The sequence below is a fragment of the Bacillus sp. YP1 genome (genome assembly GCF_000877815.1).
Taxonomy (GTDB): domain Bacteria; phylum Bacillota; class Bacilli; order Bacillales; family Bacillaceae; genus Bacillus; species Bacillus subtilis.
The window spans coordinates 1608839-1665702 of record NZ_CP010014.1; the positions used below are offsets into that span (position 1 = coordinate 1608839).

A 56864-nucleotide genomic window follows, 5' to 3' on the forward strand; every position below is an offset into this window, starting at 1 on the left:
CATTTGTACCATAGAGTACCCAAACATGTATTTTCCTCCTATTATAAGGTTCTCTGTATACTCTATGAACAGATGATAGGTTTGGTAAGTTTGTTTGTCCTCTATAAGAGACAGACAAGAGTTTGTTTTTCTGAATCTTTCGCATTAGATACGATAGATTCAGAAGTTGAGGAAATCATTGGGGATTGAAAAAGAACGTTTGTTCGTATTATAATGTGATCATATCAAACTGGGAAGGGGAGAGCAACCGTATGAATTTCTACTTGCACCGATCTTTGGAAAGCCAAATGCCAATCAGCATTATATATATGAAGAAAGACGGAACGATTAGTAAAAGAACGATTATTGTGAGACAGAAAAGCAAAACGAAAATCAAAGCATTTTGTTTTTCGAAACAACAGATCAGAACATTTTTATTGGACTCTATCCTCTCCTGTGATTTTGTGAGAACAAATAAGCAAAATCTCTATTCTGCAGGCCGGTAACAGCTGTCCGTCTCAGCAACCGGGCAGCTGTTACTAAAACCCTCCTTAAACCTATATACATTTATTTGCCAAGTGAGGTTGTTCCTACCTTTTTTGTCTTTCCTCTCAACCTTTTTTCACTCTTATTTGAAATGAACCGCTAATAACCGTGACAATCAATTGATTTTTTGAAACCGGGAACTTTTTCACTGATGATATTGTGTATACAATGGTAAGATAAAACCTATTGGCTAAACCTCATATAATGAACCGCGCCATTCTTATGAAAGGAGTTAAACATGAGAAGATTTTTACTAAATGTCATATTAGTCTTAGCCATTGTCTTGTTCTTGAGATATGTTCATTACTCATTGGAACCTGAACCATCAAATCAGCCAGATACATATTCAAATTTCAGCAGCTTGGCAGAGAATGAGAGCCCAGCCGATTACGATATTTCATATAATGAGAAAAAAGGAAGCAAAGTCTTAATTATGTCTCCGCATGGCGGAAGAATTGAAGGCGGAGTAAGTGAGCTTGTTCGTTATTTCAATAATGAATACTCTACATACCTGTTTGAAGGGTTGAAGTCCCACGATAACCAAACGCTGCACATTACAAGCACCAACTTTGATGAGCCATTGGCAAAAAAGAAAATCAAGGAGCATCAATATGTGGTGGCTTTTCACGGATATAAAGGAGAGAACAAGAATACGCTTGTAGGGGGAACAGACCGAAAGCGGGCGAAAATGATTGTGAGAGCCCTTGAGCGGAGAGGGTTTTCCGCTGAGTTAGCGTCGTCTAAAAGCGGTCTTGCTGGATTGAATGCCGAAAACATTAATAACCAAGGGGGAACGGGGCTAAGTATCCAGCTGGAAATCAGCCGTGAGCAGAGAGAAGCATTTTTTGATGATTTTTATTATAAGAATAGAAAATACACAAAGAACAGTGAATTTTATGCTTATGTCAGTGCGATCAAAGGTGTCCTGGAAAAAGAGTATTCGTAACAAGCAGATCAGAAGACAAAATAAGAGAAGATCAGTAGACTGAAATAGGATAAAAAAGGAGGCAAAACAATGGCAGATCATCATTTTTATTTAAAAGCGAATTGGCCGGGTAACCGCAATGATGTCGGTACGATCGAAAGCGGAAACCTGATCACATCGATTTCCATTCCTAAAGAAATGGATGGCCCGGGAGAAGGGACCAACCCAGATGAAATGCTTCTCGGGGCGGCAGCGACCTGTTACATTATTACACTTGCAGCGATGATGGAGAGAAGCGGGCTGGAAAAAGAAGACTTACAGATGGAGTCAGAAGGCATTGTCGACGTCACAAAAGGAGTCTTTACATACAAAAAGATCATTCACCGTCCCTCTGTCGTGCTTAAACATGATGCTTCACAAGACGACGTCGCATTGGCGCACAAGCTTTGTAAAAAAGCGGAGTCGTCATGCATGATTTCGCGTGCAATTCAAGGAAATGTCGAGCTGCAGCTTGAAGCCTCTGTGAAACTGGGTGGAGAATAAAGAAAACAGACGGTCACTCACAGGCCGTCTGTTTTTTATCTTCAGCGTGGGCTTTCGATTGATTTAGCACGACCACGCCTGCAATGACAAGCGTGAGACCGAATACACCTTTTAAACTGATGGTTTCGCCAAAAAGCAAAAACCCGACAATTGCTGTAAGTGCGGTACCAACGCCCGACCATGTTGCATACGCGCTTGATAAGTCAATTGTTTTTAAAGAAAAGCTTAGAAACGTAAAAGCAGAAAGAAATCCGACTATGACTCCGGCAATGGGCCAGGCTTGTGTAAATCCTTCTGAAAGCTTCAGCATCGTGCTCCCAAACACTTCAGATACAATGGCGAGAGCCAAATAAAGCAATCCTCTCATCTTCATCACTCCTTTACTGCCAATTAAGTAACACGACCCCTGATAGTAATAAAAGAATCCCGATAAGCCCTTTGGCATTCAGATCTTCCTTGAACCATTTTACTCCGATCACTGTCGTCAGCACCGTGCCCGCCCCGCTCCAAGTCGCATAGGAGAGGCTCAGGGGAATATGGTTTAAAGTCAGGGACAGCATATAAAAGGCGAGGGAATAGCCAATAACGACCAAAGCACTTGGCTTCCACTTTTTGAAGCCATCAGATACTTTCAGCATGGCTGCTCCTATCGATTCCGAACATATGGCAATCGTGAGGAATATATATCCTATCAACATCATGAATTCTCCTCACTATATTTTTAGATTAGAAAAAACTTCAGCTAGAAAAATATTAGTGTATGCCTATGTATGAGTCAAGAGATTCATTTTCACACACTAAAAAAGACCCCTTTTTAAGGGGTCTTTTGCGTTTAATAATAAAAAGGGAACGGAGCATACGGATAATAGGGGTATCCGCCATACAAATAAGGATTAAATAAAGCGCTTCCTATAAGCCCGCCTGCAAGGCCGCCGATAAACGGTCCTCCAAAAAATCCGAATGGCCGGCCAAACCCATAACCAAATCCGGGTCTTCCAAACCCGTAACCGAACCCGAACGGTCTTCCAAACCCAAATGGTCTCCCGAATCCGAACGGCCTTCCAAATATTCTTGTATCTTCAGGGCTGAAATGCTCTAACTCGTTCATGTTTTCTTTCCTCCTGTAATAAAGTGTAGATGATGCAGTGTATTCACCCTGCCCGGATTTGATTGGGCGAATCGAGGAAAAGGAGGATGTGAACACATTGGGCCTGTATCAGTCTGACTGGTCAAAAGCACCGCCCCACGCACATGCTTATCATGTCAAAACAACGAGAGAACAGGGCCATTATCATCTAATCGAAGGGTTTACTCAGCCGGCAAACGGATCAAATACCGATCAGCATACACATTACTATACAGGGATCACTTCATTTGAAAACGGCCATTTTCATCGGTATTACGGAATCTCAGGACCGGCGATTCCCTTAGCAGATGGCACACATTATCATGAAATCGAAGAAACGACGTATCTGGCCTATAACGAGCCGATTGAGATCCAGTACGGAGGGGTTGTGTACGATCCCGGAGATGACAGAAGAAAAACGCATCGTCATACCCTGAAAGGAAAGACAAGGGAAATTGTCGGCAATGAGCCGCTCGGCTGGTAGAAGGATGTTTACCGATGCAAAAAAAGGGCAAAATGGATAGGTGGTTGTCCATGTTGAATGCTATAATGGGGGGAGATTTATAAAAGAGAGTGATACATATTGAATAATACGAAGCAGCCCGTTGTCATTTTAGTCGGACCGACGGCAGTGGGGAAAACCAATTTAAGTATTCAGCTAGCCAAATCCTTAAACGCGGAAATTATCAGCGGAGATTCGATGCAGATTTATAAAGGGATGGATATTGGAACAGCTAAAATTACCGAACAGGAGATGGAGGGAGTGCCCCATCATCTGATTGACATTTTAGATCCCCAAGACTCTTTCTCTACTGCCGATTATCAAAGCTTAGTAAGAAATAAAATCAGCGAGATTGCAAATAGAGGAAAGCTTCCGATGATTGTCGGCGGTACAGGGCTTTATATACAATCTGTGCTTTACGATTATACATTTACGGAAGAGGCAAATGATCCCGTGTTTCGAGAGAGCATGCAAATGGCTGCTGAGCGGGAAGGCGCTGACTTTCTTCATGCCAAACTTGCTGCAGCAGATCCCGAGGCAGCAGCTGCGATTCATCCGAATAATACAAGAAGAGTCATTCGCGCACTGGAAATTTTACATACGTCCGGAAAAACGATGTCCCAGCATTTGAAGGAACAAAAACGAGAACTTCTGTACAATGCAGTGTTAATTGGCCTGACAATGGATAGAGACACGCTTTACGAAAGAATTAATCAGCGGGTCGATATGATGATGCAGTCAGGCCTTCTTCCGGAAGTGAAACGCTTATACGACAAGAACGTGAGAGACTGTCAATCAATACAGGCGATAGGCTATAAAGAGCTGTATGCATATTTTGACGGTTTTGTGACACTTTCCGATGCTGTCGAACAGCTAAAGCAGAACTCGAGGCGGTATGCGAAACGCCAGCTGACGTGGTTTCGCAACAAAATGCAGGTCACATGGTTCGATATGACACCGCCTGTTGATATGGAGCTGAAAAAAAAGGAAATTTTCACACATATAGCAGGAAAACTCGAACTTTAATCGAAACTGTATGATATAGAGAATCAAGGAGGACGAAACATGAAACCGATTAATATTCAGGATCAGTTTTTGAATCAAATCCGGAAAGAAAATACGTATGTCACTGTTTTTTTGCTGAACGGCTTTCAGTTGCGGGGCCAGGTGAAAGGCTTTGATAACTTTACCGTATTGTTGGAATCGGAAGGTAAGCAGCAGCTTATATATAAACATGCGATCTCAACGTTTGCGCCGCAAAAAAACGTCCAGCTTGAACTCGAATAGATCAAAAAATGCCATGTCAAGACATGAGGAAAGGCTGCCGGGGGTTCCCGGCGGCCATTTTTAACATGCATCCACTTTTGCTCCAAGCTTTTTGTGTAAGCTGACCATGCCAAGGCACGGTCTTTTTTTATGAGAACAACATACGGAAGTAAAATGGTATATTATGTATAAAATGAATTTGGGAGTGATCGACCTTGTTTGAAAGTGAAGCAGAACTGAGACGAATCAGGATTGCACTTGTATGGATAGCTGTCTTTTTACTGTTCGGGGCGTGCGGGAATCAAGATACCATTATTGAAACAGACAGCGGCAATTCAGACTATGAAACGCCTCAGCCCACCTCGTTTCCACTTGAACATAACCATTTTGGCGTTATGGAGGACGGCTATATCAAAATTTATGAGTATAATGAGTCCCGCAATGAGGTAAAGCTGAAGAAAGAATACGCGGATGATGAGCTTGAATAAAATTCACAAGCATTCGAATTTACAAAGCGGATGCCAGCCGCTAAACTAAATACAGACACAGATCAAACAGAGGGTGAAAACATGAAGCATAAAGTGATCGTGAATCATTGGGAAGAAATTTGCGAAGATGATTCTTGCTATGAATACGGAACAAGTATCATTGTGAACGGAAAAGAATTAATCAGAGAAGCGTCAATTATCACTGCTTTGAAGGCGGTTTTAGAAGAGATCGGCGCGGATGTTGAAATAGAAGAAACAGTAGAGAGCGAAAAATGCTGTGATAGCTTAAGAAAAAAAAATCTAGACTACTAAGCAGTTTTTTTTCATGTTATGATATACATCGGCTAAAAACGACACCCCGAGTAGGACGAGAGATGATTCTCGTTCTGCTCTCTTTTTTGGGCCCTAATGAGTCTGCCCATTTGCCTGATTTGATCAAAATATGAATTTTTCATAAAAACGAATCTATATATTGTGTTTTTGCTAGAGGGTAGTATACTATATATAGTGTTAGTGATGAGAGATTCATATTTTTTGATAGGTCGTGATAAAACGTGGTACAAATCATATTTGATTCGAAAACAGGGAATGTTCAGCGGTTTGTGAATAAAACAGGCTTTCAGCAGATACGCAAGGTGGACGAAATGGACCACGTGGACACTCCGTTTGTTTTGGTCACCTACACGACAAACTTCGGCCAGGTACCGGCATCAACACAATCATTTCTCGAAAAATACGCCCATCTCTTATTAGGAGTCGCTGCGAGCGGCAACAAAGTATGGGGCGATAACTTTGCAAAAAGCGCCGATACCATTTCAAGACAATATCAGGTGCCGATCTTGCACAAATTTGAACTCAGCGGCACATCTAAAGACGTTGAATTGTTTACTCAGGAGGTAGAAAGAGTTGTCACAAAATCAAGTGCCAAAATGGATCCAGTTAAATAACGAAATCATGATCCAAAAAGATGGGAAATTCCAGTTTGATAAGGATAAAGAGGCTGTACATAGCTATTTTGTAGATTATATCAATCAAAACACAGTCTTCTTTCACGATTTAAAAGAGAAGCTGGATTATTTGGTTGAAAATCAATACTACGAAGAGGAATTCTTAAGCCTTTATTCTTTTGAAGACATTAAAGAAGTGTTTAAGACAGCTTACGCTAAGAAGTTTCGTTTTCCTTCCTTCATGAGTGCGTTTAAATTCTATAATGACTATGCTTTGAAAACGAATGACAAGAAAAAAATCCTCGAGCGTTATGAGGACCGGATCTCAATTGTTGCGCTGTTCTTCGCTAACGGCGACACTGAGAAAGCAAAAGAATATGTAAACCTGATGATCAATCAAGAATATCAGCCGAGCACACCGACATTTCTGAACGCCGGCAGAAAACGCCGCGGTGAACTTGTGAGCTGCTTCTTGCTGGAAGTCAATGATTCCTTAAACGACATTTCAAGAGCGATTGATATCTCCATGCAGCTTTCTAAACTGGGCGGAGGGGTTTCTCTTAACCTGTCCAAGCTTCGTGCGAAAGGTGAAGCCATTAAAGATGTTGAGAATGCGACAAAAGGCGTTGTAGGCGTCATGAAGCTTCTTGATAACGCGTTCCGTTATGCTGACCAAATGGGACAAAGACAAGGATCCGGCGCGGCGTATTTAAACATTTTCCACCGCGATATCAATGATTTTCTCGATACGAAAAAGATTTCTGCGGATGAAGATGTGCGTGTCAAAACGCTTTCTATCGGTGTTGTCATTCCGGATAAGTTCGTTGAGCTTGCACGCGAGGACAAAGCGGCTTATGTATTCTACCCGCACACGATTTATAAAGAGTACGGCCAGCACATGGATGAGATGGACATGAACGAAATGTACGACAAGTTTGTCGACAACCCTCGGGTGAAAAAGGAAAAAATCAACCCGCGGAAACTGCTTGAAAAATTGGCGATGCTTCGTTCTGAATCAGGCTATCCATACATCATGTTCCAAGATAACGTCAATAAAGTGCATGCGAATAACCATATTTCCAAGGTCAAATTTTCTAACCTTTGCTCTGAAGTGCTGCAGGCATCTCAAGTTTCTTCATACACAGACTATGATGAAGAAGATGAAATCGGTCTGGATATTTCCTGCAACCTGGGTTCGCTTAACATTCTCAATGTCATGGAGCATAAATCAATCGAAAAGACAGTCAAGCTTGCGACAGACTCTTTAACACACGTGTCTGAAACAACTGACATCCGTAATGCGCCTGCTGTAAGACGGGCAAACAAAGCGATGAAATCAATCGGCCTCGGTGCTATGAACCTTCACGGCTACCTTGCGCAAAACGGCATTGCGTATGAAAGTCCGGAAGCGCGTGACTTTGCAAACACGTTCTTTATGATGGTGAACTTCTACTCCATCCAGCGTTCTGCGGAAATCGCAAAAGAGAAGGGTGAAACGTTTGATCAATATGAAGGCTCAACCTATGCGACAGGTGAATACTTTGACAAATACGTTTCTACTGATTTCTCACCGAAATATGAAAAAATAGCTAATCTGTTTGAAGGTATGCATATCCCGACGACAGAGGACTGGGAAAAGCTAAAAGCATTTGTGGCTGAACACGGTATGTATCACAGCTACAGATTATGCATTGCGCCGACAGGCTCTATCTCATACGTTCAATCAAGTACGGCGTCTGTTATGCCGATTATGGAACGCATTGAAGAACGAACATACGGCAACTCAAAAACGTACTACCCAATGCCTGGGCTTGCATCTAATAACTGGTTCTTCTATAAAGAAGCCTACGATATGGACATGTTCAAGGTTGTGGATATGATCGCCACTATCCAGCAGCACATTGATCAGGGAATCAGCTTTACATTGTTCTTAAAAGACACAATGACGACCCGTGATTTAAACCGAATCGATCTGTATGCACATCATAGAGGAATTAAAACCATTTACTATGCAAGAACGAAAGATACTGGGCAAGACAGCTGCCTTTCTTGTGTTGTTTGATTAAAGGAGAGTTTATAGTGACAAAAATTTATGACGCAGCAAACTGGTCAAAGCATGAAGACGATTTTACCCAAATGTTCTATAACCAAAACGTGAAACAGTTCTGGCTTCCGGAAGAGATTGCTTTAAACGGCGATCTCCTCACATGGAAGTACCTCGGAAAAAATGAGCAGGACACTTATATGAAGGTACTGGCCGGACTTACGCTTCTTGATACAGAGCAGGGGAATACGGGGATGCCGATTGTGGCTGAACACGTAGATGGCCACCAGCGGAAAGCGGTGCTGAACTTTATGGCGATGATGGAGAACGCTGTCCATGCGAAGTCGTACTCTAATATTTTCATGACCCTTGCACCGACTGAAACGATTAATGAAGTATTTGAATGGGTTAAACAAAATAAATATTTGCAGAAAAAAGCGCAAATGATTGTCGGGCTTTACAAAGCCATTCAAAAAGATGATGAAATTTCACTGTTCAAAGCGATGGTTGCTTCCGTCTATCTGGAAAGCTTCCTTTTCTACAGCGGTTTCTATTATCCGTTATATTTCTACGGACAAGGAAAACTGATGCAAAGCGGTGAGATCATTAACCTGATCCTTCGTGACGAAGCGATTCACGGCGTGTATGTCGGTCTCCTTGCTCAGGAAATTTATAATAAACAGACAGAAGAGAAAAAAGCAGAGCTTCGTGAATTTGCGATCGACCTTCTGAATCAGTTATATGAAAATGAGCTTGAGTATACAGAGGACTTGTACGATCAAGTCGGACTCTCACACGATGTAAAGAAATTCATCCGCTATAATGCGAATAAAGCGCTGATGAATCTTGGATTTGATCCATACTTCGAAGAGGAAGATATTAATCCGATCGTATTAAACGGATTAAACACAAAAACAAAATCGCATGACTTCTTCTCTATGAAGGGGAATGGCTATAAAAAAGCGACAGTTGAGCCGCTCAAAGATGATGACTTTTATTTTGAAGATGAAAAAGAGCAGATATAATATCTGCTCTTTTCGGCTTGAAGGTTCAAATGAGGAGGACGCAGTACCCATGGGAAAAATGGACGAAATGATTTTAGTTGCCCCGCGCGATGATGTGTTTAAGAAAGAAAGCTTAACCTTCCAGGGCGTGTACAGTGAAGATAGCAGAGTAGCCGAAATCATGGCTCAGATTGAAGCAGCCTATCGTGAAATGAGAAGAGGGGACGCAGAAGAAGATCCGCGTTTCAAGCAGCCGATACCTTATGTCGTCATTAAGCGTGAAGATGAAGTTTTTCTTTACGAGCGGCTGGCTGGCGGCGGTGAATCACGACTGCACAACAAGCTTTCTCTCGGCTTTGGCGGCCATATGAACGCCATCGAAGGGGCAGCTTCATTTGCTGAAGTCTTAAAGCTGAACACAGACCGTGAGCTTGAGGAAGAACTGCAAATAAATGAAGAAGATAAACAGGCGATTGTCACACTGGGATTGATCAATGATGATGAAAACAGTGTTGGCAAAGTGCATATCGGTATTCTTTCTGCGCTTCAATTAAAGCCTGGCGCACAAGTGGAAGTGAAGGAGAAAGAACAAATTGCTGGTAAATGGATGAAAGTTTCTGAATTAAAACAGGATGACATCTACAACCGTCTGGAAACATGGTCACAGTTTGTTGTCGATATCCTTGAATAAAAAAACCCGGTTTCTCGTGATGAGGAGCCGGGTTTTTTTATGAGACGCTCGTCCCGGTCTCGGCTATGATTCTAGGATCACAATAGCGTCAAAGCCGGCATTTTTCGCTCTGGCAGCCAGGGTGTCTGCATTGTCTTTGGATGAAAATGCGCCAATCTGCACTTTGTATAATCCGTCCTTTAAAAGGACAATCGAGTCAAAACCTTTGGCTTCGGCTTTACTTGCGAGCGAGTCGGCATTCGCTTTGACTTTAAATGCGCCGATTTGAACCTTATATAACCCTAAGCTGGAAGTCTTTTTAAGGTTAAAGGCTTGCTCCAGCCCGTTTGCATGTCCTCTCGCTAAGCTTTGAATAAAACTGCTCGTTTTCAGCTTATTTGCATCGGCAACGGTATCAATGAAGCCGTTCTCGGTCAAGAGGGCAGGCATTGCCGACTCCCTTAGGACGTGGAAGTTCGCCGTTTTTTTGCCGCGATCGGCAAAGTCGACAGCTTGTATCACTTCAGAGTGAATTGCCGATTGATAAGTCGTCGTCGGGGCTCCTACACCTGGATAAATATAGCTTTCAAAACCTGTGCCTCCCCCGGAATTAACGTGAATGGACAAAAAGAAATCTGCTCCCCAGTTATTTGCGGCATTTGTCCGGTCGTTTAAGCTGACATATTGGTCGCTTGTCCGGCTCAGCAGCAAAGAAACGCCTTCATATTCATTAGTTAATATCGTACGTAAGGCTAAAGCGATTTGCAGGGTTAACGTTTTTTCCTGAAGGCCATTACCTGTTGCGCCTGGATCAGCCCCGCCATGGCCAGGATCAATAAAAATTTTAACCATTTTTCATCACCTCATTACAGGATATGAAAAAACACGGCTTCTGCTTGTACGATTATCATTCAACTGAAAAATGAGGAAATAACCCTTTCACATCCGGAAATTATTTCTCGGGAAAGCGCACAATTCAACATGAAGCGACAACAGATACGGCCCGACATGAAATATGTGCATACGCCATATGTTTGTATGTACTATGGGTTCGGTTAACCTGCACTGATTCCTGCTGATTTAAGCTTTACGTTCATAAGCATTTGAAACGTAAATTGATGAGAAAGCTCCTTTCATTAAAGACACCACTTTATAAATCGAAAAAAAGAAAAACACTTCAGGTATCTTACGGCGGGTAATACGCTTCGTACAAAAAACAGCCCGTTACATGAAAAAAGGATTGGCGAATGGGGATAATAATGAGAAAAAGAAGCTCACTATAATACTCTGACAAAATGATTAAAAACAAAATCTCATGGTTTGTCCACCCCATGTCCGTGAATACAATAAGAAATAAAGTATTTCTCGGGAAAGCGCAGGATTCCTTATTGTTCCCGAAAAAAGCAATTGTTTCGACACATGATAGGCGTTTGTCACAATCGGCATCCGCTTGAATATCATATAGAGAGAACAGAGAGGTGAAGATGTTGGAGCGCGCTGTGACTTATAAAAACAACGGACAGATCAACATTATTCTGAACGGGCAAAAGCAGGTGCTGACGAATGCTGAGGCAGAGGCGGAATATCAGGCTGCATTGCAAAAAAACGAAGCAAAGCACGGCATTTTGAAGGAAATCGAAAAAGAGATGAGCGCATTAGTTGGGATGGAGGAAATGAAACGCAACATCAAGGAAATATACGCCTGGATTTTTGTGAACCAAAAACGCGCGGAGCAAGGCTTGAAGGTTGGAAAGCAAGCGCTGCACATGATGTTTAAAGGAAATCCGGGAACGGGAAAAACGACGGTTGCACGGCTCATCGGCAAGCTGTTCTTTGAAATGAATGTCCTGTCAAAAGGCCACTTAATAGAAGCGGAGCGGGCTGACCTGGTCGGGGAGTATATCGGACACACCGCCCAAAAGACGAGAGACTTAATCAAAAAGTCATTAGGTGGCATTTTGTTTATAGACGAAGCCTACTCGCTGGCAAGAGGCGGCGAAAAGGACTTTGGGAAAGAAGCGATCGACACACTTGTCAAGCATATGGAAGACAAACAGCATGAGTTTATTTTGATACTCGCCGGATATTCACGGGAAATGGATCATTTTCTCTCGTTAAATCCCGGTCTCCAATCAAGATTTCCCATTTCCATTGATTTTCCGGATTACTCTGTGACACAGCTCATGGAGATTGCGAAACGAATGATCGATGAAAGGGAATACCAGCTCAGTCAAGAAGCTGAATGGAAATTGAAAGATTACTTAATGACAGTGAAAAGCACGACAAGTCCCATTAAATTCAGCAATGGACGTTTTGTCAGAAATGTGATCGAAAAATCGATCAGAGCACAAGCCATGAGGCTTTTAATGGGAGACCAATACTTAAAAAGCGACTTGATGACCATCAAAAGCCAAGATCTTTCCATTAAAGAAGAAGCATCTGGATCTGCATAGACCTCTCAGTTTTTGAGAGGTCTGTTTTTTGCTCGTATTTCCGCTTTTCAAAGCAATCGATTTGTGGTATACACATGCAGGGTTTGGTATGATAATACTACTGCCCAATATGCAAAAGAAAGGAACATCCATTTGAACGAACAAGAAACGATTCAGGAGAAAGCCATTTTAGTCGGATGTCAGCTGCCGCATATCACGGATGAGCATTTTGAAAATTCTATGGAAGAGCTAGCATCTCTGACGAAAACAGCAGACGGAAAAGTACTGACCAGCGTCACACAAAAACGGAACAGGGCTGACGCCGCTACATATATAGGAAAAGGGAAGGTAGAAGAGCTGAAGGCACTGGTGGAAGAGCTTGAAGCTGATCTCCTCATCTTTAATGATGAACTGTCGCCAAGTCAGCTGAAGTCATTGGCAACAGCAATTGAAGTGAAGATGATTGACCGCACGCAATTGATATTAGATATTTTTGCAAAGCGGGCGAGAACGAGAGAAGGCAAACTTCAAATTGAGCTGGCTCAGCTGCAATATGCACTGCCGCGTCTGACGGGACAAGGGATCAACCTTTCCCGGCAAGGCGGTGGAATTGGGGCAAGAGGTCCCGGGGAAACGAAACTGGAAACCGACCGCCGCCATATCAGAAATCGCATTCATGAAATCAACACACAGCTTTCCACTGTCATTCGCCATAGAAGCCGATACCGTGAAAGAAGAAAGAAAAACGGTGTGCTTCAAATTGCGCTTGTCGGCTATACAAACGCAGGGAAATCAACATGGTTCAACCGTCTGACGAGTGCTGACAGCTATGAAGAAGACCTCCTGTTTGCCACGCTCGATCCGATGACCAGAAAAATGGTCCTGCCAAGCGGCTACAGTGTTCTTCTATCAGATACAGTAGGATTTATTCAGGATCTTCCGACGACATTGATTGCTGCATTCCGCTCAACGCTTGAGGAATTAAAAGAAGCGGATTTAATTCTGCATTTAATTGATTCTTCAAATGAGGATTATGTGGGACATGAAAAAACAGTGCTTCGGCTGCTTGAGGAGCTTGAAGCAGATGATATCCCGATGCTGACGGCTTACAATAAACGTGATCAAAAACTGCCTGATTTTATACCGTCCGCCGGAAGGGATCACATTATGGTCAGTGCGAAATTTGAGGACGACGCTGAAATCTTTAAAGAAGCGATTCAGCGCTATTTGCGCCAAGAACTGTTAACGTCTTTTGAAGCACATGTGCCGGCAAGTGAAGGGAAGCTCCTTTCCAGAATCAAATCGGAAACGATGGTAGACCGCTTCTATTTTAATGAAGAAAATGAACAGTATGACATATCCGGCTATGTCCAAGAAGAGCAAAGTATCATCGGTGAATTAAAGAAGTATATGTAGGAAGGAAATATAAAGACATGTTTGACACATTAACACACGGAGAATTATTGAAGAAAACGGCAATGGAAGTGGAAGCGGACATTGCCGGCATTCATAAACAAATAGAAGAAATCAGCGAGCGAAATGAGTGGAGAGTGCTTCAAAGCTATAGAAAACACAAAGTAAGCGACACTCATTTCACGCCGTCTACTGGATACGGCTATGATGATATCGGAAGAGACACGCTTGAAAGCATATATGCGGATGTGTTTGGCGGAGAAGCGGGGCTTGTAAGGCCGCAAATCATTTCAGGCACACATGCCATTTCAATTGCTTTGTTCGGTGTCCTCAGACCGGGGGACGAGCTCCTTTATATCACGGGCAAGCCGTATGATACGCTAGAGGAAATTGTGGGCGTCAGGGGTGGAGAAAACGCTGGATCGTTAAAGGATTTTCAAATCGGCTATAATGCGGTTGAACTGACGAAAGACGGAAAGATAGACTATGATGCAGTCGCCGCTGCGATCAATCCGAAGACAAAAGTAATCGGCATTCAGCGCTCAAAAGGATATGCGAATCGCCCTTCTTTCTTAATTAGTGAAATAAAAGAAATGATCCGTTTTGTAAAAGAAATCAATGAAAACCTGATCGTCTTTGTGGACAACTGTTATGGAGAATTTGTGGAAGAGCTTGAGCCTTGCCATGTCGGAGCCGATCTGATGGCGGGATCTCTCATTAAAAATCCCGGCGGTGGCCTTGCGAAAACAGGCGGCTACCTCGTCGGAAAAGCGAAATGGATTGAAGCTTGCTCATACCGTATGACGTCACCCGGTATCGGCAGAGAAGCGGGGGCATCTCTTTACTCGCTCCAAGAAATGTACCAAGGCTTCTTTTTGGCGCCTCACGTTGTGTCTCAAAGTCTAAAGGGAGCGGTGTTTACAGCGAGATTCCTTGAAAAACTCGGCTTCACTTCAAACCCGAAATGGGATGCGAAAAGAACGGATTTAATACAATCCGTTGAGTTTTCTGACAGAGAAAAGATGATTGCTTTTTGCCAGGCTATTCAATTTGCATCGCCAATCAATGCTCATGTGACGCCTTATCCAGCCTACATGCCTGGATACGAAGATGATGTCATTATGGCAGCAGGAACGTTTATTCAAGGAGCAAGCATCGAATTATCAGCTGATGGCCCTATCCGCCCGCCGTATGTAGCGTATGTTCAGGGAGGATTAACCTATTCGCATGTGAAGAATGCCATATGCAGTGCAGTGGATTCATTGATGGAAAAGCAATTAATTTAAATTTTTTAAAAATTTCTCTGGATTTGATGTTAAGAATCCTTACATCGTATTGACACATAATATAACATCACCTATAATGAAACTAAGTTAAGAAAAGGAGGAAATTGAGATGAGTGATAATATTCGCCGCTCAATGCCTTTATTTCCAATAGGAATTGTCATGCAGTTAACTGAGTTATCAGCAAGACAAATTCGATATTATGAGGAAAATGGACTGATATTTCCAGCCAGAAGTGAAGGAAATAGACGATTATTTTCATTTCATGATGTAGATAAACTGTTAGAAATCAAGCACCTGATAGAACAAGGTGTAAACATGGCAGGAATTAAACAGATTCTGGCGAAAGCCGAAGCCGAGCCAGAACAAAAACAAAACGAGAAGACGAAAAAACCAATGAAACATGATCTGTCCGATGACGAACTGAGACAGCTCCTGAAAAACGAGCTCATGCAAGCCGGCCGTTTTCAAAGAGGGAATACATTCCGTCAAGGCGACATGTCCCGCTTCTTTCATTAATCCGTTAGCAACTGTTTTGCTATATACATTTACCTTTTAAGAGGAGGAATTTTACCAAATGGCAAAGTACACTAGAGAAGATATCGAAAAATTAGTAAAAGAAGAAAACGTGAAGTATATCCGCCTTCAATTTACTGACATTCTTGGAACAATCAAGAATGTTGAGATTCCTGTAAGCCAGCTTGGAAAAGCGCTTGATAATAAAGTCATGTTTGACGGTTCTTCTATTGAGGGATTCGTTCGTATCGAAGAGTCAGACATGTACCTGTATCCAGATCTAAATACATTTGTTATCTTCCCATGGACAGCTGAAAAAGGTAAAGTAGCACGTTTCATCTGTGATATTTACAATCCGGATGGCACACCTTTCGAAGGTGACCCGCGAAACAACTTAAAACGGATTCTGAAAGAAATGGAAGACCTCGGCTTCAGTGATTTTAACCTTGGACCTGAGCCTGAATTCTTCTTATTCAAATTGGACGAAAAAGGCGAGCCGACGCTTGAACTAAACGACAAAGGCGGATATTTCGACTTAGCTCCAACTGATTTAGGAGAAAACTGCCGCCGCGATATCGTACTTGAGCTTGAAGAGATGGGCTTTGAAATCGAAGCGTCTCACCACGAAGTAGCACCTGGTCAGCACGAAATCGACTTTAAATATGCTGGAGCAGTCCGCTCTTGTGATGACATCCAAACATTTAAACTAGTTGTCAAAACAATTGCCCGCAAACACGGCCTGCATGCGACATTTATGCCAAAACCATTGTTCGGTGTGAACGGTTCAGGTATGCACTGCAATCTATCACTCTTCAAAAATGGTGTTAACGCATTCTTTGACGAAAACGCAGATCTTCAGTTAAGTGAAACAGCGAAACACTTCATTGCAGGTATCGTGAAGCACGCAACAAGCTTTACAGCAGTAACAAACCCGACAGTAAACTCTTACAAACGTCTTGTTCCTGGCTATGAAGCACCTTGCTATGTAGCATGGAGCGCGCAAAACAGAAGCCCGCTTATCCGTATCCCGGCTTCCCGCGGCATCAGCACACGTGTTGAAGTACGCAGCGTAGACCCAGCTGCAAACCCATACCTTGCACTTAGCGTATTGCTTGCTGCAGGATTAGACGGAATCAAAAACAAACTGGAAGCGCCGGCTCCAATCGACCGCAACATCTATGTGATGAGCAAAGAAGAGCGCATGGAAAACGGAATCGTTGACCTTCCAGCAACACTTGCGGAAGCACTAGAAGAATTCAAATCAAACGAAGTCATGGTCAAAGCGCTGGGCGAACACCTATTCGAACACTTCATCGAAGCAAAAGAAATCGAATGGGATATGTTCCGCACGCAAGTTCACCCTTGGGAACGCGAACAGTATATGTCTCAGTATTAATCTCTCAATCCCTTGACACTATTGGTGTCAAGGGATTTTTATGTTAATAGGTAATAAATTATAGAGCGGCACTGCTAAAAGCAGGTCGCTTTTATTTATGTCACTAATAAGACAATGTACTAAATTTTTAAGTAGGAAAATAATTTTATGCTTAAGGAAAGCAATACGCATAAATAATTCGACAAATTCTGTGGTAGTTTCTTTGTTCAATACTTCTACCAGCAATAGATGAGTGAAGTAGATGCTTAACATTGACACTATAACCAAATAAATACATAATTGTGTTAAAATCTAAATCAATTTTTTCAAAAAGGAGATTTCTATGAAAAAATTGACTATCTTTTCCGGGGGATTAGGAGCGGTTTTTTCTGTACTGGCTCAACTGTTTGCGGTTATAGATGACTCTTACACTTTGGGGAATTTATGGTTTTTAGGTGCTTTGGCGGGAATTATAACCATGCTTGCTTCAATCCAGACAAATAATAAACCAGTCTTCAACATATTATTAATTGCTAGTTCAGTAATAGGTCTACTTGGAACTGGTCTTGTATACATCATACCAACACTGTTCAATATAATAATAATTTATAAATTTTCAAAAGTAAGCCAATAAGCCAATGGAAAAATTAAGGTTCTTTTTTTATTTAACATCCCTTTGACAAGGTCGGTGATGAATCGCAGAATGCTTATGCTTGCAACTGGACCACACAGCTGGGGCATCCGTGGGCATGATTATCGAACGCCATATTTCTAGGATACCGGAATTGAAACATTTGCTGAGGCATTTCGTGAAGCTGATCACCAAATGACCATTTTCATAGAGGCACGTCTAAAGAAGCTATCATAGGAGGACAACAATGTGTGGAAAGCTTTAAGTCAATTACTCAAGAAACAGAAAAATCAAAGCCCAAGCGATGAAGATTATATACAGATTCCAGAAAAGGATTTTAATCTAGAATTAAAACAAATGATATTTGAGTTGGAGAGCCAGGGGGAAGTAGTATCGAAAAAGCTGCAGAATAAGTATATAGATGTTTTTGAAGCACAGGGTAAACCAAACCTTAGCATCAAAATTTGTAGAGACATAGATGGAGATGTGCTAAATGATTTTACAGCTGAGAGATGTTTTGAAAAAGAGTACCGTTCACAAATAGCAATTAATTACTATCAACCTGCAATAGTCTGTGATGAAGAATTAGACTGTTTCACAATGGATTTGTGGTATTACTACGGTGGATATAAGGGTACAGGTTATGGAACATTATTCGATTTAAATAATAATGACTTAGAAAAAGAAATTGAAGAAACGCTAATATTTTTACTCAATGACAAACAATTCAAGAAATAAAAAAGAAAGCCGCAAAGAGCTTTCAATCAACGTTCATTTGCTTAGTTGTCTTGATCCTTGTCCATTTTATGTTGGTAAAGCAGGGTGGGGAACTAGGCACTCCATTCAGATATTTCTTTCTTAACTCAGTCAATTTTTAAACGTTTCTTCACTTATATCTAGGATTTGAAAAAATAAAAAAATAATGAATAATTGAATTTTTTTGTTATATTAAATATAGCGTTGGAAATATGAAAGGTGGATTAAAAATGAAATATGAAAAAGTTTTAGATTCAACATCTCCATATGGGCCTCAAGGCCTTTTAGAAAAAGAGGGGCTTTTAATATCTACTAGATTCTGGGCAAATACTCAAGCGGATATTCTTACTGGAACGGGTTTACCTGTGAGCGATGAAGAGATGAAAACTTATCTGGCTATACCGGATGACGTTGAAATTCCTCAAGATTTTCAAAAAATATATGATGTTTATAACGAATATAAACAGTTGTGTAACTGGTGGATGAAGAATTTATTCAGCAGTGTTCTTAATATGGTTAACGATATTAATAATATTGGATCTTTGGCAACTAGAACGATAAATAGTGATATAAAATTATTACAAATAATGTCTAACGATAGCAATGAACAAGGAAGACAAGAGGCTGCGAAGCAATTTCAGTCTTCCTGTTCAAAGCTTGCTGCAATACTCAATCAACAACAACAGTCTATGAAAGAGGTTCAAAACCAATTAAATTCCCTCCTTCAAGGTAGTAACGACTGTATAGGTGTTAGACAATTGAATAATTCTTTAGAAAAAGAAGTCGCATATTTAGATTCACAGTATAATGATGAGAGTGAGATACATGATTCAATAAATATGTTTTTAGAATTAAAAAAATTATTGGGTATATTTGTTGAAGGTCATGATATTAATGAGAAAGTAAAATTCAGCTTTGAACTAGGGCCTCTATTTGGTTTTATTGTATCTGAAATATTAGAGTGTTCTGATATACAATCAGTTAAACAACAAATTGATCATTTTCTGAATATGTTAAACAATATGGATGCACAACTTTCTTTAGAAGTAAAAGTTTTGGGGATGCTTCACAGTATCAATATAGACCTGGTTAATGTAATAGCCCAAGCAGAAAAGTCTAAGGAGTTTATAGGACAAATCGAAGGCATCTGGCATTCTATAACAAATCAATTTTATTCACTCGCTCAAGGGTATGAGAATGAGGATATCAATAAGCTTTCTGCGGATCTTGATCATGCTGCCGCCACTTGGAAAACTGTTGCTAATAAAGCAAAAGAGTTTGTAACAAATTCATACCAAGGGTAAAAGAAAAATAAGGGCCTGAAAGGGCTCTTTTGCTTATAGTCATATTTCCCGTAAGTATTACTTTTTGGATTTATTAAATTTTAAAGCGTGTTTGTTTCACTGAATTCATAGTCAAAAGGGGAATGTTTTTATGCTTGGAATCAACGTTGAAAAATCAAATGAAAACTTAATTATCAATTGGCAGCTATCCAAAATTGAAATTCCAATCAAAGAAATCAATGATGTATTTCTTGATCCAAACTATGGGGGAGAGGAAAAAAGTGCAGTTAGGATCGGGTTTCCTTATGGCTCTACGGATAGGGTAGTGATTAAAACAGCAAATCACACTTACATTTTGTTCACCACTAATGCTGCTTTAATTATGAATAAAATTGTTTCTTTATAAACAGTTTATGCCCCTTTTAAATTTATTTATTAATGTTCTGTGTGGGAAAAATTTAATGAGGTGATTTAAGGAGGAGCATTTATGGAAGAAGGAAAGTTAGTTCACATGACTCTAGATGGTATTAAGAAAGCAGTTTCTAAATATGGTACATTCCCTATGTTTCATCATGGAGGATATGTCATGGAAGATGCTACTTTTCATTTCAAAGATCCTGCTAGTCCTCAAGAAATTAGCGATATAGAACAGAAGCTAGGTGTTACTTTCCCTAATGACTATAAAGAGTTTTTGTTACAGCACAATGGGATGGAAATGTTTGATGGGATTGAAATACTTAGCTTAGAGGGAATCATTGAATATAATGAGGTTCAAGATTTCCCAGAGGGATACGTTTTAATTGGATATCATTTTGATGGAAGATATGTCATAGACACAAACAAATCAAAAAATGGATTAGGCTATATGCTATATCTAGACTCAATTGATGATATTGAAGATGCGATTAACTTAGATTCTAATTTCGAGATATGGTTTGATATGCTAGTGTCTTCAAATGGAACGAAATATTGGGAAGTAAATCCGAATCTCCAAGAGTACTATAAACTGGTTTCAGAATAACACTTCGGCAAAAGAAAAAATTATGACTAATTTCAACAACCAAAGAATCTGCAATTTGAGGGAAGTATAATGACAATTTACGAGCAAATTAAAGATGCTTTGAAAAATAAGATCAATGAGTTGGTTTCACCCTCAAGAATTAAAGAAAACCCTTCAAGAAAAATACGGAACTAATCCGGATAGCATTATTTTATCAGATTATTGTTATAACCGGTTTCTAGCAAGAGGCAATATTGTTAATAAGGATAGTCATTTAAAGAAGTTATTGTTGTCTTCATATTGAAATAAAGATTAAGTATATTTGAGGGGAGTTAGTTACTTTAATGCACATAACAACAAAAAGGTTATTGATACGTGAATTTGAATGCAAAGATTGGCAGGCTGTATATGAGTATACATCTGATAGTAATGTAATGAAGTATATACCTGAAGGAGTTTTTAGTGAAGAAGATGCAAAGGCATTTGTAAATAAAAACAAAGGTGATAACGCTGAAAAATTCCCTGTCATACTAAGAGATGAAGACTTTCTTATAGGTCATATTGTTTTTTATAAGTATTTTGGTGAACATACATATGAAATTGGGTGGGTGTTTAATCCGAATTATCAAAATAAAGGGTATGCTTCTGAGGCAGCACAAGCTATTTTGGAATATGGATTTAAAGAAATGAACTTACATAGGATTATAGCTACGTGTCAACCTGAGAATATTCCCTCATACCGAGTTATGGAGAAGATTGGAATGAGAAGAGAAGGATTTTTTAAAAAATGTATTCCAAAAGGCAATGAATGGTGGGATGAATATTATTACGCTATTTTAGAGGAAGAGTGGAATTGAACTTTATTGAGTGCGGCAATACAAACAAAATATCACCCTCTACTTAGAACATATTAGTTAAATGAAGGTGATATATAAAGTGATATGACAGTGATTAAATGGGATTCAATGAGCTCCGGTGAATTGTTTTTGGGTGAGTTCACTAAGGATGATACCTGATACGCAGCCATACCATTCGAGCGTTAATCATTTTATAACTGATCTTTTCACTTTTGCCCACGGGGGAATAAGATCCTATTTAAGTTTGCCAGACGATTGTTTGATCCGTTGTTGATGATTGTCAGGATTTTTTGTGAAGGAATATCTTTATATAGTGGTTGATTATTCCCTTCTGGTAAAAATTGATCTATGTTGAATTGCTTAACATGTCATTGAACTCAGAGAATAAAGTGAACCTGCCACAGATGTTCATTATCTTTTAGGGGGTTCCAAAAAGACCGTATTCCTATCGATCGCTCAGAGTGAAAATGGTATACTAAAGTTACAATCACAGGAAGGAATTACAATTTTTCTAGGTCTACATAAAATCATCTGATTAATCGAAAGTGAGAATGTGATGAATGAATTTAATAGGGTATATGGAGGAAAGGTTTCAAAACCTCGAATTAATTCCTAGCATCTATAATCAATGGGGCACAGGAATCCATTTTTGTCTTGAGGAAAATATCTATCAACTCAAAGCAAATGAAGAATTGAATTTAAAGATGTTTCGGGTTGTATATGAACAAACCTCAATCATTTTTAATGAATTATTTGAACAAAATGATGACATATTCCTTGTGACGAATATGTATAAGCACAAAAAGAAAGAGAAATGTATAAGAAAATTAAAGGTGTATCAACCGTTTCTAAAATGTAAAAATCATTTGAATCAAATTATGGTGAAGACATATCCCTACCCTTTCGAAATCAATAAAGCTGAAGAATACGAGATGCAACAATTTTCCCTGTTATGCAAACCTCGAGACTTACGTGTAACTGAATTACTTAAAGCAGCCAGTAATGAGGATTTTCCACAAAAACCGAAATTCGGAGGTTACTCTATTGATTACCCTGATGTTTTCTTTGTGAACATTACAAAAGACATTATTTTCTTTATCTATGATGACCGCGGATGCGAAGTCATAGCTCATGATTTCAAACGAATACGTCCACTTTATGAAAAATATCACGACTGGGTAGAAGAGTATAAGTGCATGTAATACTCTTTTATAAAACAATTTATATCAGGAAAGGCAGAATTAGATTATGAGGGCCTTACATACAAGATTTAAACGGTTATTGAAACTGAGAAACTTAGAATTTTTTCAGTTGGTATTATGTGATGATGAGAGATCTGCATTTTTATTAGTAGTTGATAAAAGATTAGTGGATTTTGATTCTCAAGGCGGAAACCATATTAGTGTTTATTTAGTTACTCACTTTGAGTTATCTGATCAGTCGTATAAAGATGTATTAAGCTTTAATGATGATCTTTTGGGTATGAAGCATAACTGTTCGTATGCAATGGATACTCTAAGCGTTAAAGAGGAATTTGATTTCGATTTCCCATTTAATATGCTTGCAATAAAAAGCTACGTACAAGAATTAATAAAAATGTTAGGGATTGATATCACTCTGCCTGAAATGAAAGAAAGAGATTTTGACAAACTTTCTCAAGACTAAATAAAACTACAATTTTAAGGAGAACGGAGACTTGCTTTCAATATGAATATTAGAAAAGCTGCAGCTATTTTTTCAATCACGATTCCAATTATCTCAGCTATCTTAATTATTAATTTTTTTACGGGAGTTATGTCAATTCCGTGGCAAGGAATGCCGGTGTTTTTTCCATTATTACTTTCTCCTATAGGAATCATTTTAGCGTTCGTTTCAATAAAGACAAATAAACGGTGTGCTGTATGTGGGATTGTCTTAAATGCCATTATGTTTCCATTTCCTTTTTTCTGGTTTATAGCAGGGACTTTGTTTTTTGGAGTTTAAAATCCATTAGGCATTACGCTTATACATTGGTATTTTCGAGCTTGTCAAAAGAAGGAATAAAAAATTTCAGAATTGCTTGGCTTTACTTTATTTTGAAAGGGGTCGAGTAAGATGGATAGGAAAAAGGATGAAATACAAAGAAAATATAGGGAATAATTGAGGGAGAAGAAAGATCGAGAAAGAGAAGATGGCAGTTCACATGCTTTTGAGATTGTTGTTGTAATAGCCATCATTATTTTAATGTTGTTCTTTAATTCAGTATCAAGGCCTTTTAGATAAAAGAATCCTTTTAAAATGACCTTCAATCCAATTCTGAGTACTGATACTCAATTTATTTTTCTTGTGAGAAAAGGGTTTAAATGAGTTTGTGGTATTTACTACATGAAACAAATTGAGGGCTTAAGAAAAATCAAGAAACAATTGAATCTTAGTAATCATACAACAAATATTAGGGAGGTAAAAATGAAATTGTATAATGAATTTATCAATATAGCTAAAACGTTTAATAAAGAGTTAGGCATAATTCCATTATTATATGGATCTTTAGGTCTTGAAAAGGTAACTGGGTTAGACTTTTCCCCAGAAGATATTGATCTCCTTATTCCTTTAATTTTTTTAGAGGAAAAGTGGGAAAAACTAAAAAAAGTGATGGAACTGCATGGATACAAAATGGTTGATTTACATGAGCATGAATTTAAGAAAACTAATACAAAAATAGGCATTGCTTACATTGAGGATTTAAAAGCATTTGCAGATGTAGACTATAATAATCTAGAGGTTTTTGAAGATGGCGGAGCGAAATATCATTTGCTAACGATTGATGATTACCTCAAGGTTTATAAAAAGTCTTTATTAGATGGTTATAGAAGAAGGAAGAAGAATCATAAAGACCAAAGTAAAATTAACATATTGAATAAATTAATACGGAATTAATTTCTGTATTCTCTTTTGTTTCCAGTCTCAATTAAAATTTTTAAGATTAAAATAAGTTTGAAAGGATAAATCATAGTGTTTAACACAGCCATTAATCCTCAGACAGTCAAAAAGCCATTTCTACTCCGGTTGAAAGCTTTTCAATTTTTGCTTCTTATTTATCTTTCCTGTATTGATATATGTATGTAGGGTTGGACTTATAACATAAACTATTCTGGCCATTCCTGTTCTTTCAATTCATGACCGGGCTTGCCATCAGCATAAATCTAGGCTAACAGTCTCCATACATCCTGTGATCACCTTTATCAAACTCTTAAATGCAACTTACCACTAACCAATTCTTTATTTCGCATAGATCATCTTTGTCATGTGTTTACACAAGAATCTGTTTTGGACTAATCGTCGTTAACTGATACATGACATTCGCAAATATTTGAGACACTGAATATAACGAAACAGTCAAAAATCAATATTTAATTCATTCTGCTTAAACTTTCTGAAAAAGATGTTGAAAAAGTTGAAAGGATTTTATAATATTAAATCAAGTTAGTTTGTTCGATCAACAAACTAATAAAATGAACTTTCATTATCCACAAGATAAGATCTTACTAATATGGATGGAAGGGGGATAAGAGGGTCGATTTAATGGAGCTAAACAATATAAGAAACGAAAGAATGAGGCTTTTATCCTTTTCCAAGTATATAAGGTATGACGAAAAAAGATGAATTTTTTGCTTGCTGATCACCATATTTTTTGCATTGTTTTGAAAGCGCTTTTATAAAAGTTTACTGACCGTAAATTCGAGAAATTGTTATACCGTTTCACACTGTTCCATATTAAAGGATCGAAAAGGGGAGAAATCATGCTCAGTGAAAATGTAAAGAAGATTAGCATGGTTGAAAAAGTTGGATATGCGTCTGGAGATTTTGCTTGTAATTTAATTTATGCAACAGTGTCTACGTATCTTTTGTTCTTCTATACAGATGTTTTTGGTTTATCGGCAGCAGCAGCCGGTACTATGTTTTTAGTGGTTAGAATAATCGACGCTCTCGCTGATCCTTTTATCGGAACAATAGTTGACAGAACGAACAGCAGATTTGGACGCTTTAGACCGTATCTTTTATTCGGAGCTTTTCCATTTGTCATACTGGCAATACTCTGTTTTACAACACCAGACTTTTCGGGTATGGGGAAATTAATATATGCCTATATAACCTATGTTGGCTTGTCGCTTACATACACAACGATAAACGTTCCATATGGCGCGTTAACTTCTGCAATGACTAGAAATAATCAAGAAGTTGTTAGTATAACTTCTGTTCGCATGTTATTTGCGAATCTTGGGGGACTTGTCGTTGCATTTTTTGTTCCCTTACTGGCTGCTTATTTAAGCGATACTTCCGGCAACGAGTCTCTTGGCTGGCAACTAACCATGGGTATTTTGGGAATGATAGGCGGGTGCCTTTTAATCTTTTGTTTTAAAAGCACAAAAGAGCGGGTCACTCTTCAAAAATCCGAAGAGAAAATTAAATTTACGGATATATTTGAGCAGTTTCGTGTTAATCGTCCACTTGTTGTATTAAGTATTTTCTTTATTATTATTTTTGGAGTGAATTCCATCAGTAATTCGGTTGGCATTTACTACGTAACGTATAACTTAGAAAGAGAGGATTTGGTGAAGTGGTACGGTTTGATAGGAAGTTTGCCCGCTTTGGTCATTTTACCGTTTATTCCAAGGCTTCATCAATTTTTGGGGAAAAAGAAATTACTAAACTATGCATTATTACTGAATATTATCGGCCTCTTAGCTTTACTGTTTGTTCCGCCAAGTAATGTTTACCTCATACTTTTCTGTCGATTAATCGCTGCTGCTGGAAGTCTCACTGCCGGGGGATATATGTGGGCGCTTATTCCTGAAACAATTGAATATGGAGAGTACAGGACTGGGAAAAGAATGGGTGGGCTCATTTACGCTATAATCGGATTTTTCTTTAAGTTTGGTATGGCCTTAGGAGGAGTTGTTCCGGGTCTGGTTCTTGATAAGTTTGGATATGTAGCAAATCAGGCACAAACCCCGACGGCATTAATGGGGATTTTAATTACAACAACCATTATTCCCGTGTTCTTGCTTGTTCTAGCTTTAATTGATATTAATTTCTATAACTTAGATGAGAAAAAATATAAAAACATGGTTCGAGAATTAGAGAATAGAGACAAAGTTTATTTGGATCATATTGATGATTTCAAGGCTTAAAAAAGAAAATAAACTGAGGAGGAGTCCCAAATGAAGATTACCAATCCCGTACTTAAAGGATTCAATCCCGATCCAAGTATTTGTAGAGCAGGAGAGGATTATTATATCGCTGTATCTACATTTGAGTGGTTTCCGGGAGTCCAGATACACCACTCAAAAGATTTAGTAAATTGGCACTTAGTTGCACATCCATTACAGAGAGTTTCACAATTAGACATGAAAGGAAACCCAAATTCAGGTGGAGTTTGGGCACCATGTTTAAGCTATAGTGATGGGAAGTTTTGGCTGATCTATACGGATGTTAAGGTAGTAGATGGCGCATGGAAAGATTGTCACAATTATTTAGTTACCTGTGAAACGATTAATGGTGATTGGAGTGAGCCGATTAAATTAAATAGCTCGGGGTTTGATGCTTCTTTGTTCCATGATACGGATGGAAAAAAGTATTTATTAAATATGTTATGGGATCACCGTATTGATCGGCACTCATTTGGAGGAATTGTTATACAGGAATATTCTGATAAAGAGCAAAAATTAATCGGTAAACCAAAAGTTATATTTGAAGGAACGGATAGAAAACTGACAGAAGCTCCGCACCTTTATCATATCGGGAACTATTATTATTTATTAACTGCAGAAGGAGGAACACGGTACGAACATGCTGCTACAATTGCCCGTTCTGCAAATATTGAGGGGCCATATGAAGTTCATCCCGATAATCCAATTTTAACGTCATGGCATGACCCAGGAAATCCATTGCAAAAATGTGGTCATGCATCCATTGTTCAAACACATACAGATGAGTGGTATTTAGCTCATTTAACGGGACGTCCTATTCATCCTGACGATGATTCAATTTTTCAGCAGAGAGGATACTGTCCTTTGGGCAGAGAAACAGCTATTCAAAAACTTTACTGGAAAGATGAATGGCCCTATGTAGTAGGTGGAAAAGAAGGAAGCTTGGAGGTAGATGCACCTTCTATACCCGAAACAATATTTGAAGCAACGTACCCGGAAGTTGATGAATTTGAGGATTCAACATTAAATATAAATTTTCAAACTTTAAGGATTCCATTCACGAATGAATTAGGTTCATTGACTCAAGCGCCAAATCATTTACGATTATTCGGTCATGAATCATTGACCTCGACATTTACTCAGGCATTTGTAGCCAGACGCTGGCAAAGTCTCCATTTTGAAGCCGAAACTGCTGTTGAGTTTTATCCGGAAAATTTTCAACAAGCCGCTGGATTGGTGAATTACTACAATACAGAGAACTGGACGGCTCTTCAAGTCACGCATGATGAAGAACTTGGCCGCATTCTTGAATTAACAATATGTGACAACTTTTCTTTTTCACAGCCATTACACAATAAAATTGTTATTCCTCGTGAAGTAAAGTATGTATATTTAAGAGTAAATATTGAAAAGGACAAATATTATTATTTCTATTCTTTTAACAAAGAAGATTGGCACAAAATTGACATTGCACTGGAATCGAAAAAATTATCAGATGATTACATCCGTGGGGGAGGATTCTTCACAGGGGCCTTTGTAGGGATGCAATGCCAAGATACCAGTGGTAATCATATTCCGGCCGACTTTAGATATTTTCGTTATAAAGAAAAATAATTTGCACATGAAAAAGGAGATTTCTATTTTAGAACTCCTTTTTCATATGAGAAGGTGCCTATGTCACTATTGCTTCAGAAATACTCCTAGAATAAAAAAACTCATCTTTAAAGATGAGCTGTCCATTCCTTAAAAAATTACATTGTAATCATGTCCAGAAAATGATCAATCACAATGGAGGACATTCCTAATGCCGGTGCATTCTGTCCTAAGGAAGATGGCAATAATTCATAGCTATTGCCTAATTGGGAATAAACCCTTGATGATACTTCACTTCTCATTGAATTTAAAACCATAGGATGCGATTCAATTATGCTATTTCTTAAAATTACGGCTTGTGGGTTGAAAGTATTTAGAATATTGGTAAGGCCTATTCCTAAATAGAATCCAAAATTCTGTAATGCGTTTAAGGTTCCGATATCATTTAGATGGGCGAGGTTTATGATATCTTGATAGGACAGTTTTTTCCCTTTGGTCTGAAGAGATTTTAATAAAGCCTTCTCTGAAGCATACAATTCCCAGCATCCTCGGTTTCCGCAACTGCATTTAGGACCATTAAAGTCTATTGTCATATGTCCCATTTCTCCAGAGAAGCCGCTTACTCCTCTATATAAATGGTTGTTGATAATAACACCGATCCCTATCCCTGTGCTGATACTTACGTAAATAATGTTATCGTGATTTTTTGCAGCTCCAAATACTTTTTCTCCATATGCGCCAGCATTTGCCTCATTTTCAATAAAAACAGGCACATTGTACTTCTCTTGTATCGAAGATTTTAAGTCAATATCTCTCCAGTTGGAGTTCGGAGTGAAAACAATTTTTTGATCTTTATCAATGAGTCCAGGCACGCAAATACCTATACCAATAAGCCCGTACGGAGATTGGGGCATTTGCGTAATAAAGTGATGAATCATATCAATCAAAATGTCTTTCGTTATTTCTGGAGAATTGGATTCCAAATGGCGGTATTGATCAAGAACGATTGTTCCTTCAAGGTCTGTTAAAATGCCATTGATATAATCCACACCAACATCTATTCCTACGGAGTATCCTGCCTTTTTATTAAAAACAAGCATGACAGGTCTTCTTCCGCCACTTGATTGTCCTTGACCTATTTCAAATACCAGATTTTCTTTCATTAACGTGCTTACCTGTGATGAAACAGTTGATTTATTTAATCCAGTCATTTCAGATAATTTTGCTCTTGAAATAGGTGAATTTTTAAGTATTTCTTTTAATAATAACTTTTGATTTACTTTTTTAACAAAGGCTTGATCTGCGATATCCACTTCATCCACTCCATTTGTATAACCTTTAAATTAAGTATGAACATAGTACATAGCGAATCTTATCTTTATTATATCTAATGTGTTCATAAAAAACTAAAAAAAATATTGAAAATACTGACGAGGTTATATAAGATGAAAATAAGTTAGTTTGTTTAAACAACAAACTAATAGGTAATGTACTTACTATATGAAATAAAATGCATCTGTATTTGAATGAATTTATTTTTAAGGGGGAAATCACATGGCTCAATCTCATTCCAGTTCAATCAACTATTTTGGAAGCGCAAACAAAGTGGTTTACGAAGGGAAAGATTCGACTAATCCTTTAGCATTTAAATATTATAATCCTCAAGAAGTAATCGGCGGAAAAACGATGAAAGAGCATTTGCGATTTTCTATTGCCTATTGGCATACATTTACCGCTGATGGAACAGACGTTTTTGGAGCAGGTACGATGCAAAGACCATGGGATCACTATAAAGGCATGGATCTAGCGAAGATGAGAGTAGAAGCAGCATTTGAGATGTTTGAAAAACTAGATGCACCATTCTTTGCTTTTCATGACCGGGATATTGCACCAGAAGGCAGTACGCTAAAAGAGACAAACCAAAATTTAGATATGATCGTGGGCATGATTAAAGATTACATGAGAAATAGCGGCGTTAAGCTATTATGGAATACCGCAAACATGTTTACGAATCCCCGTTTCGTCCATGGTGCCGCGACTTCTTGCAATGCAGATGTGTTTGCGTATGCTGCAGCACAAGTGAAAAAAGGGTTAGAAACAGCAAAAGAGCTTGGCGCTGAGAACTATGTATTTTGGGGCGGCCGTGAAGGATATGAAACATTGTTAAATACCGATTTAAAATTTGAGCTTGATAATTTGGCTAGATTTATGCATATGGCAGTGGATTATGCGAAGGAAATCGGGTACACAGGGCAGTTTTTGATTGAGCCAAAACCAAAAGAGCCGACCACCCATCAATACGATACAGATGCAGCAACAACCATTGCCTTTTTGAAGCAATATGGCTTAGACAATCATTTTAAATTAAATCTTGAAGCCAATCATGCCACATTAGCCGGGCATACATTCGAACATGAATTACGCATGGCAAGAGTACATGGTCTGCTTGGCTCTGTTGACGCAAACCAGGGTCATCCTCTTTTAGGCTGGGACACGGATGAATTTCCGACGGATTTATATTCTACGACATTAGCAATGTACGAAATCCTGCAAAATGGCGGCCTAGGAAGCGGCGGATTAAACTTTGACGCGAAGGTCAGAAGATCTTCTTTCGAGCCTGATGATCTAATATATGCCCATATTGCAGGGATGGATGCATTTGCAAGAGGATTGAAAGTTGCCCACAAATTAATCGAAGATCGTGTGTTTGAAGATGTGATTCAACATCGTTACCGCAGCTTTACTGAAGGGATTGGTCTTGAAATTATAGAAGGAAGAGCTAATTTCCACACACTTGAGCAATATGCGCTAAATCATAAATCAATTAAAAACGAATCGGGAAGACAGGAGAAATTAAAAGCGATATTGAACCAATACATTTTAGAAGTATAACAGGATAAGCTCCAGATCCTGCTATCAATACCAAATCACTGAATTACCCGTCATGATTCCTTTCCTATTGCTTGTTGTTATGACGGGTAACTTCTATAATTAGGATTTATTTAGAGTGAATGGTTTTTTAAAAGGGCAAGGAGTGAAAAAATGAAGTATGTCATTGGAATAGATCTTGGAACGAGTGCTGTTAAAACCATTTTAGTTAACCAAAACGGCAAGGTTTGTGCAGAAACGTCCAAAAGGTATCCGCTCATCCAAGAGAAGGCGGGATATAGTGAGCAAAATCCTGAAGACTGGGTGCAGCAAACAATTGAAGCATTGACTGAATTGGTTTCTATATCCAATGTTCAAGCCAAGGATATTGACGGGATAAGCTATTCGGGACAAATGCATGGATTAGTACTGCTTGACCAAGATCGTCAGGTGTTACGTAATGCAATTCTTTGGAATGATACCAGAACAACGCCTCAATGTATAAGGATGACCGAGAAATTTGGCGATCATCTTCTTGACATCACAAAAAACCGTGTTTTAGAAGGGTTTACATTACCTAAAATGTTATGGGTAAAGGAACATGAACCTGAACTTTTTAAAAAAGCTGCTGTGTTTTTGCTTCCGAAAGACTACGTGCGATTCCGTATGACCGGTGTCATTCACACCGAATACTCCGATGCAGCAGGAACTTTACTTTTACATATTACTCGCAAGGAGTGGAGCAATGATATTTGCAATCAAATTGGTATTTCTGCAGATATTTGTCCTCCGCTTGTTGAATCTCATGATTGTGTAGGATCGCTGCTTCCGCACGTTGCCGCGAAGACCGGGCTATTAGAAAAAACAAAAGTGTACGCTGGGGGAGCAGATAATGCTTGCGGCGCTATTGGAGCAGGTATCCTTTCTTCCGGAAAAACATTATGCAGTATTGGGACGTCAGGGGTCATACTTTCCTACGAAGAAGAAAAAGAAAGAGACTTTAAAGGGAAAGTCCACTTTTTTAATCATGGAAAAAAGGATTCTTTTTATACGATGGGCGTCACGCTCGCTGCAGGATACAGCTTGGACTGGTTTAAAAGAACGTTTGCACCAAACGAATCGTTTGAGCAATTATTGCAGGGGGTGGAAGCTATTCCGATAGGAGCCAATGGACTGCTATACACTCCTTATTTGGTTGGTGAAAGAACGCCGCATGCTGATTCTTCTATTCGGGGAAGCTTGATCGGAATGGATGGAGCCCATAATAGAAAGCATTTTTTGAGGGCAATAATGGAAGGTATCACATTCTCTTTACATGAATCAATTGAGCTATTCCGCGAAGCGGGAAAATCAGTTCATACTGTTGTTTCTATTGGTGGGGGAGCTAAAAATGATACGTGGCTGCAAATGCAAGCTGATATTTTCAATACGAGGGTAATTAAGTTAGAAAATGAACAAGGGCCAGCTATGGGGGCTGCAATGCTGGCTGCCTTTGGAAGCGGTTGGTTTGAATCACTTGAAGAATGTGCAGAGCAGTTCATTCGTGAGGCTGCTGCATTTTATCCAAAGGCACAAAATGTTCAAAAATATAAAACACTATTTGATTTGTATAAGAACATTTATACTCACACAAAGGATCTCAATACAGCTTTGAAGAGCTTTCGAAAAAACTAATGATGTTATTGTCCGGAGATCAACCGAAAAACAATTAATGATCAATCATCATCAAAGGCCTTTGATGACATGGCTGCCTTCTTTTGAAAAGATGGTGAGAATAAGGTATCGCAACCTTTAAACAGTATTGGAGTGTCCAGCAGACAAAACGAACGAGCGGAACCGTATTCTGTCAGCGAACACTTCAAGAAGTGGAGAAGCTTAGGAATGCCAATGGGTAAGATGTATGAAACCGCGCTAACGACGGTAGAGGGATCTCTTGATTTATGATGAAATAGGAAGGATGTTTACACACAAATAACCCCCTCACATTGACGTGAAGGGGTGTTTTTTATTGTTACTATACAGCGGAAATTTTACAGGCTAGTTGCATGATTTTAGCTTGATAAGCAGAATGGAAACTAGACACGCCATCATCTCTTTCTCATTCTTTGGAAACTGCATTCTGCTAGGTTTGCTGCTTTTTTTAACGAACAGTGTTTTTCTATTTCACACAGCCATTAAATCCTCTGTTTGTCACATAACCGCTCTTACTCCAAATTGACAGTTTATCTGATTTTGCTTCTTGCTCATCGAACTGTGTCTTTCTTTCCGTTGTAAATAACCTTAATCGTATCTCCATCTATTGCTCTATCTAATGTAACATTGACCAATTTCTTCTGCTTTTTTGAATGAGGCGTGCCGGCCTTTTGTTCTGTCTGATTATATTCATTAGATTGAGTATCTTGAGAGACTTGCTCCGTCCCATTAGAATCTGAATGGTTTTTGGCTGCGTGATGTGATCCGCAAGCTGCCAAAGTAATACTTAAAACGATTGCGATCATACTGATCAAAATCTTCTTCATATTGATTCCCTCTTTATCATTTTCTCTTTTCGCGATTAAACATCATCATTATAACGATATGGACATTTTTTGTGAATGGAAAACTTCAAGGGAACTTATAACACTCAAATTGCCAATAGTTAACTTCACAACGAGATGATCAAAACATCACCATTACATAGCGGAAATAAATAATCCTGAAAATAATATTGACTGAAAATGCTTTTGGAATTATGATAATATGAGAAATGACAATAATGTGACAAAAACATTACTACAACATAACAACTAATAGCTTAGGTTTATTCTATTGGCTAAAAATGTAAACGGTTACAAATCCAGAGGCGAAAATCTAAGATAGAGATGACTTTAGTTTTGACTCAATATCCACACTGAAAGAGCTTATTAAGTATTCTTAATAAAGGCAGGGGAAATGGATATGAATGAACATCGAAATCGAAGGTTGAAATTAATAATGATTTCAGCAACTTTTGGAGGGCTTCTCTTTGGATATGACACCGGAGTTATAAATGGAGCTTTACCTTTTATGGCAAGGCCAGATCAGCTTGATTTAACACCGGTTACAGAAGGGCTTGTTACGAGTATTCTATTATTAGGTGCCGCGTTTGGAGCGTTGTTATGCGGAAGATTGGCTGATCGATATGGCCGCCGTAAAATGATCCTTAATCTTTCCTTTTTATTTTTCCTGGCATCACTGGGAACAGCGTTAGCACCTAATGTTTTCATCATGGCGGTCTTTCGTTTTTTACTGGGGCTGGCTGTTGGAGGAGCCTCGGCGATGGTGCCGGCCTTTTTAGCAGAAATGGCACCGCATGAAAAGAGAGGGCGTATGGTAACCCAAAATGAACTAATGATTGTTGGCGGGCAATTTTTAGCATATGTTTTTAATGCGATTCTCGGTGTAACAATGGCAAATACGGGACATGTTTGGAGATACATGCTTGTCATTTGTGCTGTACCGGCTATCATGTTATTTGCCAGTATGCTTAAGGTACCAGAAAGCCCCCGATGGCTAATCTCCAAAGGCAAAAACAGTGAGGCGCTGCGAGTTCTTAAACAAATTCGAGAAGATAAACGTGCAGAAGCTGAATGTAGAGAAATTCAAGAAGCGGTAGAAAAAGATACAGCACTAGAAAAGGCATCACTCAAGGACTTTTCTACACCATGGCTGCGCCGTCTTTTATGGATTGGAATCGGTGTTGCCATAGTGAATCAAATTACAGGTGTGAACTCGATTATGTATTATGGCACACAAATCCTTAAAGAATCTGGTTTTGGTACAAAAGCGGCTTTAATCGCTAATATTGGAAATGGGCTGATATCAGTTATTGCAGTTATATTTGGGATTTGGCTGGTCGGAAAAGTGAGACGGCGTCCAATATTATTGATTGGTTTGGCGGGGACGACTACAGCTCTCCTATTGATTGCAATTTTCTCAATTGTGCTTGATGGATCTATGGCACTTCCTTATGTAGTGCTTTCTTTGACCGTTTTATTTCTTGCCTTTATGCAAGGGTGTGTAGGACCTGTGACTTGGCTTGTCATAGCGGAAATATTCCCTCAAAGGTTAAGAGGACTTGGTTCTGGGATAAGTGTTTTTTTCCTTTGGATATTAAACTTTGTGATCGGTTTTGCTTTCCCGATCTTGCTTAGCTCTGTAGGTTTGTCTTTTACATTCTTTATATTTGTGGCTTTAGGTGTATTGGCAATCGGTTTTGTATACAAATTCATGCCGGAAACAAAGGGGCGTACACTTGAAGAATTAGAAGAGCATTTTCGTTCTCGACAAGATCATAATACTCCTGAACAATCAATTATTGAGGTATAAATATGTTGAAAATCTCTCTTCTTATAGGAGGGATTTTTTTAGTTTCAGAAAAATCAAAATCCCTCTGGTAGAGGGATTTTGATTCAGCATTTTAAGATGTTCTACACGTATAATACTGGAGTTGATACTTTAAAAATCTCGCCATCTCTTATATAAAAACGAGGGATGCGGCGGCTTAATGTAGACACGACTTCATAGTTAATCGTATTGAGCATTTCAGCCACTTCATCAACGGAAATCTCGGCTCCTTTTTGCTTACCGTAAATCACGACTTCTTCTCCTTGTTTACCTTCACCGTTTTCTCCTAAACTGACCATGATCATATCCATTGTTACTCTTCCCGCCACTGGCACTCGTTTTCCGCGATGAAGAACAAACCCGCGATTGGAAAGGGCACGAGAATAGCCGTCAGCATAGCCAATCGGGAGTGTAGCAATTACTTCATTAGGTTCTGCGACGTATGTAGCACCATAGCTAACGGTTCGGGGTTCTGTACGCATGGTTTTCACATAAGCGATGCGCGCCTTTAAACTTAACGCAGGTTCAAGCTTAACGAGGTTTAGTTGTTTAATATAGGCTGAAGGATATAAACCATATAAGCCGATACCTAAACGGATCATATCAGCGCTAAATTCCGGAAATGCGATAGCTGCAGCCGTGTTGCACATATGCACGGTGGGCAGCTCAATCCCCTGTTTTTTTAAAAAGCTGAGAAAACTGATGAATTTTTCGTGCTGCAGCTTTGTGAGTGTTGTGTCCGGTTCATCAGCTGTCGAAAAATGTGTGAAAATCCCTGTCCATCTGAGGAATTTACTTGCCTTTAAGGCTTTCACTACTTCTAAAAGTTCTTCCTTTGTGCGTACACCTAATCGTCCCATGCCGGTATCCACGTTAATATGAATGGCCAGCCGGTTAGCACTCGCTTCTTTTTCCAATATCTCGTTTGCTTCTTTCATCCAATCAACCTGAAATGCTGATAATGTTATATTCCAAGCTGCTGACTTCTTTACACAACTAAGGGATGTAAAACCAAGCACAAGGATAGGTGCTGTAATCCCAGCTTTTCGTAAAACGATTCCTTCCTCCACACTGGCAACAGCGAGCTCACTCGCCCCGTGTTCCAGTGCATGGCGTGCCACTTCTATAGACCCGTGACCATAACCGTTCGCTTTTACGACAGCCATAATTTTGCTCTTATGTGGAATATGACGGCGAATCGCTCGCAAATTCTTTTTAACGGCATCAAGATTGACTTCGATCCAAACTTCTCGGCAAAGCTTTATCATCAACGCTTCCTTCCTTCTTATGGATTGTAAATACCACCTATTGCCGCAAGAATAAATGTTAATTGTTGGATGATTCGATCTTATTTTATTCAACTTTATTTGAAATCATTCAACAGCAAATCCATGTGATACGAGAAGGTGCCTATCAATGTTCGAATAATAGCAAGTACGGGATACATGAGGCTTGTAAGTGGGGTGTTAATGGGTACGGCGACCGAGGATTACAAAAATGATTATTTGTTTTGGGACATTTTTTTCTAAGGGTAGATGATAACGAGAAATCTAATCAGGAAATACTTACCGTTCATCAATACAAAGGATACAGGTTAGAATTAGTGATGTTTGATGTTTGATGTTTGATGTTTGCAGTATAGAAGCACAGAAAAAGCAAGGAAGTAACAGCAATCTTCCTTGCTCCATTGGATTCCTATTAGAGAGCACGCACTTTTGCAAAAGCTTTTATCTTAGCTCCATCATCATTTTGACAGCGAATATAATATGTTCCGGTTTTATAGTGTGATACGTCAAGAGTTAGAGTTACACTTTTGCCAGGTTTAACTGTATAGCCGGAAGCGATTGTTCCACCACCTGGTTTTACAATTTTGAATTCAAATGGATTGCTTCCTGTATTCTCAACAAAAACTCTGATTTCGCCATCTTCACTTCCATAATAATCAAAATAAAATTTTCCGTCACCTCTAAACGTTTCTTCCTCTTCTAGTATAATATCGGATTGTGCGGCAAACGCAGTGACTTTTTTAGGTGTGTGGTCAATTGATGCAGCTGAAGCATAAGTAGAGCTTAATCCTGTAATTGAACTAACTAAAATCGAACCTACCACAATTTTCTTAAACACTTTTCTTCATCTCCTATATAAGAAATAAATTACAAAATTATACATTCGGTAAAGAGTTGGAAAGACCTTTGGGAAATCCTATAATTCACAAGAAATACAAAAAGGGTATGTTTATTTCTGGTGAATATTTATGACGGAGTAAACATGTCATAACATCAGGATGATTAAAGCGTAATCAAGTACGGTCTGAGACAAGCAGGACACTACATATGAAGGCACTGACTGGCTAACTTTTCTCAACAAAGACAAGAGAACAAGAGGGCGTCTATTGTTATGAACATTGAAGAACCTTTTAAATGAGGAGGGCTGAGGAAATTCTGTAAAAGATAATCGGTTGAAAAGGCAGTCGATTCCTTGTTCCATAAACCTAACATTAGAGTATATAATTAAACTCGTATTCACAAAAATCGTTTAAGTAAGGGGTATACATGAATAGGGGAGTTAGTTTTCAAATACCGAATGAATATGGAAATTTTCTATGGAGAATACTGCAGCCGGTAGAAATAGCTAATTATAGGTGGCAAACGAGTGGGGAATCTTATTTTGTTGTAGAAGGAGAGCTCGATGATGAGGAGCTTTTTCATGACTACGCAATTGTTGAAGGGGCAGTTTTTGAGCAACAATTAAAAACGAATCAGTACTATACCATTTTCGTTGAACTGAAAGCATTTCCATATGGAAAAATGGTTAATCAAGTCAATACATATGAAGAGTTTGCTGACAGTGATTGCGAACTTGTCCTTTTGATAGCAGATAATAGCTACGTTTCGATTTACTGTAAAAACAAAAATATCATTGAAAAACTTTACTTCAATGCTTTACAGAATGATTTTGAAGACGTTCAATTTATAACTGATGAAAATGACACAAGAACAAGCCTTACTGTATGATAGTCAATAAAAATTAAAGGAGCTAGTACATGACAATGCAAATTAAAATCAAGTATCTAGATGAAACACAAACAAGAATCAGCAAAATTGAGCAGGGAGACTGGATTGATCTTCGGGCAGCTGAAGATGTAACAATCAAAAAAGATGAATTTAAGCTTGTCCCATTAGGTGTTGCAATGGAGCTGCCTGAAGGTTACGAAGCACATGTCGTCCCTCGTTCAAGTACATATAAGAACTTTGGCGTTATTCAAACAAATTCAATGGGTGTTATCGATGAGTCATATAAGGGAGACAACGATTTCTGGTTCTTTCCCGCTTATGCATTGCGTGATACTGAAATTAAGAAGGGTGATCGTATCTGCCAGTTTAGAATCATGAAGAAAATGCCGGCGGTTGAATTGGTTGAAGTCGAGCATTTGGGAAACGAGGATAGAGGAGGACTCGGTTCAACAGGTACTAAGTAAACAAAATAAATCCTTGGCTGTCTTCATGCTGTGTGATTGATCAATGGAGGTTTCAGCCAAGGTACAAAGAAATACTTTTATCTAAATTTTTATAAGTAGGGGAAGGCAACTACAAACTAGTAATGCCACTAATAATAAGCCAAGTTAAATGACATGTGTTCATTAATAATTGAATTTACAGCAGCCATGAGAACAAGTTCAAAATATAAGATGAAATGAGACATAAGACTTCACAAAAAAATCTGAGTACCGTCGATAAATATCATAAAAAAGCCCCCGGTATGTCGCCGGGGAATAAATAGACGTTTAAGAGATTTAGTGATGTTTTTTATATGATTCGACAAAATCATAATAATGATCATCGTCATCATAATACTTTTTTTCGTAATGATAATCGTGATCATCGTAATACTTTTTATCATGGTCATCATACTTTTTATCATAATCATAATGTTTTTTATCATGATCATAATACTTGTCGCAATCATAATGCTTCTTATCATTGTCGTAATACTTTTTGTAATATGTTTTTTTCCAAGTGTAATACTCTTCTTTATATTTTTTATAATAACCCAATTAAATTCCTCCTTTATGTTATTCGAATTTAATTTATGAAGTTTAAATGATATGGTATGGTCAAATAAAATAAGAATAGTAAAAAGAGGCTGTTTAAAACACTTTCTGAAAAACAAAACGGATAGCTGTTTAAGAGCGAGAGAGAGCACTCAATCACTGTAAAATAATAGTAAAGTGTATAGAGAAGATTAGTATACGTAAAAAGGGACTTTCTCATTGAAGAATATTTGAACGTTATGGTTAAGATTCAAGAGCTCTATGATGTGATTTTTAACACTGCTTTTGAAGGGTTTAGAGTTAGACATCAAAACAAACATCAAAACCGGTTAGAAACAGATCATATAAGGAATGAACCGCTGCCAAATATCATAAAAAAGTTGTTAATGATCAAATGAATGAAATTAGAGAGAATTTATTTTAAAGAAAGCCCAATTGCACATGGACAAATGACAATTGATATTGAGGTAAAATACAATGCATTAAATCAGAAAAAGCTATTGGAGGATTTAATGTGTTTAGACAATTTCCAATTTGGTATACACAAACACCTGACTATTTGAATTTTTATGTGCCGCAATATCAAACCATTTCTTATAATCCTCAACAATGTTATCAACGGTGTATGTACCAAACTGGCGGTAACTATGAGCTATGTGACAGACTATGTTATGGAGAAATACAGGTGTAAAAGAGGGGGTTATTAACTCCTCTTTAAACACACAGTGAGTGGAATAAGATCCTCACTTTATCTGCGAGTGCTTAGTATTTGCGATAATATTGTATTCGTAATAAATTATGCTTAGCAACTGAAAATGAAAGAAGGATATGAATAGTCATGACGCAATTCGATAAACAATACAATTCAATTATAAAGGATATTATCAATAATGGAATCTCAGACGAAGAATTTGATGTAAGAACCAAGTGGGACTCAGATGGAACACCGGCACATACTCTAAGTGTAATGAGTAAGCAAATGAGATTCGACAACTCAGAGGTTCCTATTTTAACGACAAAAAAGGTTGCCTGGAAAACAGCCATTAAAGAGTTGCTCTGGATTTGGCAGCTGAAATCTAATGATGTTAATGATTTAAACAAGATGGGCGTACATATTTGGGATCAGTGGAAACAAGAAGACGGCACCATCGGACATGCATATGGATTTCAGCTGGGGAAGAAAAACAGAAGTCTAAATGGAGAAAAAGTGGATCAGATTGATTATCTTCTTCATCAATTGCAGAACAACCCATCTTCACGGAGACACATTACAATGCTTTGGAATCCTGATGAATTAGACGCAATGGCCTTAACACCATGTGTATACGAGACACAATGGTACGTTAAACAAGGGAAACTCCATCTGGAGGTAAGAGCACGGAGCAATGATATGGCGTTGGGAAATCCATTCAATGTCTTTCAGTATAATGTGTTGCAGCGCATGATTGCTCAAGTCACAGGTTATGAGCTTGGTGAATATATCTTTAACATTGGGGATTGCCATGTGTACACACGTCATATAGACAATTTGAAAATTCAAATGGAAAGAGAACAGTTTGAAGCACCTGAACTATGGATCAATCCTGAAGTGAAAGATTTTTATAACTTTACCATTGATGATTTCAAATTAATCAACTATAAACATGGGGACAAGCTTTTATTTGAGGTAGCGGTTTAATGCTGCCTTTTTATTGTGCAGTGAATGGATAGCAGGTATCCTAATTTCATTAAGCAATCTGGAAGATGAATAAAAATTGAAGGACAAACACGTATAATACATAAAAAAGATTAACTCTACAGTTAATCTTTTTTATTCAGAAGAAAATATCCTAACTTTGAAACTAAATACAAAGTAAAAGCAATCATTACAGTTCTAGATATTACAATTCCATGAATAGCTAAATCATATCCAGCAGGTACCAACGCATTTGTATTACACATAAAATATATAGATATTAGAAGTGCTACAATAACTAAAATCATTCCAAAAAGACTTGATTTTTCATATTTCATACCAATTTCCACCCTTATTAAAGTTAGGTTTAAACAAAAGAGCTGAAGAAACGAACTATGACCAGTATGCTCCAATGAAAACCGCCAGACAATGCTGGCGGCTTTTTGCTGCTTCGTTTATTTATTAACAGAGATCGTAACGTTATTTCCTGCAACTGAAACCTTTGCGAAATCCTGTGTATCTACCTCAGGAGTGACGGCTTTATTGTCGATTGTGATGTTGTTAAAAGATGTCGAAAAGGTTGCTTTGATCGCATCACGCTGGCTTTCATACGAAACAGCCGCGGTAGCAAGGGTTTTCCATTTTGAAATCGTGCCGATGTTGGTTCCTTGAATTTCTGTGATAATCCGTCCGGTGTAGCCGTCATTGTTCGTTCCCCAAAGGGTCATGCGCGTATTGCCGCTTAAATTTTTATAGATTGTCATTTGGACTGTGCTTCCAGGGCGGAAGCCTTTATTGTATGTGAATTTGTCTTTTCCTTCGATGTACGTTTCTTCATTTTTGGACCCAACCTTCATGAGGGGCTTCCAGACATTGTATTGTTTGCTGTACTGAAGCCCGATATCTGCTTCAGTTCCGCTTGTTGCCCTAAAGCCAGAATAAATATAGGGAGTGGAGACCGAGTCGTTGTTTTTTACAGTTTCAGGAAGCGTAATTTTAGCTGTAAAAACGGCGCCCGTACTGTTCAGGTAGACACGGCCGCCGATTCCGTTAGGCAGCTGGGATGCTGCTTTTGCGACTTGAGCGTCTGCCGCGAGTAAGCCTGGTATACCTGATGAAAGGGTTCCGAAAAGAACTGCTGTTCCTACTGCACCTGCAATCAATACTTTTTTCATCAAAATTTCCCCTTTAGATAGTGGTTTCGCCATTTATTATACCTTATTTTGGAACTGGATTGATGTATATAAATCGAAAAATATTTCATTTTGAGTAAAGTAAGGGACGAAACGCTTCGCCAATCTGAAAGCTATATACCTTTATCAGAGGAAAGAATGAGATCACAATCGTTTTAACCGATTTGAAATTTTCCTCAAAATAAAAGTACAAATGCTTAAAGAAACGATTATTAAAAGGATGCCCGCTATCGTTTCCCAGCCTGTAAAAAAGAGGTGACGTTTCATCAATGTCTGTCCTTGTAAAATGATAAAAGCACAGATACCGACTAAGAAAAGAAAACAAATACTTAGGATTGCTAACGCTTTACGTGAGTATGTTTTCATTTCATCTTTAAAATACAGCAATACGAAAACAAAGCAGATAACATTGGCTATTGTGCTTATCACCTCAAAGCTTTTCATGACAACTGATATAAATAGACAAAGTAAAATGAGATAAAATACGATGTTTCTATACAAAAAACCTCTCCTTTTATGTATGATCCTCAAAGAGTTTATAAAAGTTTCTTTGTAACTGCAATAAACTGAATGCGCTCACTTATGAACTAACTAAACTATGTACTAAATATTCACTATTCTTTTTCAGATTCAGTCACCAAGGTTTTCATAGAAAGGGGAGCTTCAGAAATATACATATAGTGCACAAACAAAAAAAGACCCGGCAATAGCCGGGGGAAAGTAAAAACGAGGAGATGTTAATGGCGTTTAGTAGTGTTTTTTATGCTTTTTATACTCTACAACATAATCATAGTCTTTTTTATCGTGATCATAATATTTTTTATCATAGTCATCATATTTTTTATCATGGTGGTCATAGTATTTTTTATCATATTCGTAATACTTCTTATAATACGTTTTTTTGACCGTATAATACTCTTCTTTGTATTTTTTGTAATAACCCATATATACTCCTCCTTTATTTTTACTACGCTTTATTATACGGCGAGTAGATTTTGCGGCTTGGACAGTTAAAATCATAGAAGGAAAAAAGGGCTGTCCAAATGATTAAAAAAAGACAGATGACACAAAAACAAATCAAAATAAAGAGCCGATTTTTCATCGGCCCAAACGATTTATCCTACATTTGTTTGTCTTCTTTGTTTTCTGAGTCATTTTTTCTGATATCCTGAGTCAGTCCGCTTGTTGCTTGTTTAAATTCTGATAAGGCTTTTCCTGCTGCACGGCCAAGCGCCGGCAGTTTATCAGGCCCAAATACTAAAAAACCCACAAACAAAATAACGAGTATTTTTGTGAAGCTTAATTCCATATCCTTTTCCCCCTGATTGAAGTACAACCTTTTAAACAAATTATAAGAGATAGCAGTACAAATGGGAATGCATTTATTTTGAACATTTTAAAACCAGCACAAAGGCAGATTCATAAAACGGCTGCTGCTGAATATAATGTCCAATGCCACCTGCCTAAGAAGCAGGGAGGCAGGCTGGATCAATTATGTAGCTCTGCCGAAAATGATACAAACGTATCTGCGGCTATCATTGAAATAGAGGAGTGGTGTAGCTGATGAGATTCACTAAGGTAGTTGGATTTTTGTCTGTTTTAGGGTTGGCTGCGGTTTTTCCATTAACGGCACAAGCAGAAAAAGCCGGAACTGCGGGGGCTGGAGAGTGGGATAAGTTGGGGACTTACACATATACTTACTCAAGTCCGACGGTATACTCGACCGGAGGAGATTTTAGAGTGTGCCTTTCAGGAAGCACTCCTTTTTCTGTTTCACTGCACTTATATGAGGATGATCCCGGTGACAATCCTGATGATTATGTAGGGGCAAACTATTTTTCACCCGGAGAATGCCACACCTTTGGCAGTATTGGAAAATTTGTAGATGGGAGCAATAACAAGGCCGAGTTCTTTGTTACCGATTACTCTGGTAAATCTAAAACTGTTACGTTTTATGATTGATGGACTCAAATTGTGAAGTATAACCCTTGGGAAAGAACAAAAAAGAGAGATACCTCTCTTTTTTTATGCTTCGACAGCCTTGCGAAGCCTTTCATTTACAATGCCAGTCCAGCCGCCATCCATCTTGCCGCGAACGACGGAGCTTTTCTCGTTTGCTTTGCCGATCACTTCATTCGGCTCTTTCCAGCCGCTGTGAATAAGGGTAAACCCTGTCTTTTCCCCCAAGTCTTCTAATTGAAAGGTAACGACCCATCCTTCTGTATCCCATTCAAAAGAAAGTTCAGTTGGAGCTTGAACAGCCAAAACTTTACAAGGGGACGGCCCAAACGGTGATTGTAAGTGAAATTCTTGTCCTTCTTTGAGCTGAAAGTCATTGGGCATAAACCACTTGGCAATGCCTTCTGAAGTAGAGACTGTCTCCCAGACTTTCTGAATGGGAGCCTCTAGGGTAATGCTTTTTGTAATATCTGGTAATGTGTTTTCGTTGTTTTGAGCCATTTCGTTTACCTCTTGACATATGATGTTTTTTCAATTCAATCATATAATAACTAATAAGATCATGTCCATAGCGTGCATTATTTATGCTAGAGCTGCTGTTCAACAGCGTGTCAGTCGCCAGTCTGATCTGTGAATGGGAGAATTCTGCATGTTCGAGAAAGAGAGAGACGTGTATGTTGTCATTTCGTTCATGCTTGTTTGCTCAGCCGCAACTGTTATGTTTGAACTGGAATTCCTGTTCAGCCAATTTATTTTGCGATTTTTGTTTTAATAGTAAATGAGCCATTTTCTAAAACAGGAGGTTTTTTATGCTTGGAAAAATCAAAGCAGCCATTGATAACAGTCCAGGGAAGCCGGCCAGAATTTTAGTTAGTGAAAAAGCGTTTCAGCAATTAGAGGAAGAAATGCGCTTTGTTTACGTTTCCAAACCGAAAACGATAATGGGGATTCCTGTGGAAGTTTCAGATCAGGCAGAAAGCTTCAAGCTGGAATTTTAGTTTTCCCAGACTGCTAAAAGGCTCATTTTGTGTTAATTATGCAAAATGGTCAGGTTGATTTCTTTAAAAGCATGATGAAATGTTCATCATGCTTTTTTTATTGAGAAAAAAGACGAACATAAAAAATAGGTATACGGGAAAAATAATCCTATTAGAGAGAGGGGAAATGACAGATGGATAACATGATATCAACACTTACTGATTGGAATGTGTGGTTTCAAGCGTTAGTAGTATTTCTCGTTCCATATGTAATCTATAAAGTGTTTACTTGGATTCATGTATAAGAAGGTGCAATGATGAGGTGGCGGAACAATCAGTACAAAACACAGAAGCAGCATAAATCAGATTATTCGACAGCTGAAAAGCAGGATCAGGATGTGTTAACCGGTAACATCGGATACGACTTAGAACATGTAAAAAGAAAAATAGGACATAACGGGGACGTTCATTTCCGTGAGCTTGAAATCACTCAATTACATGTGAAAGCGGCATTGATCTTTGTTGAAGGACTGTCTGATCAGGACTTGATTAATAAAGGACTATCAGTGTTAGTCATGAATCAACCTAATCAGGTAAGCGATGAAATTTCTCAATCCGGCAAAGGTATTTTAACTTCGAAACAGATAAAAAATCAAATCGTATCAATCGGTGATGTCATAGAATCAGAGAAAATCAGTGATATCGTGTTGAATGTTTTCATGGGTTCGACAGCGCTTCTCATTGATGGAATACCGCAGGCCTTTCTTCTGGGAACTGTAAAAAAACAAAATCGAAGTATCGAGGAGCCGCTTTCAGAAGCGCTTGTCAGAGGGCCGCGCACAGGCTTTACAGAAGAGTTGAGTACGAATACAGCTCTTTTGAGACAGCAAGGAAAAAATGATCAATTAACATTGCAGAGATTTGAAGTAGGAACACGATTAAAAAAGGATTTAATCATCGCTTATATGAATGACATTGCAGATCCAAAAGTAGTCGAGGAAGTAAGAAAAAGAGTGAGAGGGATTGAGATCGATCATTTGCCGGAGTCAGGCTACGTTGAACAGTTAATTGAGGATAATTATTTGAGCCCGTTCCCGCAAGTACAGAGTACAGAACGTCCTGATCGCGTCATAAGCGGATTAATGGAAGGAAGAGTAGCCATTCTGCTTGACGGCACTCCGTTTGCTTTGATTGTTCCAGTCACTTTCAGCATGATGCTTCAATCGCCTGAAGATTATTATGAACGATGGTTCCCGAGCTCGCTCATCAGATTGCTGAGGTTCATCGCAGCAATGATAACGTTATTCGCACCCGCTTTATATATATCATTTATTTCTTTTCATCCGGGGTTAATTCCGACCAAGCTGGCGATTTCAATTTCCGGGACGCGCCAAGGTGTTCCGTTCCCATCCCTTATTGAAGCCTTATTTATGGAAGTCGCAATCGAAATTTTAAGAGAGGCGGGGCTTCGTCTGCCAAAACCGATTGGACCCGCAATTGGCATAGTTGGCGGATTAATCATCGGGGAAGCAGCTGTGCAGGCGGGGATTGTCAGTCCAATCATGGTCATTGTTGTTGCGCTCACAGCAATTTCTTCATTTGCCATCCCGCATTATAGCACAGGTATAGCACTTCGGATGCTTCGGTTTGGCGCGATGTTTTGTGCGGCGGTGTTTGGATTGTTTGGAGTCATTATGTATTATCTGCTGCTAAGCAGCCATGTCGTAAAACTAAAGAGCTTTGGTGTGCCATACGCAAGTCCGGCAGTGCCCTATCAATTAAAAGATTGGAAAGACTTTGTTATCAGAATGCCTCTTTTAGTCATGAAGCGCCGGCCTAAAATGATGAATACAGATAATACAAAACGGGTGAAGTGATGAACTTAACAGGATGGTGATAAAGTCTCATGTTCAGCCCAACCAGTAAAATCACAACCGCTCAGGCAACGATTATCATCATTAATTATATGCTTGCTGCCGGAGTTCTTACGCTCCCTCGGACAGTAACAGAACAAACACAATCTCCTGATGGATGGATTTCAGTTTTATTAGGCGGGGTCCTAGCGGTAATAGCCGGGATGATTATAGTTAAATTAAGCCAGCAGTATCCTCAGGAGACCTTTTATGAATACTCCCGACATATTGTAGGAAAATGGCTCGGGCATTTAATCAGTATTGTTTTTATTACTTATTTTCTTGCACTCGGTGCATTTGAAGTCAGAGTCATGTCCGAAATCGTGGATTTTTTTCTCCTCGAAGGGACACCGTCTTGGGCAATCATTATGACAGTTCTTTGGATTGGGCTTTATTCAATTACACAAGGCCTAGATCCGATTGCACGGCTTTTTGAAATGATTTTTCCGATTACGGTCATCATCTTTTTAACGATAGCCCTCATGAGTTTAGGCATATTTGAGATCAACAATTTGCGTCCTGTATTAGGTGATGGAATCATGCCAGTTCTCAGAGGAGTAAAGACAACGAACCTTTCATTTACATGTTCAGAAATTATGCTCATTTTAGTAGCATTTATGAAAAAGCCGAAAAATGCGGTGAAAGCGGTTGTGATCGGGACAGGCGTTGTGACCAGTTTTTATATGATTACGCTAATTATGGTAATCGGTGCACTATCAGTTGAGGGAGTTGTGACGAGAACATGGCCGGGGCTTGACCTGATGAGAAGTTTTGAAGTACCTGGTTTAATATTTGAACGGTTTGAATCATTCCTGCTTGTGATTTGGATTATGCAGCTTTTTGCTACGTTTATTATCACTTTTTATGCAGCTTCCCTGGGAGTCTCACAAGTTTTTAAAAAGAAACCCCTTTCATGTATGTTTGTGCTGCTTCCTGTTATTTATATCCTCTCTTGCATGCCGAAAAATGAAAATGACGTCTTTATATTGGGCGATACGGTCAGTCATATCGCTTTGTATATATTTGGCGCTTTGCCGATTTTGCTGTTAGTCATTTCGAAATGGAGGAAAAGAGGTGAAAAGTAAACTAAAACGTCAATTGCCTGCTATGGTCATGGTATGTCTGCTGATGATTTGCGTAACAGGATGCTGGAGCAGTCGGGAAATAGAAGATCTGGGTCTCACATTCGCTATCGCAATTGATAAAGGAAAAGAAACGAACACTGAAAAAGAGTTAAAAGAAGAGGGCGGGAGCTATCCGAAAAAAGACAACATTACGCTGACCTATCAATTTGTTAATGAAAAAGCGGCAGGCGCGGGCACAAGCGGGGGAGGCGGTAGCGGACAAGGAGCGCAAAAAGCGTATATTAATATAAGTGAAACAGGGGATTCATTACAGCAGATCGGAAGTGAGGTTGCATTAAGACGGGACCGAGAAGTGTTTAGCCCGCATTTAAAAGTTGTTGTCATGAGTGAAGATGTGCTGCACACATTTCCTATCGACGAAATGCTGGATCAATTTTTTCGTGATAATGAAATCAGGCTGAGCTGTCTTGTTTTATCTGCTAAAGGGGAAGCAAGAGACGCTCTCCAGCTGAAAGAGAACGGAGAAATTCCGGCATTTCGGCTGATTGGATTAGGTGAAAATGAACATAAAGTTTCCAGAATTCTTCCCCCTATGACACTCGCGAAACTAATTGGAAAACTGCATTCTGGCAGCAGCTTTTTACTGCAAAATGTGGTTGCGGCGAATGGAGCGGTCAAGTATTCCGGAGCAGCTGTAATCAACGGAAAATCGAAAAAAATGATAGGCACTTTAAATGAATATGAAACTGAGGGAATTACATGGATTAGAGGAGAAGGGAAAGGCGGAGTTGTCAAAAGCCATGATAAAAAGAGCCAACAAACGATAGCGTACGATATCAATAAAATCAAAAGCAAAATTCAGCCAATCGTAAAAGGGAAAAATATTTCATTCCATGTCGATATTGAATCAGAAGGCGATTTGGTTGAAAACTGGAACACAAAAGAGGCGTTGGACACCCAGTTTATAGATCGTCTCGAAACGACTATTGAAAACGAAGTAAAGAAAATAGTTGGTCAGGTATTAAAAAAAATTCAGCGTGATTATAAAGCAGATGTTGCGGGTTTTGATGAATCTTTAAGACTTACATATCCCCACTTATGGAAAAGGGTGAAAAATAACTGGGATGACACCTTCAGTAAAGCCGACATCACATACAGTGTGAACGTCACAATTACTCATTACGGCACGGTTAAAACTCAGTAATGAATCCCAAGGAAGAGAAGGAAACCTCTCTTCTCTTTTTTATACTTTTTTTGGAGAGATATACACTTTTCAAATCGACCAATATGCTAATATAGGAATTGCTTGAAATAGGAGGGAGAAGGGGCTGTGAGGCAGAAACCGATTTATGTAGAAATCGAAATGAAATCTGATCTGGATACACTCTGGGAATATACACAAAACCCATCACTGCATAAGGAATGGGATCTCCGGTTTTCAAATATTACGTATTTGAATAGACAACCATGCGAAAAACAGAAGTTTCTTTACGAAACAAGGGTAGGCTTTGGATTAAAGGTGTCAGGTACAGGAGAAACCGTCGGTGTTTTCAACAAATGTTCATCTGAAAGGTCTTCTTCACTGGCTTTTGGCTCTAATCATCCGTTATCTCTGATTCGGCATGGAAGCGGCTACTGGAAGTATATACAGAGAGAAAATGGGAAAATGACGTTTTTAACACAGTACCAATACAAAACAGCCTACGGACTGCCGGGAAGATGGATCGATCGTTTATTATTTCGACCGCTGCTTGGCTGGGCGACTGCCTGGAGCTTTGATGCATTAAGGCTTTGGGTAGAGCAAAATAAACATCCGAAGCGCTTTATTCGATCCGCTATCATCTATGTGTTCATGTGTCTGTTTTTCAGCCTGTTTTGGTTCTATCAAGGCTTTGCAGGTGTTGAGACAAGCATATTGGCAGGAACAGCGGAGATAGGCTTAGCTATTTTGTGGCTGATTCCTTTAAAAAGAAAATGGATCATTCATGGTGTCCAGGCTTGTATTTTTGCTGGGTTTGCTTGTCTAGGTTCCGAAATATTCATGTGGGTTCTATTGAGTGTGTTTTCCGCTGCAAGCGGCGCTCTTAGCCTGCAGCTCCCCAGTGCCAGGCGCACAAAACGAAAGAGAAAGAAGTGACATTGTGAGTTCGATTTATGAAAAATCAATTATTAACTATCATTTGCTGCATCCCAAGCTGCAGAAACGGTACCAATTAGACGGGTCTCATACATTCAGCGGGACGGGAACGATGTCAGAAATAAGCGGAGGCTCTTTTCTGGTTAGAATGCTGTTAAAGCTGGGTGTTTTTTTCAGATGCTTCTTTTCAGAAAGAGGCAAAGACATTCCATTTACAATACAAAATAGAACTTGTCTTTTGAAATCACAACATACAGGGATAGAATGGAATCGTACATTTTTCTTTAAAGGCAAAAAACGTTTCTTTGACGCGATAATGATATATGACGAGAAAGAAAATAGAATACTTGATTTCTTCGGCAAACCTCATCTGCTGTTGTCTGTTTTGACGTTCGAGGCATCTCTTGACGGCTCTCTTACAATCACATCGGGAAAGCAATGGCTATTGATATTTGGAAAAAGAATCCCGTTGCCGAAATGGCTGACCGGTACATCCGTAGTTTGCGAAACGTTTGATGAAAAAAAGAATTGTTTCACCATTGAAGTGCATGTGCAAAATACAATTCTTGGCACTCTTTTCTTTTATAAAGGAACGTTTCAGGAGGAAGAGAGAGAATCATGAAACGAAATGGCATAGTCAGTGCGCTTTGTTTTATAGGATTTCTTGCAGCGGAAGCACCGGATATTTCAGTGGCAGAGGCACTCGTTTTGTTATCCATTCTATTTTTCGTGCCTGGAATTTTCCCTTTTGTTTTTCGTCAATCGCCGGTTCGTGCTGCTCAGTTTATGGAATATGGGCTAATCCAGTGCTATCCGGTAGCCGCATTCTTTGCGGTGCTGGCTCTAGTGACGGAGGTTGGAGGTTTCGCGCTAATCTGGTGGATGTACACAGTTTTTATTGCATTGTATGCGATCCTCCGCCTTTGGGAAACAAAGATACATAGAATCGAAGAGACATCAGTTTTGTTCGGTCTTATTTATTTGGCGGGAGGAGGATTTTGGTTTTTTGCTTATGCTGCCCATTTGCAGATCATGCAATTTGGCCCTCTCATCATTTTGCTGACTGCTGTCCACTTTCACTATTCTGCTTTTCTGATCCCGATCTTCAACGGCTTACTCGGCAGAACCATTAGAAAACATCGGATGTTGTATAGTTGGATAACATGGGTGATTTTGCTTTCGCCCCTTCTTATCGCACTGGGCATCACATATTCAAAAACACTTGATGTCATTGCGGTTAGCATTTATATGGCGGCGATTTATCTTCATGCATTTTTGGTGTTCACGGCAGCTTTTCGCACCAAGACGGGGACATTTCTTATTTGGGTTTCTTCCGCTGTTTTAATGATAACGATTGCTTTCTCGATGATTTATTCATTTGGTGTATTTCGGCAAGAAGTTACATTGACCATCAATCAGATGATTTGGATTCACGGTTTTGTCAACGCGTTTGGTGTTATCTTGCCCGCTCTCATAGGGTGGAGAATAGAGGATCCGAAGTCTTTTGATGCAGACAGTGTAAAGACATTCAGCCGTATCTACGGAAAAAGAAAGATTGGAGAAGAATTTTTAGCTAGCATTCAAGCTGAAAATAACGCTCGGTACAGCGGACTTGTGGATGATATGGGCAGCCTGCGTTCAAAAGATTTTTCACCAGAAAAACTGGCGCCGCTCATTCTTTCGTTTTATGAACACACCATCGAATACAATATTAAAGCAAAAGTAACATGGAGCACGTGGTTTCGGCCGCTTGCAATTGTTTACGAATGGTTCAGCAGAAGAATCGGCCAAATACATCTTTCGACGAACCCTGATTGGTATAGGATGTACAGCAAGATAAAAGGTGTTCATTCTAAAAAAGACGGAAGGGAAAGAGTACGTGCCTGGATTAGAACAAATGAAAAAAACGAAACCATTTTTACCGCTCTTTATTCAGTGTATCGTTCAAATGGAGAGGGGTATATGAATATTTCTTTACCGCTTCCATTCAGCAGCATGACAGGTATTTTAAAACCATATCATCATCAGGAGAAGCTGGTTTTAACAAGCAGGCGGAGAAAAGGCAGAGCGGGGGATGAGGGAATTTATCTGCAAACAAGAGCGGGAACTTGTCCGCTTCCTTTATCTGAAACCTTTCTGATAGAAGCTGCATATGACAACAAATTAACCGCTGTTCATCATATGTGGCTGTTCGGAATAAAATTTCTAACTGTTCATTACAGCATTACACATATTAACCAGCCTATTGAAAGAACCTAACACAAAGAAGAAGTTTCGTCTGCCAGTTGTAATAGATGAACTGTTTTAAAAAAATTCTGCGCCGCATGAAGACAGGAAAGGAAGGGTTTATGGTGTTTTATATCAGTTTATTTCTGATTCTTTGGCTGGCTGCGGGGTTTGCAGTGGGAATGAAACAAGTGTATGTCGATCAGCTGTTTGATAAAACTGTGATCGAAAGGCTGGAAAAAGAAGCGAATGATCATGGACACGCTGACCGGATGATCAAACAGCGCGCCCTTTATATTGCAGCAGTGACATTAAGCGGGTTTATTTCTGTTTATTATGAAATGAAAACAATCCCGCAAAGGCGAAACATAAGAAAAATTGAAAAAAACATCATGAAATTAAATCAAGCAAAAAAACGAAGAATGAAGAGAAAATAAAAATGCACAGGCCAAAGGGCAGGTGCATTTTTGTTTTGTATGGAAATGGGGGAGGTGGTGCCAGCTTACTTTTCATAAATTCAAAAATGAGAAGAACAGCGCCCGGGCTAATGGTATATAATATTGTGAATTTAACAAAAATTTAACAAGGAGGACAAGAGAATTCGTGCTAAAGCCTCAAAGAGACCTACATCCTGTTGATTTGGACTTAGAGGCGGAGTAGATGAAACCGGCCAAAGTATCCCTGCTCCGCCGTTTGCTCCATTCCTTGAAGCATGTTGATTGTAACATAGCCAAACGTTTTCCATCAACTATTAAAATTGTAAAATTATTGTTTATTTTTATGGTATTTGCTCCGATTTCTTCAATTTATGCTGAAGATGTATATCAGAATTTTGAGGAATTAAAAAACAATGAAGATCCTTCTGATTACGACATTGTTACGAAAGAAACCGGAAGCCCTGTTCTTGTTTTAGCTATTCACGGAGGAGGTATTGAAGGCGGGACAAGTGAAGTAGCGAGAGAGCTCAGCAAAGAGTACTCGATGTATTTATTTGAAGGCTTAAAATCGGCAGGAAACTCAGTCCTGCACATTACGAGCACGCACTTTGATGAACCTCGGGCCCTTAAAATGACGGGAAATCATGAATATGTCATTTCATTACACGGGTACGCAGAAGAAGATCAGCAGATCGAAGTCGGCGGTACAGATCGCGTAAGAGCGGCAGATTTAGTTGAGAAATTGCAGCATGCCGGTTTTCCTGCTGTATTGCTCAATACGGACCATCCGCATGCGGGCGTTAGTCCGAATAACATTGCAAATAAATCAAAAACAGGTTTAAGTATTCAGATAGAAATGAGCACAGGGTTTCGAAAGTCTTTGTTCGGCATCTTTTCTTTAAAAAGCAGAGCTGTTACTCAAAATGAGAGGTTTTATGAGTTTACAGAAGTGATGTTCCGTTTTCTCAAAAATAGCTACTGAAAAATAGGAGGCGATAAGACAGCCTCCTATTCCTTATGCTTCTCATTCGTTTCGGGAAACAGCTCGTCCGCGGCTTCCGTTTGATACTGTAAGGTGTTATCTCTCGCTGACAGTTCATTTCGGAAATTTTCATCAAGCACATTTTTCAGTAAATACCGATGAAAAAAGTATTCAAAAACAGTAAGACAGGCAGCGGAAAGGAGAGCTGCTCCAAATGGTGAGAAATCGTTTCTTGTTTGGGTTAAAACAAATACCCAAAGAATAACGAATGAAAGGCCAAAGTCAGCCAATGAAGCTGTAATATTGTTTGTTCTGGGTAAGACGAGCATGTCACCAGAAAGATAGGAAACAAAACCTAAGAAAAGTGCAATAAACATCACACTTAAAAAGGATGCGTGATAGACTCTGTCCAAAATCACATATAAAAGGGCGAGAGTGAAAGCAATCTTTGAAGCAAGCGCAATGATATGTTTCATTTGACCACCTAAATTGTTATTTTTTGAAGAAAATTCTTGGGCGTAAACAAATGATAAATAATGCAATTCAAAACCATTCATAATGGTCATGTTACTATTTTAAACAGTCCGTTTTTGTTTACACTGGTATTTTTTTTCAGCAGTATGAAACTTTCTTATGAAAAAAGACGTATATGTGGATGATCAGCTTTCAAGGGGGGAATGATTTGTGGAGATAAAAGGAATCAATCACTTGTTATTTTCAGTTTCGCATTTGGATACATCGATTGATTTTTATCAAAAAGTGTTTGATGCAAAGCTTTTGGTAAAGGGAAGAACAACTGCATATTTTGACATGAACGGCATCTGGCTAGCGCTTAATGAAGAACCAGACATCCCGAGAAATGACATTAAGCTTTCTTATACCCATATTGCTTTTACAATTGAAGATCATGAATTTGAGGAGGTATCAGCTAAATTAAAAAGACTTCATGTCAATATTCTGCCTGGCAGAGAACGAGATGAACGCGATCGAAAATCAATTTATTTTACCGACCCTGACGGCCACAAATTTGAATTTCATACCGGAACACTTCAAGACAGGCTTCGATATTACAAACAAGAAAAAACCCATATGCACTTTTATGATGAAACGGCCTTTTGATATCACACACCATATTTCATATAAGGTTAAATTTAAAGAAGGGTGTTGGTGGAGACTTTATGTTTGGGGAAGGTTTCTACCCGATTAGTTCAACGATGCCATATCTTTTGAACTGCACAAGTGATTCGGTGAAGGAGAATTTGAAATACATATTACATTTTATATGAAGAAAGCGAGCTGTTTTAACAGAGTGTTGAACTACCTAAACTATGTACTAAATTTTCAGTTATATCAATTGCCTCGCCCTTTAATAAATATAAAACCGCATCCTTCCACGACCTAAAAATGAAACGTTTTTAAGAAGATAGCGTCTAATATTCTAAACGTTCATATTTTGAATAAAAGTTTCCTGAAGGAAAGAAAATTTCTTGACTTCAACAATTGTTTGGTGGATAATTATGGTGTAAACATGATGTTCTTTTTCCTCCTATTCAGGCTCGCACCCAAAAGTCAGGGCGAGCCTGCTTTTTTTGAACAACAAACCCCCTCTCCGTAAAGGAAAAGGGGGTTATTTCATGCATCTGATAGATCAATAGATTAATGGACGGTTCTGAACACGCCAATCACTTTCCCTAGAATGCTGACATTCTGCAAAATGATAGGTTCCATCGTTGGGTTCTCAGGCTGCAAGCGAATGTGTGTATCCTCTTTATAGAATCGTTTTACAGTTGCTTCATCATCTTCTGTCATCGCAACTACAATTTCCCCATTGTTCGCTGTGTTTTGCTGTTTAACGATGACATAGTCCTTATCGAGAATACCAGCATCTATCATACTGTCTCCCATAATCTCCAGCATAAATACATGCTCGTCTGGAGGAACCATGCGGTCAGGGAGCGGAAAATATTCTTCAATATTTTCTACTGCTGTAATAGGAGATCCCGCCGTGACTTTCCCGATGACCGGTACATTAACGACCTGGCTTTGCGGAATGTCTACTTCTTCATCAAGAATTTCTATTGCTCTTGGTTTTGTCGGATCCCGTCTGATCAGCCCTTTTGTTTCCAAGCGGGCCAAATGGCCGTGGACAGTAGAGCTGGACGCAAGCCCGACAGCCTCTCCGATCTCTCTCACGGAAGGCGGATATCCTTTTGATTTAACCTCTGCTTTAATAAAACGGAGGATATCAAGTTGCCTTTTTGATAGCTTCGTCATTTTTCGCACCTCAAAACGTCGATTTTAAGAAGATTATAGCATGATTTTCCTTACAGTACAAACATAGGTTCGAAAAAACAATTGACAGAAACGTTTGTTCGTATATACTGAAATTATAAAAATGCGAACAAACATTCCTGTTGGAGGTTATGATCATGAGTAAAGAATCTATTATTTTTGTCGGTCTGTTCACAGTGATTTTGAGCGCGGTTATCCTTATGCTGTCATATACAAGCAGCGGCCAAGAGCTTAATCAGTATGTTAAAATAGAAGTCCAGCAAGGCGACACACTCTGGTCAATTGCTGATCAGGTAGCCGATACAAAAAAGATAAACAAAAATGATTTTATTGAA

Annotated in this window: 65 protein-coding genes and 9 pseudogenes (2 of these 74 running past the window's edge); 54 read left to right on the top strand and 20 right to left on the bottom strand. The window is 38.9% G+C overall.

What is annotated here, in order from left to right; all coding sequences use genetic code 11:
* On the bottom strand, window positions 1-27 hold the start of the coding sequence (aprX, locus tag QF06_RS07675; protein WP_041850809.1) for a serine protease AprX. 1302 nt of this gene lie to the left of the window's left edge; the window shows 27 of its 1329 coding nt (coding positions 1-27); it begins with the start codon at window positions 25-27; its stop codon lies off the left edge, out of view.
* Between the two features lie 224 nt (window positions 28-251).
* Here aprX and QF06_RS07680 point away from each other — a divergent pair, with 224 nt between their 5' ends.
* From QF06_RS07680 to QF06_RS07690, 3 genes are all read left to right on the top strand, one after another.
* A complete protein-coding gene (locus QF06_RS07680) occupies window positions 252-485 on the top strand; it encodes a hypothetical protein (protein WP_014476869.1) in 234 nt (77 codons plus the stop codon).
* Between the two features lie 278 nt (window positions 486-763).
* Window positions 764-1471: a poly-gamma-glutamate hydrolase family protein gene (locus QF06_RS07685; RefSeq protein ID WP_041850808.1), complete on the top strand. Its 708-nt coding sequence runs from the start codon at window positions 764-766 to the stop codon at window positions 1469-1471.
* Window positions 1472-1540: 69 nt separating this feature from the next.
* The gene (locus QF06_RS07690) at window positions 1541-1993 is read left to right on the top strand and encodes an OsmC family protein (protein ID WP_003231775.1); all 453 of its coding nucleotides are present in this window, start codon (window positions 1541-1543) and stop codon (window positions 1991-1993) included.
* A gap of 13 nt (window positions 1994-2006) precedes the next feature.
* On the opposite strand, the gene ebrB is transcribed toward QF06_RS07690, so the two are convergent.
* The 3 genes from ebrB to QF06_RS07705 form a co-directional block, all read right to left on the bottom strand.
* Complete coding sequence (gene ebrB / locus QF06_RS07695; protein WP_003245163.1) at window positions 2007-2360, bottom strand: multidrug efflux SMR transporter subunit EbrB; 354 nt, start codon at window positions 2358-2360, stop codon at window positions 2007-2009.
* A 13-nt stretch (window positions 2361-2373) separates the two neighbouring features.
* Complete coding sequence (gene ebrA, locus QF06_RS07700) at window positions 2374-2691, bottom strand: multidrug efflux SMR transporter subunit EbrA (RefSeq protein ID WP_015483253.1); 318 nt, start codon at window positions 2689-2691, stop codon at window positions 2374-2376.
* Between the two features lie 134 nt (window positions 2692-2825).
* The gene (locus tag QF06_RS07705) at window positions 2826-3101 is read right to left on the bottom strand and encodes a hypothetical protein (protein WP_003245252.1); all 276 of its coding nucleotides are present in this window, start codon (window positions 3099-3101) and stop codon (window positions 2826-2828) included.
* Between the two features lie 88 nt (window positions 3102-3189).
* On the opposite strand from QF06_RS07705, the gene QF06_RS07710 reads away from it, so the two are divergent.
* From QF06_RS07710 to QF06_RS07750, 9 genes are all read left to right on the top strand, one after another.
* Window positions 3190-3603: a YmaF family protein gene (locus QF06_RS07710; protein ID WP_003231769.1), complete on the top strand. Its 414-nt coding sequence runs from the start codon at window positions 3190-3192 to the stop codon at window positions 3601-3603.
* A gap of 99 nt (window positions 3604-3702) precedes the next feature.
* Entirely contained in the window at window positions 3703-4647 is a 945-nt protein-coding gene (gene miaA, locus QF06_RS07715) for a tRNA (adenosine(37)-N6)-dimethylallyltransferase MiaA (RefSeq protein ID WP_021479248.1), read from the top strand.
* 39 nt (window positions 4648-4686) lie between these two features.
* On the top strand, window positions 4687-4908 hold the full coding sequence (gene hfq / locus QF06_RS07720) for an RNA chaperone Hfq (RefSeq protein WP_003221097.1): 222 nt from the start codon (window positions 4687-4689) through the stop codon (window positions 4906-4908).
* A 194-nt stretch (window positions 4909-5102) separates the two neighbouring features.
* A complete protein-coding gene (locus tag QF06_RS07725) occupies window positions 5103-5375 on the top strand; it encodes a YmzC family protein (protein WP_014479841.1) in 273 nt (90 codons plus the stop codon).
* 81 nt (window positions 5376-5456) lie between these two features.
* Window positions 5457-5687, top strand: a complete 231-nt coding sequence (locus tag QF06_RS07730; protein ID WP_003245262.1) for a hypothetical protein — start codon at window positions 5457-5459, stop codon at window positions 5685-5687.
* Window positions 5688-5929: 242 nt separating this feature from the next.
* A complete protein-coding gene (gene nrdI, locus QF06_RS07735; protein ID WP_003231758.1) occupies window positions 5930-6322 on the top strand; it encodes a class Ib ribonucleoside-diphosphate reductase assembly flavoprotein NrdI in 393 nt (130 codons plus the stop codon).
* On the top strand, window positions 6282-8384 hold the full coding sequence (gene nrdE / locus QF06_RS07740; RefSeq protein WP_038828297.1) for a class 1b ribonucleoside-diphosphate reductase subunit alpha: 2103 nt from the start codon (window positions 6282-6284) through the stop codon (window positions 8382-8384). The genes nrdI and nrdE overlap by 41 nt, the downstream gene beginning before the upstream one ends.
* Window positions 8385-8401: 17 nt before the next feature.
* Window positions 8402-9391 carry a class 1b ribonucleoside-diphosphate reductase subunit beta gene (gene nrdF, locus QF06_RS07745; protein ID WP_003231754.1) on the top strand — a complete coding sequence of 330 codons (990 nt, stop codon included), beginning with the start codon at window positions 8402-8404 and terminating at the stop codon, window positions 9389-9391.
* 49 nt (window positions 9392-9440) lie between these two features.
* On the top strand, window positions 9441-10061 hold the full coding sequence (locus QF06_RS07750; RefSeq protein ID WP_003245105.1) for a hypothetical protein: 621 nt from the start codon (window positions 9441-9443) through the stop codon (window positions 10059-10061).
* Between the two features lie 63 nt (window positions 10062-10124).
* Here QF06_RS07750 and cwlC read toward each other — a convergent pair whose 3' ends face one another.
* Window positions 10125-10892, bottom strand: coding sequence for a sporulation-specific N-acetylmuramoyl-L-alanine amidase (gene cwlC, locus QF06_RS07755; RefSeq protein ID WP_043940123.1), 768 nt, complete (start codon window positions 10890-10892; stop codon window positions 10125-10127).
* A gap of 632 nt (window positions 10893-11524) precedes the next feature.
* On the opposite strand from cwlC, the gene spoVK reads away from it, so the two are divergent.
* From spoVK to QF06_RS07790, 7 genes are all read left to right on the top strand, one after another.
* Complete coding sequence (gene spoVK / locus QF06_RS07760) at window positions 11525-12493, top strand: stage V sporulation protein K (RefSeq protein ID WP_003231746.1); 969 nt, start codon at window positions 11525-11527, stop codon at window positions 12491-12493.
* 132 nt (window positions 12494-12625) lie between these two features.
* Window positions 12626-13888 (top strand): GTPase HflX, encoded by a 1263-nt coding sequence (gene hflX, locus QF06_RS07765; protein ID WP_043940124.1) that lies wholly within the window; start codon window positions 12626-12628, stop codon window positions 13886-13888.
* A 17-nt stretch (window positions 13889-13905) separates the two neighbouring features.
* On the top strand, window positions 13906-15171 hold the full coding sequence (locus tag QF06_RS07770) for a methionine gamma-lyase family protein (protein ID WP_041850806.1): 1266 nt from the start codon (window positions 13906-13908) through the stop codon (window positions 15169-15171).
* A 109-nt stretch (window positions 15172-15280) separates the two neighbouring features.
* A complete protein-coding gene (gene glnR, locus QF06_RS07775; protein ID WP_003238341.1) occupies window positions 15281-15688 on the top strand; it encodes a transcriptional repressor GlnR in 408 nt (135 codons plus the stop codon).
* 58 nt (window positions 15689-15746) lie between these two features.
* Window positions 15747-17081, top strand: a complete 1335-nt coding sequence (gene glnA, locus QF06_RS07780; protein ID WP_003231737.1) for a type I glutamate--ammonia ligase — start codon at window positions 15747-15749, stop codon at window positions 17079-17081.
* 322 nt (window positions 17082-17403) lie between these two features.
* On the top strand, window positions 17404-17694 hold the full coding sequence (locus tag QF06_RS07785; protein WP_041850805.1) for a hypothetical protein: 291 nt from the start codon (window positions 17404-17406) through the stop codon (window positions 17692-17694).
* Window positions 17695-17940: 246 nt separating this feature from the next.
* On the top strand, window positions 17941-18429 hold the full coding sequence (locus QF06_RS07790) for a hypothetical protein (protein ID WP_041850804.1): 489 nt from the start codon (window positions 17941-17943) through the stop codon (window positions 18427-18429).
* 41 nt (window positions 18430-18470) lie between these two features.
* On the opposite strand, the pseudogene QF06_RS22335 reads toward QF06_RS07790, so the two are convergent.
* Window positions 18471-18576 (bottom strand): annotated as a pseudogene (locus tag QF06_RS22335) (excalibur calcium-binding domain-containing protein); the annotation flags it as partial.
* Window positions 18577-19487: 911 nt separating this feature from the next.
* Between QF06_RS22335 and QF06_RS22090 the strand changes: the two are divergent.
* From QF06_RS22090 to QF06_RS07810, 5 genes and pseudogenes are all read left to right on the top strand, one after another.
* Window positions 19488-19751 (top strand): annotated as a pseudogene (locus QF06_RS22090) (hypothetical protein); the annotation flags it as partial.
* Window positions 19752-19881: 130 nt separating this feature from the next.
* A complete protein-coding gene (locus tag QF06_RS07800) occupies window positions 19882-20136 on the top strand; it encodes a SunI/YnzG family protein (RefSeq protein WP_015252034.1) in 255 nt (84 codons plus the stop codon).
* A 180-nt stretch (window positions 20137-20316) separates the two neighbouring features.
* On the top strand, window positions 20317-20751 hold the full coding sequence (locus QF06_RS07805) for an SMI1/KNR4 family protein (RefSeq protein ID WP_072175706.1): 435 nt from the start codon (window positions 20317-20319) through the stop codon (window positions 20749-20751).
* A gap of 69 nt (window positions 20752-20820) precedes the next feature.
* Window positions 20821-20968, top strand: a pseudogene (locus QF06_RS21075) (DUF7225 domain-containing protein); the annotation flags it as partial.
* Window positions 20969-21074: 106 nt separating this feature from the next.
* On the top strand, window positions 21075-21587 hold the full coding sequence (locus tag QF06_RS07810; protein WP_041850801.1) for a GNAT family N-acetyltransferase: 513 nt from the start codon (window positions 21075-21077) through the stop codon (window positions 21585-21587).
* Window positions 21588-21762: 175 nt separating this feature from the next.
* On the opposite strand, the pseudogene QF06_RS21755 reads toward QF06_RS07810, so the two are convergent.
* Window positions 21763-21993 (bottom strand): annotated as a pseudogene (locus QF06_RS21755) (SOS response-associated peptidase family protein); the annotation flags it as partial.
* Window positions 21994-22147: 154 nt separating this feature from the next.
* On the opposite strand from QF06_RS21755, the gene QF06_RS07815 reads away from it, so the two are divergent.
* The 7 genes and pseudogenes from QF06_RS07815 to xynB all read left to right on the top strand — a co-directional run bounded on the left by QF06_RS07815 (window position 22148) and on the right by xynB (window position 28390).
* A complete protein-coding gene (locus QF06_RS07815; protein ID WP_041850800.1) occupies window positions 22148-22789 on the top strand; it encodes a DUF3885 domain-containing protein in 642 nt (213 codons plus the stop codon).
* A 109-nt stretch (window positions 22790-22898) separates the two neighbouring features.
* Window positions 22899-23252 (top strand): hypothetical protein, encoded by a 354-nt coding sequence (locus tag QF06_RS07820; protein ID WP_031314953.1) that lies wholly within the window; start codon window positions 22899-22901, stop codon window positions 23250-23252.
* Between the two features lie 42 nt (window positions 23253-23294).
* Window positions 23295-23570 carry a hypothetical protein gene (locus QF06_RS21080; protein ID WP_041850799.1) on the top strand — a complete coding sequence of 92 codons (276 nt, stop codon included), beginning with the start codon at window positions 23295-23297 and terminating at the stop codon, window positions 23568-23570.
* Window positions 23571-23681: 111 nt separating this feature from the next.
* Window positions 23682-23849 (top strand): annotated as a pseudogene (locus QF06_RS21085) (hypothetical protein).
* Between the two features lie 183 nt (window positions 23850-24032).
* Complete coding sequence (locus QF06_RS07830; RefSeq protein ID WP_041850798.1) at window positions 24033-24503, top strand: hypothetical protein; 471 nt, start codon at window positions 24033-24035, stop codon at window positions 24501-24503.
* Between the two features lie 863 nt (window positions 24504-25366).
* Complete coding sequence (locus tag QF06_RS07835; RefSeq protein WP_041850797.1) at window positions 25367-26758, top strand: MFS transporter; 1392 nt, start codon at window positions 25367-25369, stop codon at window positions 26756-26758.
* 30 nt (window positions 26759-26788) lie between these two features.
* On the top strand, window positions 26789-28390 hold the full coding sequence (xynB, locus tag QF06_RS07840; protein WP_041850796.1) for a xylan 1,4-beta-xylosidase: 1602 nt from the start codon (window positions 26789-26791) through the stop codon (window positions 28388-28390).
* A gap of 137 nt (window positions 28391-28527) precedes the next feature.
* Here the strand turns inward: xynB and xylR are convergent, their stop codons facing one another.
* Window positions 28528-29682: a transcriptional repressor XylR gene (gene xylR, locus QF06_RS07845; protein WP_041850795.1), complete on the bottom strand. Its 1155-nt coding sequence runs from the start codon at window positions 29680-29682 to the stop codon at window positions 28528-28530.
* A 241-nt stretch (window positions 29683-29923) separates the two neighbouring features.
* Between xylR and xylA the strand changes: the two genes are divergently transcribed.
* The 3 genes and pseudogenes from xylA to QF06_RS21090 form a co-directional block, all read left to right on the top strand.
* The gene (xylA, locus tag QF06_RS07850; protein ID WP_041850794.1) at window positions 29924-31261 is read left to right on the top strand and encodes a xylose isomerase; all 1338 of its coding nucleotides are present in this window, start codon (window positions 29924-29926) and stop codon (window positions 31259-31261) included.
* 150 nt (window positions 31262-31411) lie between these two features.
* On the top strand, window positions 31412-32911 hold the full coding sequence (xylB, locus tag QF06_RS07855) for a xylulokinase (RefSeq protein ID WP_043940126.1): 1500 nt from the start codon (window positions 31412-31414) through the stop codon (window positions 32909-32911).
* A 104-nt stretch (window positions 32912-33015) separates the two neighbouring features.
* A pseudogene (locus QF06_RS21090) lies at window positions 33016-33181 on the top strand (glycoside hydrolase family 11 protein); the annotation flags it as partial.
* A gap of 214 nt (window positions 33182-33395) precedes the next feature.
* On the opposite strand, the pseudogene QF06_RS07860 reads toward QF06_RS21090, so the two are convergent.
* Window positions 33396-33756 (bottom strand): annotated as a pseudogene (locus tag QF06_RS07860) (hypothetical protein).
* A 412-nt stretch (window positions 33757-34168) separates the two neighbouring features.
* On the opposite strand from QF06_RS07860, the gene QF06_RS07865 reads away from it, so the two are divergent.
* On the top strand, window positions 34169-35584 hold the full coding sequence (locus QF06_RS07865) for a sugar porter family MFS transporter (RefSeq protein ID WP_041850792.1): 1416 nt from the start codon (window positions 34169-34171) through the stop codon (window positions 35582-35584).
* A gap of 101 nt (window positions 35585-35685) precedes the next feature.
* Here QF06_RS07865 and alr read toward each other — a convergent pair whose 3' ends face one another.
* Complete coding sequence (gene alr / locus QF06_RS07870; RefSeq protein ID WP_021479223.1) at window positions 35686-36870, bottom strand: alanine racemase; 1185 nt, start codon at window positions 36868-36870, stop codon at window positions 35686-35688.
* 430 nt (window positions 36871-37300) lie between these two features.
* Window positions 37301-37726: a hypothetical protein gene (locus QF06_RS07875; protein ID WP_014479913.1), complete on the bottom strand. Its 426-nt coding sequence runs from the start codon at window positions 37724-37726 to the stop codon at window positions 37301-37303.
* Window positions 37727-38154: 428 nt separating this feature from the next.
* On the opposite strand from QF06_RS07875, the gene QF06_RS07880 reads away from it, so the two are divergent.
* Together QF06_RS07880 and dutA are read left to right on the top strand one after the other, a co-directional pair.
* On the top strand, window positions 38155-38616 hold the full coding sequence (locus QF06_RS07880) for a DUF2691 family protein (protein WP_029317844.1): 462 nt from the start codon (window positions 38155-38157) through the stop codon (window positions 38614-38616).
* Between the two features lie 29 nt (window positions 38617-38645).
* Window positions 38646-39080, top strand: a complete 435-nt coding sequence (gene dutA, locus QF06_RS07885) for a dUTP diphosphatase DutA (RefSeq protein WP_003245820.1) — start codon at window positions 38646-38648, stop codon at window positions 39078-39080.
* Between the two features lie 315 nt (window positions 39081-39395).
* Here dutA and cotU read toward each other — a convergent pair whose 3' ends face one another.
* Window positions 39396-39656, bottom strand: a complete 261-nt coding sequence (gene cotU / locus QF06_RS07890; protein WP_003231648.1) for a spore coat protein CotU — start codon at window positions 39654-39656, stop codon at window positions 39396-39398.
* A gap of 395 nt (window positions 39657-40051) precedes the next feature.
* Between cotU and QF06_RS21760 the strand changes: the two genes are divergently transcribed.
* Both QF06_RS21760 and QF06_RS07895 read left to right on the top strand, forming a co-directional pair.
* A complete protein-coding gene (locus tag QF06_RS21760; RefSeq protein ID WP_003231643.1) occupies window positions 40052-40216 on the top strand; it encodes a hypothetical protein in 165 nt (54 codons plus the stop codon).
* 275 nt (window positions 40217-40491) lie between these two features.
* On the top strand, window positions 40492-41331 hold the full coding sequence (locus QF06_RS07895) for a thymidylate synthase (RefSeq protein ID WP_041850791.1): 840 nt from the start codon (window positions 40492-40494) through the stop codon (window positions 41329-41331).
* A gap of 122 nt (window positions 41332-41453) precedes the next feature.
* Here QF06_RS07895 and QF06_RS07900 read toward each other — a convergent pair whose 3' ends face one another.
* The 5 genes from QF06_RS07900 to tatAC form a co-directional block, all read right to left on the bottom strand.
* The gene (locus QF06_RS07900) at window positions 41454-41741 is read right to left on the bottom strand and encodes a hypothetical protein (RefSeq protein ID WP_015252014.1); all 288 of its coding nucleotides are present in this window, start codon (window positions 41739-41741) and stop codon (window positions 41454-41456) included.
* A gap of 42 nt (window positions 41742-41783) precedes the next feature.
* The gene (locus tag QF06_RS07905; protein WP_128441652.1) at window positions 41784-42506 is read right to left on the bottom strand and encodes a YrpD family protein; all 723 of its coding nucleotides are present in this window, start codon (window positions 42504-42506) and stop codon (window positions 41784-41786) included.
* Window positions 42507-42665: 159 nt separating this feature from the next.
* Window positions 42666-43022, bottom strand: coding sequence for a YoqO family protein (locus QF06_RS07910; protein WP_015713993.1), 357 nt, complete (start codon window positions 43020-43022; stop codon window positions 42666-42668).
* Between the two features lie 246 nt (window positions 43023-43268).
* Window positions 43269-43466: a spore coat protein CotC gene (locus tag QF06_RS07915; RefSeq protein ID WP_043940127.1), complete on the bottom strand. Its 198-nt coding sequence runs from the start codon at window positions 43464-43466 to the stop codon at window positions 43269-43271.
* A 175-nt stretch (window positions 43467-43641) separates the two neighbouring features.
* Window positions 43642-43830, bottom strand: coding sequence for a twin-arginine translocase TatAC (tatAC, locus tag QF06_RS07920; RefSeq protein ID WP_003231634.1), 189 nt, complete (start codon window positions 43828-43830; stop codon window positions 43642-43644).
* A 78-nt stretch (window positions 43831-43908) separates the two neighbouring features.
* Here tatAC and QF06_RS21765 point away from each other — a divergent pair.
* Window positions 43909-44068 (top strand): annotated as a pseudogene (locus QF06_RS21765) (hypothetical protein).
* A 16-nt stretch (window positions 44069-44084) separates the two neighbouring features.
* Entirely contained in the window at window positions 44085-44483 is a 399-nt protein-coding gene (locus QF06_RS07925; RefSeq protein WP_009967329.1) for a hypothetical protein, read from the top strand.
* Window positions 44484-44546: 63 nt separating this feature from the next.
* On the opposite strand, the gene QF06_RS07930 is transcribed toward QF06_RS07925, so the two are convergent.
* The gene (locus QF06_RS07930) at window positions 44547-44981 is read right to left on the bottom strand and encodes an SRPBCC family protein (RefSeq protein ID WP_041850789.1); all 435 of its coding nucleotides are present in this window, start codon (window positions 44979-44981) and stop codon (window positions 44547-44549) included.
* Between the two features lie 148 nt (window positions 44982-45129).
* Here QF06_RS07930 and QF06_RS22240 point away from each other — a divergent pair, with 148 nt between their 5' ends.
* The 10 genes from QF06_RS22240 to pghL all read left to right on the top strand — a co-directional run bounded on the left by QF06_RS22240 (window position 45130) and on the right by pghL (window position 54237).
* Window positions 45130-45252 carry a hypothetical protein gene (locus tag QF06_RS22240; RefSeq protein ID WP_015713998.1) on the top strand — a complete coding sequence of 41 codons (123 nt, stop codon included), beginning with the start codon at window positions 45130-45132 and terminating at the stop codon, window positions 45250-45252.
* A gap of 37 nt (window positions 45253-45289) precedes the next feature.
* Window positions 45290-45478, top strand: coding sequence for a hypothetical protein (locus QF06_RS07935; protein ID WP_003231626.1), 189 nt, complete (start codon window positions 45290-45292; stop codon window positions 45476-45478).
* A 293-nt stretch (window positions 45479-45771) separates the two neighbouring features.
* The gene (locus QF06_RS07940; RefSeq protein WP_072175922.1) at window positions 45772-47334 is read left to right on the top strand and encodes a spore germination protein; all 1563 of its coding nucleotides are present in this window, start codon (window positions 45772-45774) and stop codon (window positions 47332-47334) included.
* Between the two features lie 29 nt (window positions 47335-47363).
* Window positions 47364-48455: a spore germination protein gene (locus QF06_RS07945; protein ID WP_038827868.1), complete on the top strand. Its 1092-nt coding sequence runs from the start codon at window positions 47364-47366 to the stop codon at window positions 48453-48455.
* Entirely contained in the window at window positions 48445-49659 is a 1215-nt protein-coding gene (locus tag QF06_RS07950; RefSeq protein WP_038827867.1) for a Ger(x)C family spore germination protein, read from the top strand. The genes QF06_RS07945 and QF06_RS07950 overlap by 11 nt, the downstream gene beginning before the upstream one ends.
* A 126-nt stretch (window positions 49660-49785) precedes the next feature.
* Complete coding sequence (locus tag QF06_RS07955) at window positions 49786-50592, top strand: hypothetical protein (RefSeq protein WP_038827866.1); 807 nt, start codon at window positions 49786-49788, stop codon at window positions 50590-50592.
* Between the two features lie 4 nt (window positions 50593-50596).
* A complete protein-coding gene (locus QF06_RS07960) occupies window positions 50597-51214 on the top strand; it encodes a DUF4166 domain-containing protein (protein WP_029726669.1) in 618 nt (205 codons plus the stop codon).
* The gene (locus tag QF06_RS07965; protein ID WP_038827863.1) at window positions 51211-52851 is read left to right on the top strand and encodes a YndJ family protein; all 1641 of its coding nucleotides are present in this window, start codon (window positions 51211-51213) and stop codon (window positions 52849-52851) included. Before QF06_RS07960 ends, QF06_RS07965 begins: the two co-directional genes overlap by 4 nt.
* Before the next feature lie 89 nt (window positions 52852-52940).
* A complete protein-coding gene (locus QF06_RS07970) occupies window positions 52941-53255 on the top strand; it encodes a hypothetical protein (RefSeq protein ID WP_166668700.1) in 315 nt (104 codons plus the stop codon).
* A 223-nt stretch (window positions 53256-53478) separates the two neighbouring features.
* Window positions 53479-54237, top strand: a complete 759-nt coding sequence (gene pghL, locus QF06_RS07975) for a gamma-polyglutamate hydrolase PghL (protein WP_041850786.1) — start codon at window positions 53479-53481, stop codon at window positions 54235-54237.
* A gap of 26 nt (window positions 54238-54263) precedes the next feature.
* Here the strand turns inward: pghL and QF06_RS07980 are convergent, their stop codons facing one another.
* Window positions 54264-54713 carry a YndM family protein gene (locus QF06_RS07980; protein ID WP_015483284.1) on the bottom strand — a complete coding sequence of 150 codons (450 nt, stop codon included), beginning with the start codon at window positions 54711-54713 and terminating at the stop codon, window positions 54264-54266.
* Between the two features lie 208 nt (window positions 54714-54921).
* Between QF06_RS07980 and fosM the strand changes: the two genes are divergently transcribed.
* Together fosM and QF06_RS22095 are read left to right on the top strand one after the other, a co-directional pair.
* Entirely contained in the window at window positions 54922-55356 is a 435-nt protein-coding gene (gene fosM, locus QF06_RS07985) for a FosM family fosfomycin resistance protein (protein ID WP_032725818.1), read from the top strand.
* Window positions 55265-55523 (top strand): annotated as a pseudogene (locus tag QF06_RS22095) (hypothetical protein). The gene fosM and the pseudogene QF06_RS22095 overlap by 92 nt, the downstream one beginning before the upstream one ends.
* A 370-nt stretch (window positions 55524-55893) precedes the next feature.
* Here QF06_RS22095 and lexA read toward each other — a convergent pair.
* Window positions 55894-56511, bottom strand: coding sequence for a transcriptional repressor LexA (lexA, locus tag QF06_RS07990; RefSeq protein ID WP_003238209.1), 618 nt, complete (start codon window positions 56509-56511; stop codon window positions 55894-55896).
* 149 nt (window positions 56512-56660) lie between these two features.
* Between lexA and yneA the strand changes: the two genes are divergently transcribed.
* Window positions 56661-56864, top strand: partial view of a cell division suppressor protein YneA gene (gene yneA, locus QF06_RS07995; protein WP_003231598.1) — the 5' portion only. 114 nt of this gene lie beyond the right edge of the window; only the first 204 of its 318 coding nucleotides appear in the window; it begins with the start codon at window positions 56661-56663; its stop codon lies beyond the right edge, outside the window.

What these genes read in the sequence shown, in the direction of transcription:
- QF06_RS07805 (WP_072175706.1), top strand. Translation starts at nt 20,317, where the DNA reads ATGGAAGATGCTACTTTTCATTTCAAAGATCCTGCTAGTCCTCAAGAA.
- ebrA (WP_015483253.1), bottom strand. Translation starts at nt 2,691, where the DNA reads ATGTTGATAGGATATATATTCCTCACGATTGCCATATGTTCGGAATCG.
- QF06_RS21080 (WP_041850799.1), top strand. Translation starts at nt 23,295, where the DNA reads ATGAATATTAGAAAAGCTGCAGCTATTTTTTCAATCACGATTCCAATT.
- QF06_RS07830 (WP_041850798.1), top strand. Translation starts at nt 24,033, where the DNA reads ATGAAATTGTATAATGAATTTATCAATATAGCTAAAACGTTTAATAAA.
- QF06_RS07750 (WP_003245105.1), top strand. Translation starts at nt 9,441, where the DNA reads ATGGGAAAAATGGACGAAATGATTTTAGTTGCCCCGCGCGATGATGTG.
- QF06_RS07680 (WP_014476869.1), top strand. Translation starts at nt 252, where the DNA reads ATGAATTTCTACTTGCACCGATCTTTGGAAAGCCAAATGCCAATCAGC.
- QF06_RS07930 (WP_041850789.1), bottom strand. Translation starts at nt 44,981, where the DNA reads ATGGCTCAAAACAACGAAAACACATTACCAGATATTACAAAAAGCATT.
- QF06_RS07810 (WP_041850801.1), top strand. Translation starts at nt 21,075, where the DNA reads ATGCACATAACAACAAAAAGGTTATTGATACGTGAATTTGAATGCAAA.
- hfq (WP_003221097.1), top strand. Translation starts at nt 4,687, where the DNA reads ATGAAACCGATTAATATTCAGGATCAGTTTTTGAATCAAATCCGGAAA.
- tatAC (WP_003231634.1), bottom strand. Translation starts at nt 43,830, where the DNA reads ATGGAATTAAGCTTCACAAAAATACTCGTTATTTTGTTTGTGGGTTTT.
- QF06_RS07980 (WP_015483284.1), bottom strand. Translation starts at nt 54,713, where the DNA reads ATGAAACATATCATTGCGCTTGCTTCAAAGATTGCTTTCACTCTCGCC.
- QF06_RS07685 (WP_041850808.1), top strand. Translation starts at nt 764, where the DNA reads ATGAGAAGATTTTTACTAAATGTCATATTAGTCTTAGCCATTGTCTTG.
- QF06_RS07705 (WP_003245252.1), bottom strand. Translation starts at nt 3,101, where the DNA reads ATGAACGAGTTAGAGCATTTCAGCCCTGAAGATACAAGAATATTTGGA.
- cwlC (WP_043940123.1), bottom strand. Translation starts at nt 10,892, where the DNA reads ATGGTTAAAATTTTTATTGATCCTGGCCATGGCGGGGCTGATCCAGGC.
- QF06_RS07945 (WP_038827868.1), top strand. Translation starts at nt 47,364, where the DNA reads ATGTTCAGCCCAACCAGTAAAATCACAACCGCTCAGGCAACGATTATC.
- QF06_RS07800 (WP_015252034.1), top strand. Translation starts at nt 19,882, where the DNA reads ATGCTTGGAATCAACGTTGAAAAATCAAATGAAAACTTAATTATCAAT.
- spoVK (WP_003231746.1), top strand. Translation starts at nt 11,525, where the DNA reads ATGTTGGAGCGCGCTGTGACTTATAAAAACAACGGACAGATCAACATT.
- QF06_RS07970 (WP_166668700.1), top strand. Translation starts at nt 52,941, where the DNA reads ATGGTGTTTTATATCAGTTTATTTCTGATTCTTTGGCTGGCTGCGGGG.
- QF06_RS07785 (WP_041850805.1), top strand. Translation starts at nt 17,404, where the DNA reads ATGAAAAAATTGACTATCTTTTCCGGGGGATTAGGAGCGGTTTTTTCT.
- QF06_RS07935 (WP_003231626.1), top strand. Translation starts at nt 45,290, where the DNA reads ATGCTTGGAAAAATCAAAGCAGCCATTGATAACAGTCCAGGGAAGCCG.
- xylA (WP_041850794.1), top strand. Translation starts at nt 29,924, where the DNA reads ATGGCTCAATCTCATTCCAGTTCAATCAACTATTTTGGAAGCGCAAAC.
- QF06_RS07835 (WP_041850797.1), top strand. Translation starts at nt 25,367, where the DNA reads ATGCTCAGTGAAAATGTAAAGAAGATTAGCATGGTTGAAAAAGTTGGA.
- QF06_RS07880 (WP_029317844.1), top strand. Translation starts at nt 38,155, where the DNA reads ATGAATAGGGGAGTTAGTTTTCAAATACCGAATGAATATGGAAATTTT.
- QF06_RS07815 (WP_041850800.1), top strand. Translation starts at nt 22,148, where the DNA reads ATGAATTTAATAGGGTATATGGAGGAAAGGTTTCAAAACCTCGAATTA.
- alr (WP_021479223.1), bottom strand. Translation starts at nt 36,870, where the DNA reads ATGATAAAGCTTTGCCGAGAAGTTTGGATCGAAGTCAATCTTGATGCC.
- QF06_RS07915 (WP_043940127.1), bottom strand. Translation starts at nt 43,466, where the DNA reads ATGGGTTATTACAAAAAATACAAAGAAGAGTATTATACGGTCAAAAAA.
- QF06_RS07730 (WP_003245262.1), top strand. Translation starts at nt 5,457, where the DNA reads ATGAAGCATAAAGTGATCGTGAATCATTGGGAAGAAATTTGCGAAGAT.
- xylB (WP_043940126.1), top strand. Translation starts at nt 31,412, where the DNA reads ATGAAGTATGTCATTGGAATAGATCTTGGAACGAGTGCTGTTAAAACC.
- glnA (WP_003231737.1), top strand. Translation starts at nt 15,747, where the DNA reads ATGGCAAAGTACACTAGAGAAGATATCGAAAAATTAGTAAAAGAAGAA.
- QF06_RS07770 (WP_041850806.1), top strand. Translation starts at nt 13,906, where the DNA reads ATGTTTGACACATTAACACACGGAGAATTATTGAAGAAAACGGCAATG.
- lexA (WP_003238209.1), bottom strand. Translation starts at nt 56,511, where the DNA reads ATGACGAAGCTATCAAAAAGGCAACTTGATATCCTCCGTTTTATTAAA.
- ebrB (WP_003245163.1), bottom strand. Translation starts at nt 2,360, where the DNA reads ATGAGAGGATTGCTTTATTTGGCTCTCGCCATTGTATCTGAAGTGTTT.
- xynB (WP_041850796.1), top strand. Translation starts at nt 26,789, where the DNA reads ATGAAGATTACCAATCCCGTACTTAAAGGATTCAATCCCGATCCAAGT.
- dutA (WP_003245820.1), top strand. Translation starts at nt 38,646, where the DNA reads ATGACAATGCAAATTAAAATCAAGTATCTAGATGAAACACAAACAAGA.
- QF06_RS07690 (WP_003231775.1), top strand. Translation starts at nt 1,541, where the DNA reads ATGGCAGATCATCATTTTTATTTAAAAGCGAATTGGCCGGGTAACCGC.
- QF06_RS22240 (WP_015713998.1), top strand. Translation starts at nt 45,130, where the DNA reads ATGTTCGAGAAAGAGAGAGACGTGTATGTTGTCATTTCGTTCATGCTT.
- pghL (WP_041850786.1), top strand. Translation starts at nt 53,479, where the DNA reads ATGAAACCGGCCAAAGTATCCCTGCTCCGCCGTTTGCTCCATTCCTTG.
- QF06_RS07925 (WP_009967329.1), top strand. Translation starts at nt 44,085, where the DNA reads ATGAGATTCACTAAGGTAGTTGGATTTTTGTCTGTTTTAGGGTTGGCT.
- QF06_RS07940 (WP_072175922.1), top strand. Translation starts at nt 45,772, where the DNA reads ATGATGAGGTGGCGGAACAATCAGTACAAAACACAGAAGCAGCATAAA.
- glnR (WP_003238341.1), top strand. Translation starts at nt 15,281, where the DNA reads ATGAGTGATAATATTCGCCGCTCAATGCCTTTATTTCCAATAGGAATT.
- QF06_RS21760 (WP_003231643.1), top strand. Translation starts at nt 40,052, where the DNA reads ATGAAATTAGAGAGAATTTATTTTAAAGAAAGCCCAATTGCACATGGA.
- QF06_RS07965 (WP_038827863.1), top strand. Translation starts at nt 51,211, where the DNA reads ATGAAACGAAATGGCATAGTCAGTGCGCTTTGTTTTATAGGATTTCTT.
- QF06_RS07865 (WP_041850792.1), top strand. Translation starts at nt 34,169, where the DNA reads ATGGATATGAATGAACATCGAAATCGAAGGTTGAAATTAATAATGATT.
- QF06_RS07895 (WP_041850791.1), top strand. Translation starts at nt 40,492, where the DNA reads ATGACGCAATTCGATAAACAATACAATTCAATTATAAAGGATATTATC.